Here is a 57,671-nt window from a genome sequence, read left to right as displayed (position 1 = left end):
AACCAACCCAACCAACCAGCGCACAGACTGGTACAGCGACAAAAGCAGATTTTAGTTTGGACATGTTTGATTACCCCTGCATTGGTGGTTGGAAGTGGTTGATGGATGCGGCTTGAAAATCAGGGAAACGGTTCATCTCGCCACTGATTGCCAGTAAGCGACTGAGAGAAAGAACATATTGGTATGACGCGGCAAGTTGTTGCGTTTTGATGCTGGCAAGATACAGTTCGGCGTCAACAACATCTAAAGAGGTTGAGAGCCTTGAGCGAAGGCTTTTTCGCGAAGTCTCAAGTTTTCTTGCGCAAGCTGAATGCTAGAAGAAAGACCTTGGTACTGTTCAATCGCTTGGCCTGCTTCTCGCCACGTTTTTTCAACAAGCAGGGACAAATCTTGCTCTGCTTGCGCACGGAGATAGTTAACTTGCAGTGCGGTGCTATGTGCGGCTTTTACTTTATCTGAGCGTCCGCCGTTATCGACAAGAGGAATGCTAACACCCACACCAACCGCCCAATCTGGCGCGAGCTCAGCGGTGAGTGAATCGCCTTCATAAAGGTTGTAATTTCCGTACAAGAAAACTTGTGGGTAGTATTTGCCTTTTTCAAGATCAATGAGGCCATCTGCTTGCTTACGTTTGGCTTCTAGCACTTTAAGACCCGGATATGTCGCCAGTGTCTTATCAAGAAATGGCATCATGGCTGGAGCCTTATCCTGAGTGAACAATTCACTGCTAGGCGTTGGTGCCTTATCGGTTTTAACCAGTGCTTTCAACGCGGCTTGGGCGATTTCCAAATCACGCTGAGCTTTCATACGCTCTGTTTTCGCCTGATCGTAAGACACTTCTGCTTGCAGGCGTTCTACACGCGCAATTTGACCTTGCTCTTCCATTTTTTTTGCGTGAGAAAGGTGCTCTTTCAAGCCGTCTTCCACTTCAAAGCGCGTTTGCACCACTTGTTCGGCCAATACGGTCGCAAAGTACACTTTGGCAAGGTCCTCAAATTTGGCTTGTTGTTCCATTTGCATGAGGTAAGCCGCTTCATCGCGCTGCGCAGTTGCAATATCTTCGGCCGCCAAAATTCGACCACCCGTAAAAATAGGCCAAATTGCGCGAATCGAACTGGTGTATATGTCTTTGTCCGCCAACGTTGTCGTCGCTAGCTATCTAAACTTCCGCCAATACCAGGTAAGAGTCCCGCAATTTGATGCAGCTGTGCGCCGCCACTCATGTGTTCCATCAACTGAGAGGGTTTAAGTTCGACATCTTGATCAAGGCGCGTGTAGTTGCCGCTCAGAGAAATATTGGGCAAGTGATGGGCAGAAGCGGCATTGCGCATGTGATCGGCTCGCGCGAGGTTCGCTCGTTTTGCCGCTATTGCATCGCTTTTGTCTTGGACTGCTTTCCACGCTTCATCAAAACTCATCGGCTGAGCGGAGGAATATGGGGAGAAAACAGTAAACGCACAGCAAAGCATAATTGCTCGTGCTGTGACTGCGTTCTTTTTGATAAACATAGGATTTACCAATAGAGGAGAGAATACAAACATTTTAGAGTCATTACTCTAGAAAAACCAGTGTTAATTAAAACGGTGTTTTTTATAGAGGTTTATGCTTGATAAAAAGACGTAAAAACGTAGAATGCATCGCAACCCATTTCTGGGTTTTCTTGCCAATAGGCTACACAGAGTAATGATTGTCACGTTACGCTGTGGGAATATCGCCCTGATATTCTTGGAGCTGGACTCAATTTTGACCCTTCTACCTGAAGCAGTGATCCCTGCGTCAGGCAAAAATTACCCATTCGCGCCGATACTCTTTGCATTCTTTTTACAGGCTTTTTTGTATTCGGCGTTTTGATTCAAGGGATTAACATGCCTACGAGTATGCTGAGTGAGCGTACGATTCGCTTTCTCATTTTGATGATTTTCCTCGCCGCAGCGATGGAAACTGACATTTATCTGCCTGCCTTTCCCGATATGATGGCAGCTTTTAATACCAACGAGACCATGATTCAGCGCGTGCTGAGTTTTAACTTTTTGGGCATTTGTATTGCGTCACTGATTTATGGCCCGCTTTCTGACGCGATTGGTCGAAGAAAGGTATTAAACATTGGTTATGGATTGTTTATTGCGGGCAGCCTTGGTTGTGTGTTCTCTAATACCATTGAAATGCTGATTTTTTGGCGATTCGTCCAAGGGTTTGGCAGTGCAGCATGCATGATCATTGGTGCCGCGATGGTGTTTGACTTGTATAAAGCAGAAAAAGCGGCCGAAATCGTTTCTGATTTGAACAGTCTGGTCGTGAGCATCATTGCCTTTGCACCTATGCTCGGTGGTTGGATTAACTACCAGTTTGGTTACACCTACAACTTTGTCTTTATCGCGGTGCTGACCGTTGCGACGGGCTTGATTTGTTTCTTTAAGTTGCCTGAGTCTCTGCCTGAAGAGAAGCGAAAGACATTGTCGGTGAAAGGTGTTGGAAGTGATTACCTAACCGTGTTGAAAAGTGGCGAGTTCTGGGCGAATACGCTTATCACGACCTTTATCTTCTCAGGTTACATGATCTTCATCTCGAACATGCCGCTGGTATTTGTTAATCACCTTGGCGTTGATGTAGCTGTATTCCCGTTCTATCAAGTCAGTCTGCTGGTGGCTTTTGTTGTCGCGAGTGTGAATGCCGGACGAATGATTAAATGGTTCGGCTTGGTTCTCATGCGCCGCGTGGGTTTCGTACTGATTGTGCTGATGGCGTTTGTTATGTTCTTGATGCCACAAGCGTGGCAACAAACACCTCTCATTGTTACAGGGCTAATGCTGTTCTATTCGCTAGGCGCGGGAATATGTATCGGTATTTTCTTCGCTAGGTCGATGGAAGCCGTACCCGAGCAAACCGGTGTAAGTGCATCACTGGTCACGGCAATTCGATTAGCCTTGGTAGCAGTTTTGATTGATATCAGCGGTGCGCTGTTTGATGGCACCATGACATCTGCCATCAATCTTATTAGCGTGTGTATTTTCGTCAGTGCTGTTATCTACATTGCCGACGAAATGCGATTAAAACGCAAAAGTACTCTAGCGGTATAACCCAGTTAAGGCGTGCATTGCACGCCTTAATTTTGTGGTTTGGTATAGTCAAACAAGGCTTTCTCGATGGCTTCAATCGCCATTCTTACACCGATTGGGGCGCTGCCGTGAAAGGGGTGGATGGCGTAAACGTTGACGAGTGGCATGTCATGTTCGGGTAGGCATGCTTTGAGGTTGTTGTTTCTGCGAACCACGAAATCGGGAAGAATGCCAACGCCATAGCCAGACTCAATCAACGCCATGGTGGTTTGCATCGCATTGGTTCTGTGTCGCGGATTGTATTGCAAGCAAAGGTTCTCTCGGGTTTCTCTGTGCTCCAGCACATGTTCAACGGGTCTTTGTTGCCATTGGTGAATGATGTATGGCGTTTTACGAAAATCACCGGAGAAGGTCTTCGCGCAACAAAGTACGTCACGAAACTCACCAATCCGTCGCTGTTTGTAATTGCTGGCAACAGACTGACCAGCGCGAATGGCCAAATCGATATTGTTTTCCATCAAATCGAGTTGGTGGTCGTCATTCACCAAATCTAACTCTACATCCTGATACTCAGCGAAGACATCCAATAAGGCAGGCACAACCAATGAAGCCATTAACGCGTTGGGGGCGGTGATTCGAATTTTTCCTTTCGGTACGGTTTGCTGGGTTTTTATTTCCTCCCACGCTTTTTCAGCGAGCCGATGCATATCACAACAGTGTTTATAAAACTGCTCTCCTGATGGGGTGAGTGCTTGTCGGCGCGTTGTTCGTTTTAGCAGGGTTGTTTCAAGTTCGTTTTCAAGCTGTTTTAGCGATTGGCTAATCACCGACTTTGATACATCCAGTTTTTCTGCTGCTTTTGTTATTGAACCGGATTCAACGACATTCATGAATACGGTCATTTGTCTAAGATTCTGCATATTGTCAATGATTTCAGAACAATGAATTTTGTTTGGCTTATGAATCAATGTTAATGCTGAAGGCACTTAACATCTCCTCTCATTAATAAGAAACTGCTAAAATAAGCCTGAGTATTGATTTGTAGCGACATCGAACTGGGTTTTTACGCCCTTTGTACACACAGGTTTTGAAAGTAGCGGAATAGTTGCTTATTGAAACTTGTAGGTTCGTTCATTTTGCCGTGATTAATGTCTCATTAAAACATTGTGTTAAGTGGAATAATTCGGTGTCAATTTTCGTCTTTTACGTTGTTATGCTGAGCCGCTTTATCCTCCCACTTTTGCTCACTATTTTCTCATCAAATACCATCGCTGCAGCGAGTGTTACTAGCAAGAGTGCTGGTGTTCTGCACCGAATTGATGGCGATGCTATTCATGAAATTTCTATTAACCCTTTACGAAAAACACTCACGATTGTGGCTAGTGCGCGTGTACACAAATTTGTAGGTTTAGATGAAATCGAAGCTAAAAAATGGGCAGAGAAAATATTGAAAGGGCAATCAGGAACGACGGTTGATTTAAGTAAATTCTCACCCCGGTAGTGAGTTGTTGATGCCAAGCGCGAAACCTGAATCGTTAAAATAGCTCTTCAATCTGAGTGGTTCAGCTCTTTCTGGCTTAGCTGAGAAGCAGAGTCGTAATAGATATTACTAACAGGGTAGGGCCCAAATAAACTATTATGCCCGGCTATCCATTTTAGCTTTGAGCCCTTTATCTTAATGACGACAGCAAAGACACCCGCCAGCTTTTCTGAACTTGGCCTAATCTCCCTTCTGTTAGCCCGCTTGGCAGAACTTGAATACACCCAACCTACACCGATTCAAGCGAAAGCGATTCCTAGTGTACTAACAGGTCGCGACCTAATTGCAGGCGCAAACACAGGCTCAGGGAAAACGGCTACCTTTGCTTTGCCAATGCTTCAACAAATTCTGTCGAAAGGCGAAAAGTCTAAAGGTGGCAAAGGCAACTATGTGACTGGATTGGTTCTCGTACCGACTCGCGAACTTGCAAAACAAGTGGCAGACAGCATTAAATCTTATGCGGTACACAGTAACGGTGCAGTTAAAACGGTCGCGGTTTTTGGTGGTGTTTCTGCTAATACCCAAATGCTTGCTTTGCGCGGTGGTACAGACATTCTGGTTGCGACGCCAGGACGTCTGCTTGATTTGATTTCAAGCAACGCAGTTAAGCTCGATCGTGTGCAAACCCTTGTGCTTGATGAAGCCGACCGTATGTTGAGCCTTGGCTTCACTGAAGAACTTTCAGCGTTGTTGGCATTGTTGCCAAAGAAAAAGCAAACCTTACTGTTTTCTGCGACCTTCCCTGAACAAGTTCAGACATTGACCCAAGCGTTGTTGAATGACCCAGTTGAAATTCAACTGCAAAGTGCCGATGCAAGTACATTGGTTCAGCGTGTGTTTACCGTGAATCAAGGTGAAAAAACGGCGGTACTGGCGCATTTGATTAAGCAAAATGCATGGCGACAAGCACTGATCTTCGTTAATGCTAAGAAGCAGTGTGAACACCTCGCTGAAAAGTTAGCAAAGCGCGGTATTACGGCGGAAGTGTTCCACGGTGATAAAGGGCAAGGTTCACGTACTCGCGTGCTGGATGGTTTTAAGTCCGGTGATATCGAAGTACTGATTGCAACTGACATTGCTGCCCGCGGTTTGGATATTGAAAAGCTACCTGTAGTTATCAATTTTGATTTGCCACGTAGCCCTGCCGACTATATGCACCGTATCGGACGAAGCGGTCGTGCGGGTGAAGTAGGCTTGGCATTGTCTTTGATTGATCATGAAGACTATCACCACTTTAAGATCATCGAGAAGAAGAACAAAATCCGTCTTGAACGCGAAGAAGTTGAAGGGTTTGAGGTTGATGCTTCTGTTTCTGAAGCTTTGCTTAACGTTGAAAAACCGATGGCAAAGCCGGCAGGTAGTGGTAAGAAAAAGAACAAGAAAAAGCAACTGACCGCCATGGAAAAATGGATGAAAGGGCTGCAATCTAAATAAGCAGCGCGCATCGAAAGATGTGAGACGAGACAATAAAAAGGAGCACTCAGTGCTCCTTTTTTGTGTTTTAGAAAGCGATTACGCTGGGTTTTCAGCCGCTTTGGCTTCTTCTTCCATGCGTTGTTTTTCTCGCATCAGTTCATTGAACTCAATGCGCGCTTGTTGAGCTGCTTCGGAAGCCTGAAGTTTGTGCTCCTTCGCCGCCATCGCTTCATCAGTCAAGCGTTGAATTTCATCCAGTTGCTCTTGTGGTGCATCACCCAGTTCGGCACCGGTTTCACCACGAGAAAGAGCTGCCATTCGGATTTCTTTCTTGAGCTTCCAAATCGCATCCAGTTTCTCGCGCTCTTCGTTCGCTGCTTCGATGGCTTCATCTTTCAAGCGTTCAAACTTCGCCATTGCCATGCCCTCTTTTGACCATGGGTCAACATCTGGGAACTCTTCGATGTTGATCACTGGGTCGACATAGCCTTCTTGGTGAGCAAGGTCGAGGGTTGCTGCTTTAACACCTGAAATCATCAACATGACTGCGATGACCAGCAGTGGCAAACCACCAACGATAGCCGCGGTTTGAAGCGTTGCCAGACCACCCATAAACATCAGAACTGATGGCATGAACGACAGGGTAAATGCCCAGAACAGACGGTTCCAACGCAGTGGATCTTCAGTAACGTTGTTCTGAACCACAGACGCAAGAATGAACGAAATTGAGTCAAACGTGGTTGCAGTAAAGATGATACAAAGCAGCGTAAACACAGCGATAACAACGGTGCTGAACGGTAATTGCTCAAGGATGGAGAAGATTGCCGTGGTTGCGCCTTTCTCATTCAGGATAGAGACAACATCCAGCTGACCTGACAGTTGCAGAGACAGACCGAAGTTACCCAGAATCATGAAGTACAGTGCACAGCCTAGTGAGCCGAAGAAGATCGAACCTGACACCATTTGCTTAATGGTACGGCCGCGAGAAATACGCGCAACAAACAGGCCCATACTTGGTGCAAATACAAGCCACCATGCCCAGTAGAAAATAGTCCAATCCTGCGGGAAGTGTGTATCTTCAAACGTACCGTAGCCACCAAATGGTTCTGCCCATGTTGCCATTACAAAGAAGTTAGACAGCATGCGACCCATAGAGTCGAGACCGGTTTCAAGCATGAACAGCGTTGGACCCGCGAACAAAACGAACGCAAGCAATGCCAGTGCACCCCAGAAGTTGATGTTACTCAGCACTTTAATGCCTTCATCCATACCCTTGTAAGAAGAGTATGCAAAAAGAGCTGTACACAGCAGCAGCACGAAGATTTGTGTCACTGTCGTTGAAGGAATGCCAAACAGGTAGCTGATACCTTCGTTGATCAGAGGTGCTGCCAAACCAAGCGTTGTTGCCGCACCACCCAGCAGACCAAAGATAAACAGTACGTCAATGAACTTGCCCCAACCACCGTGGCTGCGTGCTTCGCCGATCACTGGCATCAACGCAGAGGAAACTTTCAGAACAGGCTGTTTACGTACATAGAAGAAATAAGCGATTGGCAGTGCAGGGATCAGGTAGATTGCCCATGCAATTGGGCCCCAGTGGAAAATACCGTAGGTTGCTGCCCAGCGAACCGCTTCTTCACTGCCCGGCTCCAGTTGGAATGGCGGGCTTTGGTAGTAGTAAGCCCATTCAATGGTACCCCAGTACAGAATACTTGCACCGATACCACCACAGAACAGCATGGCTGCCCATGAACCGGTTGCAAATTCTGGCTTCTCATCAGCATCGCCAAGTTTGATCTGGCCGATATCACTGAAAATGATATACACCATGAAAAAGAAGGCTGCGATACCAAGAGCAAGGTAGAGGAAACCGAGTTTATCGGTCATAAAGGTTTTTGCTACCGCAATCCATTCAGCACCTTCAGCAGGCCAAATGATAAGCGGAATAATTACCGAGAAGAGTAGCCTAGTGCCCCAAAAAACGTGGGTTTGTCTATGAGCTCAAAGTGCTTATTCATAAAATTTCCTTTTACACGAGCAGTAATAAGGAATTTTTATACTTTTAAACAATTCGGGCAATTTACGTTATGAATGCTATTGATTAGCAACTTTCATAATAATTGCATGAGTGATATGTAAGTGAGTTTGTCATCACTGGGTGAATGCAAATTGGGGTATTTTGTGAATTAGTTAACGATGATGCAGCATTTGTATGGGTTTTATTCGTAAAGAAATTGTTTAAATTGCGGCAGAGAGATGGTCTCTAATCTGCCGCAATTAACAATAAATCCAAGAATCTGCTTAAATGACGTTTAAGCGGAATTTGGTAGATATTATTTATGCAATATTTGCAGCCATGCTCAGTCGGTATTGAACCATGTCTTCGATGGTCAGCACTGGCATGTTGTGTTTTTTACCAAATACCACGATCTCTGGCGTTTTCGCCATAGAGCCGTCTTCATTTTGTACTTCGCACAGAACACCCGCTGGAGACAAACCTGCCATTTGCATCAAATCGATAGTGCCTTCAGTGTGACCACGACGAGTCAGTACACCGCCTTTGCGCGCGCGAAGCGGGAATACATGGCCTGGGCGCGCGAGGTCAGAAGGTTTTGCATCAGGATTTGAAGCCGTCTTGATAGTGGTGACGCGATCCGCCGCTGAAACACCCGTGGTAACGCCCACTTTTGCTTCGATAGATACAGTAAATGCAGTTTGGTTAGCACTGTTGTTATTGGTCACCATTGGCTGCAGTTCAAGCTTGTCTGCTTGTTCTTCTGGCAGGCAAAGGCAAACAATACCGCTACATTCGCGGATCATCAGAGCCATTTGTTGAGTGGTTAGATGGTCAACAGAATAAATAATGTCGCCTTCATTTTCGCGGTCTTCATCATCAAGCAGCAATACGCCGCGACCTTCGCGAAGTGCTTCAAGTGCGATTTCAACGCGCTCTAGAGGTGTACCGAATTCGGTAAGAAGTGAAGTATGAGTCTGATTCATGGTAACTCCTGTTATATAAATACCAGAATCAGGCATAGATGAGCCTTGGGAACTACCCCATAGACAATACACCTCAATGTGGGCGTGCACATACACGCACCCATTTGGGGTGTACTTTGATCATCCTCTTTCATCCGGACTATAACCGTCGGCTTTGGCATCTCACCAAATCTGCTGACCCTAAACATGGTTTAGCGCTCGCGGGCTCATCATTTCTGATATACCGCCGGTGGGGAATTTCGCCCCGCCCTGAGAACAATTTGCTTTAAGTAAGCACAATGATACTACTTCGTTTTCAATCAGAAAGGGAAGAGAGGCAAAACTGTTTGCACAATAATTATTCGCTCTCTCAGCGACTTGTTAACTTAGTGATATTCAAAGCTCGTTATTAGGTTTCAGGCGGTTAAGGTTGTTAATTCAAGGTGTTGCGAATCCATGTAAATGTGGCGGCTGTGACAATGTCCGTCTTCTCTGTGATCGCTAACAAGTGAAGGTGTGCCCAGAAAAGAGCCCAATCTGTTGTATGTAAAGTGAACGGAAGACATTGAGTGTTCAACATTCTTTCCGTTGTACAGCTTAAGGAGATCTGTGAATTCTTGACCCTGTGACTCGCACTCCACAGAATACCGCCCAGAATTGATATATCCCACAGAAGGTGCAGTACAGATGAATTCTCAGCCTAAAGGCTTGCGTGCCATAGCGATTTTAGAAGCGAGTAAAGGCTTGCTGGCATTAGCCGTAGGTTTGGCATTGCACGAGTTGGGTGGACCAAAAATTCAGGCGATCTGTGAAAACCTGATGCGCCATCTTCGATTGAATCCGGCTGGCGAAATACCGAGCGTCATTCATGAAGCGTTAGCAAATGTTGATGATAAGAACCTGATTATTTTAGCCGTCGGCACAGTGATCTATGCGGCGGTCCGATTGGTGGAAGCTTTTGGCCTTTGGCGAGCCTATGCATGGACAGAGTGGTTTGCGTTGGCCAGCGGTGCTATCTATGTGCCTTTTGAAGTTTATGAGGTGTTCACAACGGGGAAAATGCTGCCAATCTTGGCGTTGGTTACGAACCTGATCATCATCGGGTACATGGCGTTTGTGATAGCAAGACGAAAGCGAGATGAAAAACGCGGGATGGCGTGACAAGTTCAAGGTCAAACGGCTGGATTTTGACTTGCTGGCGGCATTAATTTGACTTTTTTGGTGGTTTGTTGAGCAAATCTGTTCGCGGTTGGTATTTTTTATCGCCGAGTGTGCTTATTTGTTGATTTGGGTCAATTTCATGGATTACCATGCGCTTTTTTCACACTCTAGTAAAAAAAGCACAAATATAATGACAACAGATACAAAGCCTTCAAAATTTAAGTCTTCTGCCATGATTGCTTACATGCTCCTTTTAAGCGGCTTGTTGACGTTCGGTATTTTCAGTATTGCGGGTGCAGTATTTGCTTATATCAAACGTAAGGAAGCGAACGCCGAAGGCGAAGAGATGTATGCAGATCACTTCCAATGGATCATCAATACGTTTTGGGTTGCGCTGCCAATGGCGATGATCAACCTTGTATTGATTCCGTTGGGCATCGGCCTACTAACAGCAGGTATCACCTACTTGTGGGTGTTCTACCGCGGTATGTACGGCGCGAAGTCACTGACTGACTTCCACAGCCCATACAACCATCGTCGTGAAGCGAAAGCGTAAACCAAATTAGCTTTGATTTTTCGACACTAAAAAGCCGCTATCGCTAGCGGCTTTTTTTGTTATTGAGCAGTCTGTTCTTGTGTTTCTTCTTTTGCTTTCTGTTTCGCGAGTGTACGTTGTAACAACTGGCTATACAGTGGCTTACCACCGAGTGCTTGGGCTGTCATCGTGGCCCCAAGAGTTGTAATCAGCAGAGGCAGTATTAACTCATATTTGTGGGTTAACTCGATCACCAGCAAAATCCCAGTGATAGGGGCACGAACGGTTGCTGCGAATAATGCGCCCATACCAGCGATAGCAAACATCCCTGGGGTGATTGCCATGTTTGGGAACAAGTGCATGGAGATCATGCCAAATGTGGTGCCAAACAAAGTGCCGAGAGCCAACATAGGCGCGAAGACACCGCCCGGTGCACCAGAGCCAAAACAGATCAAGGTCGTGACGGTTCTCGCCAAGAACAAAAGGACCAGTGTTGCGATGGCAAGTTTGCCCTCTGTTGCTTCAGGGATGAGCGCAACACCTTCACCGCTGAGCGAAGGCAGTACCATGACCATCAAGCCAAACGACGCACCGATAATTGCGCCCAAACCGACAAAGCGAGATAGCTTGTTCTGATGGATTTGCTCAAACTTATCCATCGTCATGACAACCAACTGGTTGAAGCAAACACCAATGCCACCAAATACCAAACCCAGCACCAAGAACAGAAGCAACGCCACAAGTGGCACTTCATAGTCTGCCGGAAGAGGGATCATCGCGCCTTGCCCCATTAGACTGCGATAAGTAATTGTCGCCATGATTGAAGCGATCATGACGGCTTTCACCGAGATCAAGTTGTACTTGAATTGAGGGCGCATCTCTTCAACGACAAACATAATGCCAGCCAATGGCGCATTAAAAGCGGCAGCAAGACCAGCGGCTGCACCGGAAGCGACAAGCGTATGCTGGCTTTCTTCGTCTTTTAGACGAAAGATGTCCCGCATCATGCGCCCAACACTGGCACCCATTTGCACGGATGGGCCTTCTCGACCAAGTACCAAGCCTGCACCAATAGCACCGACGCCGCCAAAAAACTTCACTGGGATAACGCGCCACCAACGAACAGGGCGAACACCATCCAATGCGCCTTCAATTTCTGGAATACCAGAGCCAGATGCTTCGGGTGCCACTGCTTTAACAAGGAAGAAGCCAAATGCGGAAAGTAATGCACTGGTGATGACTACCGCCACAATCGTAAAGAAGGACACGCCGTCATGCTCTGATACCCAGAGATTTCGTTGGTCAACAACCCAATCAATCGCCAAATCAAAGAAGGTGCAAAGAAGACCTGCAAATACGCCAACGAACACAGCAAGAATCAGGATAGACAGAGGGCTTTGGTGACCAGCAAGAAAGCGGCGCATAACGCTTGAACGGGGTCTGGGAGTTTGGAGATCATCCTGCTGCTCGGTTGGCGCATTCGACATGAGTGGTTCCTTAACATTATTTTTATCTTTTCAGCATAGGGCAGTTAATTCGTGTCGAAATCGCCGGAAGTGATACACAGCGATAAGAATTGTCGAGAGGGCTGCCAATTCAAATAACGAGTCTGCGCTACGACGCTCTGCGTAGGACATCGCCGTATAGGGATTCTTGAACGAACCAGATAAGGAACGATCGTGAAAAGCTAGAGTGGTGTCGACTACCAGATCGAAAAGCGGTTTAAGCTTCAACTGTAAGTCAATATTGCCCAGAGAAGATGGTGATCGGAGGGCATTTGAGGCGCCGTAGTGTACTGCTGAGATTGTATTTATATCAACGTGCTACACACAGAAAACGCAAAATATCATTGCATTATAAGATTGCAGTTTTGATGAGAGCGTTCATAAGTTTGATGCGGTGCGACTAGCGTTCGTCGATAAACCAGTGTGGGTGTGCGTCTCGCCACGCTATTATCGTGTCTATAAAGTCTCGAAGCTTTATAGGATAAAAACGCTGTTTGGCATAAACGACATGAAGGTTATGAAGACGAGATTGATACTCGGGAAGAACATGAACCAATTGACCGTTTTTTAGCTCTTCTTCCACAACATGCATGGGCAGGTTTGCAACGCCTAACCCTGTGTAAGTCGTTGCATTCAAAGTTGCGAGTCAGAAAGCCCTCGTCGTCGTTGAGACGGCGGGGGCTTTCTTGTTAGTTTGAAATAGCCACTTACTTAGAATGGTTAGGGAGAACCATGACAGACGCTATCGCAAAATTAGACGCAGAAGAACGACTTATAGAACTGGGACTAACGCTCCCAAAGGCATCAAACCCGCAGGCCAACTACACCAATTGTGTACGCACGGGGAACCTTCTTTATGTCTCCGGCAAAGGGCCTATGGCCGGACTCAACGTAGTGCCAAAAGGCAAACTTGGACGGGAATACAGCGTCGAAGAAGGGTACGAATTCGCTAAAGCAACGGGACTAGATATTCTTGCGGCGGTGAAACTAGAACTGGGGTCGTTAGATAAGATTGCTCGTGTGGTGAAAATTCAGGGTTTTGTGAATGCCACCGAGGAGTTTGAGCAGCACCCGAAAGTGTTAGACGGGTGTTCAGATTTATTTGCCAATGTCTTAGGTGATCGCGGGATACATGCACGTTCTGTTTTTGGTGCCGTTTCCCTCCGTGGCAACCTGCCTGTGATTATTGATTCGATTTTTGAAATCAAGCCTTAGTGTTATTACTGTCAGGCGGCACAACCGTGTCGCCTAGAACTTTTCCTCTTACCCATTTCAATTCTCAATTTCTGCACTGAGCGGATCATTTTGCTCAACGTCCCCCAGTTTCCATGACACGACGCGCTACTTTGCATCTAGGTTTGCTAAGAAACACGATCAGATTGAGAAGGGCCAGAAATGACAGAAACCGTGCCAGCACTGGTGACTTATGCCGTATTGGGCTGGGTTGCACTGAATGTGGTGTTTTACATATCAGAGCGTTGGATGGTGTTTACGGACATTATCTGGATCCTGATGGCAGGGCTTGGCTATGGCTGGCTGTCTTCTTTCTCTGAGTTGGGTTTGCCGCCGTTGGTCATGGACCCGCAAGTTGTTCTGTATGTCTTTGTACCGCTCTTGATTTTCGCATCGACCAAGAAAATGTGTTTGTTCCATTTCCGGCCGATCATCGTACCCGCCATGCTTGCTGGCACCCTTGGGATCATCATCAGTATGAGTGTGATTGGCGTAGCGGTTCACCTGTTGTTGGGTGTGCCGATGCTGCCTGCTTTGCTCTTTGGGGTGATCATCTCTGCAACCGATCCGCTAGCCGTGAGTGCCCTGTTCAAAGGGAATGAAAGTATCACTGAAAACCAAAAACTGCTGATAGAAGGCGAGTCTATTCTGAATGACGGTTTTGTCGTGACCGTTGCAGGTATTCTTGCGTTACTGATTTTTACCTCAACCACCTTCAGTTGGTTGGATACCAGCCTAAGTTTTGTCTCTCATATCGTCGGTGCATTAGTGACAGGTGCAGTACTTGGCAGGGCGGCGCGCATGGTACTCAAGTTTATGCATTCCTCTTACTACATACTCACCACGAATATCACCTTGGCGTTAGCTATGGCAGCTTTGTGATTGCAGAAACCTTCCATTTTTCAGGCATTCTTGCCGTCTTTGCTGCGGCGTTGGCATATGGCTATAAGCCGGATAAAGACAGGGCAAACCGTGATGCAGAAGAAAAGGTATGGGAATACCTCGACTACGCGGCAAATGCCTTGCTGTTCTTTTTGTTGGGGACGAGCTTTTTCGCGTTGACGGAAAACGCGAGTTTCTCAGTATGGATGACGTTGCTTGCCGTTCTGCTGCTGTTTCTCGGGAGGTTTGTCGCATTAGCACTACTAAAGCCGCTGCTGAAAATGGATGGGAAAGCATTGTCGGGTCTGGAGTTTTGGTTGTTGAACTTTTCCGGTGCGAGAGGGGCTGTGTCCGTTGCATTGATCTTGCTGTTACCTCCAACATTTGAGTATCAATCCCTGTTTCTTGCCACTGCGTTTGTCATGATTTTGTTCTCGCTGATTGTTTACCCTTTGGTGACGGTGAAAATCTTGTCTCGACTAACCTCGTAATGGACACCCCAAAGCGAGGTGTTAACCTCTGTTTCGTTTTGATGTCTAAATAATACACGATCAAATGGTCCTATTGGATTGTGTTATTTATCGCTATCTATCTGTTATTTAGATTTAATTTCTAACACATTAATCATTTCTCACATTTACACATCATTCCAATTTTTGACATTTGGTGAATAATTTGTAAGCCTATTTTTAATTGAACGTTCAATCAAAAAACATTTTGACTACATTTTAAGCTGTTTGATTGAACGTCTTTGGGTAACCGACAAGGAGTGTTGAATGCCAAAAGTAGGAATGCCAGCCATACGAAAACCGCAACTCGTCGCAGCGACAATGGCGGTTATTGATGATGTTGGATTGGCGGGTGCGAGCGTCTCCCTGATTAGCCGCAAAGCAGGCGTTTCGGCGGGGATCATCAATCACTACTTTGGCGGTAAGAACGGACTCCTCGAAGAAACCATGCGTTCCGTCCTGCGTGAATTATCAGAAGGTGTACAAAAGCGTTTAGCGGTAACACCACAAGATGACGCGCGCGCCCGTATTCTGGCTATCGTCGAAGGCAACTTCGATCCTAACCAAGTCAACAGCAAAGTCACGAAAACCTGGCTGGCGTTCTGGTCCCATGCCATGCACGAACCCGTTCTGTTTCGTCTACAACGTGTCAACGAACAGCGTTTGCTATCTCACCTTCGCATAGAACTCAAAAAGCTAATGCCAACGGACCGTGCGCATTTCGTCGCGCAAGGTGTAGCAGCACTCATTGATGGTATCTGGCTTCGTGGCGCGCTTAATCCTCACGGGATCGATCCAAAATCAGCCGTTGAGACGGTTGAGAACTATCTCTCTCTCCAGCTTCAAGACGCTTCATCCATATCAAAAGGCAAAAACTAAATGGATATTAAACAGTTATACATTCACGGACGTTCGGTAGATGCCACGTCTGGAGAAACCTTTGCAACCTTAAACCCGGCAACGGGCGAAAAACTGGCGGATGTTCAACAGGCCAGCCAGTCAGATGTTGATGATGCAGTGAAATCAGCATGGCAAGGGTTTCAGGTTTGGTCTGCGATGAGCGGTGCAGAGCGCAGAACCATTTTGAACCGCGCCGTGGCGATTTTGCGTGAGCGTAATGATGAACTGGCGGCGTTGGAAGTGTTAGATACGGGTAAGCCCATCCAAGAAGCGCAATACGTGGATATCGTTACGGGTGCGGATGTTATTGAATATTACGCAGGATTGGCGGTGGCGATTCAGGGCGAGCAGCAAAGCTTGAGTGAAAACCAATTTTTCTACACCCGCAAAGAGCCATTAGGTGTATGTGCAGGTATCGGTGCGTGGAATTACCCGATTCAGATTGCGATGTGGAAGCTGGGCCTGCACTTGCGGCAGGTAATGCCATGGTGTTTAAGCCGTCAGAGGAAACGCCATTGACGGCCTTGAAACTGGCCGAGATTTTTACCGAAGCAGGTATGCCTGCGGGCGTATTTAACGTCGTCCAAGGCGATTATCGCGTAGGACAAATGCTCTCTCGTCATCAAGACATCGTCAAAGTCTCGTTCACAGGTGAATGTGGAACAGGCAAGAAAGTCATGGCCGATGCAGCGGGCACATTAAAGCCTGTCACCATGGAGCTTGGCGGCAAGTCTCCGTTGATCGTGTTTGATGATGCCGATCTGGATAACGCAGTTTCCGGTGCCATGATCGCGAACTTCTACACCCAAGGTGAAGTGTGCACCCATGGGACACGCGTTTTCGTTCATGACGATATCTATGATGCTTTCCTAGAGAAACTAAAAATGCGAACCGAGAAGCTAGTGGTTGGTGATCCAACACACCCAGATACCCAAATCGGTGCGCTGATATCTAAAGACCACCTTTTCAAAGTCTTGGGCTTTATCGAACAAGGAAAACAAAGCGGTGCAACCTTGCTTTGTGGCGGCTACCAAATGACCGAGGGTGGTTTGGAAAAGGGTAACTTCGTTGCGCCAACCGTGTTTGCCGATTGTCACGATGAAATGGCCCATGTGAAGAATGAGATCTTTGGCCCTGTCATGTCAGTGCTTCGCTTCAGTGACGAAGACGAAGTGGTTCGCCGTGCAAACAACACCCACTATGGTCTCGCTGCGGGTGTGTTTACCACCAATTTCTCCCGCGCTCACCGCATAATCGCCAAGCTTCAAGCCGGCATTTGTTGGATTAACAACTGGGGTGCATCACCGGCGGAAATGCCTGTTGGTGGCTACAAGCAATCAGGCATTGGTCGAGAAAACGGCCTAGAAACCCTGAATCACTATACCCAAACAAAGAGCGTTTACGTCGAACTTGGCGACGTAGACAGCCCTTACGCATGATAGGACGTCATCATCATGTCGAATAAAACGGAATTTGATTACATCATTGTCGGCGCAGGCTCTGCTGGCTGTGTACTGGCAGATCGATTAACGGCATCGGGTGAGCATCAGGTTTTAATCCTTGAGGCTGGTGGTACAGATAAAAGTATTTTCATTCAAATGCCCACCGCGCTGTCATACCCGATGAACACCGAAAAGTATGCGTGGCAATTTGAGTCACAAGCAGAAGCAGGGCTGGATGGACGAAAACTGCATTGCCCACGCGGTAAAGTGCTCGGTGGCAGTTCATCTATTAACGGTATGGTTTACGTGCGTGGTCATGCTTGTGATTTCGATGAATGGGAAGCCAACGGCGCAAGTGGTTGGAACTATCAATCTTGTCTGCCGTATTTCAAGCGCGCGGAGACGTGGGTAGGTGGCGAAGACGAGTACCGAGGCGGCGAAGGCCCAGTGGGAACCTGCAATGGCAACGACATGGCATTGAACCCACTTTACCGCGCATTCATCGATTCGGGTGAACAGGCAGGTTACCCTGTAACGGAAGACTATAACGGCTACCAACAAGAGGGCTTTGGCCCCATGCACATGACGGTCGATGGTGGTGTCCGCGCATCGACGTCCAATGCCTATCTTCGCCGTGCGTTAAAACGTCCAAACCTCACGCTGATCAAAGGCGTCACGGTGAACAAGCTTCTTATTGAGAACAAAGCCGCGACGGGCGTTTCTTACACCAAAGGTGGCGTTTCCTACGAGGTCAAAGCGCGTAAAGAAGTCATCAGCTCTGCGGGGTCAATTGGCTCACCGCAACTTTTACAACTGTCAGGCATTGGCCCCAAAGGCGTGCTTCAAGCAGCAGGCGTTGAAGTGAAGCACGATTTACCGGGCGTCGGGGAGAACCTTCAAGATCATCTCGAAGTGTATTTCCAATACTTCTGCAAAGCACCCATCACACTGAACGGCAAGCTGGGACTCATCAGCAAAGGCTTAATCGGCACGCGTTGGATTTTGTTTAAAGATGGCTTGGGTGCAACGAACCACTTCGAATCCTGCGCCTTTATTCGAAGCCGAGCGGGGGTGAAGTGGCCCAACATTCAATATCACTTCCTGCCCGCAGCCATTCGCTATGACGGTAAATCTGCCGTGGAAGGGCATGGTTTTCAGGTGCATGTCGGGCCGAATAAGCCAGAAAGTCGCGGTCACGTGCGTATCACTAGTGCGGATCCAGACGACAAACCAGAGATCGTGTTCAACTACATCAGCACAGAACAAGACAAACAAGATTGGCGCGACTGTATCCGCCTTACTCGAGAAATCTTGGCGCAAAGTGCCATGGAGCCGTATCGCGATGGCGAAATTCAACCGGGCGATGCAGTGCAAAGCGATGAGACAATCGACGAGTGGGTAAAAGCCAATGTAGAGAGTGCTTATCACCCCTCTTGTACCTGCAAAATGGGCGCAGATGCAGACCCAATGGCGGTACTGGACAGCGAATTGCGTGTCCGTGGTATCGAGAACCTGCGTGTCGTGGACTCATCCATATTCCCAACCATTACCAACGGAAACCTCAACGGGCCAACCATCATGGTCGCCGAACGTGCCGCAGACATCATCCTTGGCAATGCGATGTTGCCGAGCGCAGATGTAGCAGTGTGGCTGGATCCAAACTGGGAAACGCAACAGAGATTAAACGCTTACGTCCCTGAAGATCTTCAGGACGCCGTAAACGAATAACACCCAAATATTAGAAAGATAAGAAAGATAAACACTCATCATCGTCAGGTGGAGTGCAAAAACAAACTGAAAGGCGAGGCGACTGGCTTCGCTTACAGAATGAAAGGAAGAGGAAAGCAATCATGGACAAAAAACAGACTCAGCGACTAACTGGCATCAGCATGACGTTAGCCGCAAGCCTGCTGGCAGCACCTGCAATGGCAAACCAATGTGAGACTGTACGATTCTCTGATGTTGGCTGGACAGACATCACGGCGACAACCGCAGCAACCACCCTTGTACTGCAAGGTATGGGGTACGACACCGATATCCAACTCCTGTCTGTGCCTGTTACCTATACCTCGCTGGCAAACGGCGACATTGATGTGTTCCTCGGAAACTGGATGCCAACCATGGAAGGTGATATCGCCAAATACCGCGATGCGGGCACAGTAGAAACCATCGGCATGAACCTCGAAGGTGCGAAATACACACTGGCGGTACCTAAGTACGCGTTTGAAGGTGGCGTGAAAAGCTTTGCTGACATTGCCAAGTTTGAAGACAAATTCAAAGGCCGCGTTTATGGCATCGAACCGGGTAACGATGGCAACCGTCTGATCCAAGACATGATTGATTCCGATGCGTTTGGCCTGAAAGATTTCGATCTGGTTGAGTCGAGCGAAGCGGGCATGTTGTCGCAGGTAAAACGTGCCGTTCGCCGTGACCAATGGATTGTTTTCTTGGGTTGGGCTCCACACCCAATGAACAGCAACTTTGAGTTGGAATACTTAGCAGGTGGTGATGACTACTTCGGCCCTAATTACGGCGGTGCAAATGTATTTACCAACGTACGCCAGAACTACACCACAGAGTGCCCAAACGTTGGCAAATTGCTGACGAACCTCAAGTTCACGTTGCCAATGGAAAACGAAATCATGAACGGCATTTTGAACGACGGTGTGAAGCCAAATGTTGCAGCTAAAGAATGGCTGCAAGGCAACCCAGACGTGCTGACCGCTTGGCTGAATGGCGTAAAAACGCTGGATGGCAAAGATGCGCTGCCAGCGGTGAAAGCACACCTGAACATCCAGTAATTGGCTGTCTCTCGCTCGCGGTATTAAGCGAGAACAGGAGGCTGGCTGAAGCAGTTTAGCTTTCAGTCAGCCTCGCTATCATGGATTTTGGAGTACACATGAACTGGATTACAGATAATAAAATTCCAATCGGCGATTACATGGAAACCGCAGTAGATTGGTTAACCTACAACGCAGCAGGCTTTTTCGACGCGCTTTCTATGTCGCTGGAGTGGCTGATATTGTCCCTCGTCGACATCATGCAATGGTTCCCGCCTTACGTACCCATTGCATTGACCGCTGCATTGGCGTGGCTGTTGCACCGCCGCCTTTCTCTCGTGGTGTTCGTTACCGCTGCATTGCTGCTGATTTTGAATTTAGGTTACTGGCCGGAGATGATTGAAACCTTCGTGCTGGTGCTGACGGCAACACTCTTGTCTGTCATGGTCGGTGTGCCGCTCGGCATCTTGGCCGCGCACAGGCCGTGGTTGTATACCTTTATGCGACCCGTACTCGACTTGATGCAAACTATCCCCACGTTCGTATATCTCATTCCCACCCTCGTATTGTTCGGTCTGGGTGTGGTGCCGGGTCTATCTCGACAATCATTTTTGCGATAGCCGCACCGATTCGTTTGACCTACCTCGCATTCGAAGTGTGCCGGAAGAATTGATTGAAGCGGGCAAAGCCTTCGGTGCCACGCCAACCAAATTGCTGTTCAAAGTAGAACTACCCGCGGCGATGCCAAACATCATGGCCGGTATTACGCAGTGCATCATGTTGTCGCTATCCATGGTGGTGATCGCCGCACTGGTTGGTGCTGACGGTTTGGGTAAACCTGTAATTCGCGCGCTGAACACAGTAAACATCTCTCAAGGTTTTGAAGCTGGCCTTGCCATTGTGCTGGTAGCGATCATTCTCGATCGCTTATGTAAAGCACCTGCGTCACAAGGGAAGGAGGGCTAGCCATGAAAGCCGTACAAATTGAAAACCTCGACGTTATCTTTGGTGAGAAAACCGCGCAAAGTGCAGAGCTTTTAGATCAAGGCAAAACCCGACAAGACATTCTTGATGAAACAGGCGATGTGATTGGCGTCAGCAACGCGTCAATCTCTGTAGAGAAAGGCGAAATATGCGTGCTGATGGGGCTGTCTGGCTCGGGTAAATCCAGCCTATTGCGTGCGGTTAACGGACTAAACCCTGTCACGCGTGGTTCGCTGAAAGTTCGCGATGGTGAAGACATGGTGGATTTGGCCGGGATTGATGAAAACACCCTGCGTCACCTTCGCTCGCACCGTATCTCCATGGTGTTTCAAAAGTTTGCATTGATGCCTTGGCTCAGTGTGGTCGATAACGTTGCGTTTGGCTTAGAAATGCAGGGCATGAGCAAAACAGAGCGGCGCAAACGTGCAATGGAAAAACTCGACATGGTGGGGCTGAGTGAATGGCATGACAAACTGCCGCACGAATTGTCGGGCGGTATGCAGCAACGAGTGGGCTTGGCGCGCGCGTTTTGCATGGACGGTGACATTCTGCTGATGGATGAACCCTTCTCAGCACTCGACCCGCTGATTCGAAACCAGCTTCAGGACGAGTTGTTGGAGCTTCAGCGCAAGCTGAACAAGACGATCCTTTTCGTCAGCCATGATCTTGATGAAGCCCTGAAGATCGGCACCAACATCGCCATCATGGAATCAGGCAAAATCATCCAACATGGCAAGCCGGAAGATATCGTGCTTCGCCCCGAAAACCAATATGTGGAAGATTTCGTCGCGCACACCAATCCGCTTAATGTGCTGCGTGGTCGCTCTCTGATGACGCCAATTGAGAAGCTTGAAAAAGAGAACAATTCGCTGATTTTGAACGAACGCGAGCAAACCCGATTGGTGCTCGATAGCGCAGGTGAGGTGATGGGAGCTATTCGACGAGAAGAAGAGTTGGTGCTCTCGCGGTGGGATGATTCGCAAGCGGTCGAAAGCGTAAAAAAAGACGCGGTAGTGATCGCAACCGCGGACATCTCAATGCGCGACGCCTTGGAAATCCGTTACCGAACTGGACAGCCTGTTTTGTTAGAAAGCGAGGAGAAGATCGTCGGAATACTCTCTGATGACGATTTCTATCATGCGTTGTTAGGGAAGCACTTCTCTCAAGCGGCTTAATGAAAAAGCCCGAAGGTACACCTTCGGGCTCTGTGAGTGCGATGTTCAAATAGGATTTAAACGCTAATATTCAATGAACAATGACACCTGTTTAACACCGATGAAGAAGCTCCTTTCATAAGGCGTGGATGTCAGAACAATATCGAATTTATTTAAACCCGATGCCTTCTTCTCATTCAATACATCCAACAGAGCCGAGTCCGAAAACTCGATCGTTTGCCCTGCATCAACATAGTAGAATGTCGTTAAAGGGTTACTCCATGCGGGACATACTGTGAATGAATCACAGAAAGAATCGTAATTGACAGAAGCGGGAGACCAATTCTGATTTACAACATGCGCACTCACATTGTTAAAAGGGAACTGCAGTGTCGAGTCACCAAAATCGACGATTAACGTTGCCTGTTTAATTTCCCCTCGAACTTTGCTCAAGTCAAAGCTTGCCAATGTTTCATAGTCGTAAGGTACAGACGCGCCTGCTCTGAGATACCCACCCACACGATGTGTAGTGATCGTCGATGCCGGAACGGCTTGCCAGTTTTCTCTCTCTAGGCCAAATAAGTTGGCAGGCAATGTCACATTAACAGGAGGGCTAAAGTCAGCAGCCTTGTAAGGCGGAGTTTGACCAAGTACACCTTGTCTGTATGAGTCTGAACCACTGTAGATGAGTAGCGCATTCAACTCATAAGGTCCATCGGCTTTCTTAAACGTCTCACCGGACACGGTAAAAGAAATGATGTTTTCTCCGCTGACAAGTTGTTCCTGGAAGCTGATAAGGTCCAAGTATTCACCCGCAGCGCCGACGATATTTACTGAACCTGTGTAAGTGCTGTCTCGCGTTACGTAAACAGGAAACTCAAAAGTCAGAGAATCAATGTACGTACCGTCTTGAGACATGATTGGCGTCGTTTTCAACGGGCCGCTAACTTCTATAGGCTCTCGGCAGCGTTCAAAAGAAGCAAGATCAATCGTTTCATCAAACTGGACTCTTGGGGCCGCAATCTGAATCTCGTTTTGGCTAATAGCAAAAACAATGGTTGGATTGATGGCTAACGTTGATGTCGCATCGAAGGTTTCAAAGATATCTTCCTTCGAGTATTCCAACGTGACAGTTTGTTTAGCTGGCGTTAATTGTAGGCGTTTGCTTGCATTGACTTCACTCACTCCATCAGTGAGGTATCCATGAATAGCGAAGTCGCCTGCTGCTTTAACATCAAGCTCAAAACGTTGCTCAAAGGCGATAACACATCCTTGGGACGAAAAAATAGGGTTTAGGGTGTGGCTGACAAATTCAATGTTGGCGGGAAGAACACGAATTTGTTTGCTGGCTTCACGACTGATCGTTATTCCATTTTTTACAAATGATGTCGTGCCTCTTATTAAGTAATCGCCTTCGCTAGGTGGGATATAGAGGTTGCTATAAACACCATCATCGGCAGTTGAGTCAAAGTTTAAACCGTCGTCTTTCAGCAGAAGGTGTGTTTCTGCACCCTGTGGGTCAACAATTACGGCATGGGTCTGTGCGCCAGTAACGGGCTCACCTTGATCGGTTAATAGTGCCGCGACGGGAACAGGTTCACCCACCACAAATTCGTTGGCGGCAATCGCCATGCCAAAAGCAACCGGAGATTGAACGGCGACTTGTGCCAAGATGACAGTGTTGTAGCTAGGGCTTTTGAATTCAACAACGATTGTCCACTCACCTGAATCCGGGTTTTTACTTCAGGTAAAAATACATAACTACCTGGAAGCGGCGGCGTTTGGGTGGCACCAGAGACAATGTTTGCTTGTATATCGCTGGAAGAGGTGGCGATTTGTCCATTCGGTTTAACCAAATGCACAGTTGCGTCTTCTACGGGCACAATAACTTCAACGGTTAGTGCATCAGCGTCGTCAATATTGAACGGCATTGTTGCTTTGCTATCTGCGTGGGTCACCGGTTGAGAAAGTGTGGTGCTTGTGTTCATCCCAACGGGGATTTGGCTATTGGCCAATGATGGGGTGACAGTGATACAAAAAAGACTGAACACCATCACTAAATGCTTAATGAATTTCATGATAGCCACTCCTTAGCGCATCGAAATAATTTGTTGGAGAAAACGCTCGACATTTTGTCCCGTTTTCATGGTTGAGTGGTTTGCCAACACATTCCCCAATGAGGTCGCGTAGTTGGGGTTAGCACTCGCCAAGGTGACCACAACATCATTTTCTTGGGGGGTCGTACGAACGGCTTGATACTTCACCGTGGTAACTGGATAAGCTTGAGGCCCATAAGCACCAGGTATGGTGACCCATTGAGTTTGTGTATCAACATATGAAGCGGAACTAAAGTTTCTTAGTGCCTGCCAAGCTGTGACACCTGCCCAGCGAGAACCCCAAGGGAATAAGCCAACGATATCGGGGTCTTTTTCTATGACGCCGTCTTGATTGAGGTCTGCATTTGCGCCTATGGCGAAGGTATTTCGAATGTTACCTCGAGTGCGTGCTTGTAGAGCGTTAGAAGCCGTGTCTGTGGTGAGGTCTCTAATTCCCGGCATTTTGGGGCCAGCAAAGGGAATGTTGGGAAGTTGGATATATTGACCCGCATAGTTATTCGGGTCTGCAGCTGTGTTGCTATAGACGTTGGCATAGTGATCCATTTTTATCACGGATAAATCTGCCGCTACGCTGCCAAGGTGAGGGGTGGAAAACGTAGATAGGGACGTAATCTCAAACGAGGGACTTAGCGCCTTAAGGTTCTGCGTATCCAATCCGCCTTTACTGTGTGCGATGACATGGACTTTGTCAGACTTCAACTCATCAAGAAAACCTTGGATCTTATTGTTTAAGATGTTCGCATTGGTGGCTGTCGTACCATTTTTTTCGGCAGAAAAGCGGGTATAGCGAATGCCATAGTCATCCAGCGTGGAAAGGACGCCGGGGGCAGTGTCTTCATCCCATGTATCTGCTTGGGCAGCAATGCCGTGAGCAAGTACAACTGGGATAGCAACGTCGAACTCAACCGATACCCAATCGACAGACATACACCAGTTGTCCTCGGTATTACCGGTATCAATATCAACGCGGATTTCATTATCTTGGCCAAATTTTATATCGCCGATATCGACTTGAAGGTTAGTGTCTGTCCAACGGTTGTTCGCACCTTGCAATGTGCCAAGCGTTTTTCCGTTGAAGGAAACGATATCGATTTCAGGGGCGATATTGGGAACGCTCGCATTGGAGTCGATGTCAAAAACCGGCATGCTGATTCTGGCATTGGGGCCAATAACGCCTTGTTGCTGCATGTTAGTCAGTTTGCTTGGGTCAATTCTACCGTCGCTGAGCAACACATTGGGGTTAACAACCAGCGGTACGGGTAAAGAGATAAGGAGTGGACCGCCAGATGCAAACGTACACCCTGTGTCCAGTCCCTGACCAGAGTTGACGACATAGACACCGAGTTCTTCTTGGGGAGGTGCTATCCCTGAGCTTTGTGAACGCAACGAAAACGTACGTAATTCCATTGAATCAGGTACGTCATTGGCGCTAACTGCGCTCGGAGAAAGCAACAAAACACTGAGCGCAATGCTCGGAATGTATGATTTCATTTGTTTACCTTTAAATATACCAATCACGTTGTTTGGGAATGACCAATTGGTTGACGTGGTAAGAGATTTGTTGGTTTTTTGTAAGGTAATTATCTGAAATGAAAGGTCAAATATTGTTCAGTCTGCTCAGGCTTATTCCTCAATTGACAATTTTGTCTTTCGGTTTTGGTTGCAAATTAGGTAGAAGTAGGTCGCATCAAGCTAAACGCAAAAAGTGTGCAGATACATATTGACCTGTCTATAACTCTACAGTTTATGATGCATCCATATTGAGAGAGCGAGAACGCGTATGTACCGCATTTCAGAGCTGGGTGAGTTAGTCGGTTTGTCCCGCACCACCTTGCTGTATTACGAGAAACTTGGGCTCATCCAAGGTGAGCGCTTGGGCAATGGTTATCGCACTTATAGTGAGCGAGATTTACAACGTTTGAGGTTGATACTGCAACTTCAAGCTGGCGGGTTGACGCTAAAAGAGTGTCAGGCGTGTTTGGAAGCGAAAATAGACCGAGACTTGTTGATGAATCGTCTGCAAGCACTGGATGACGAGATAGTGCAAAAGCAGCGTTCCAGAGCACTTTTAGCATCGCTTCTTGGCGAAGAAGGTCAAACAGATTGGCATGATCAGGCCAGCAAAGTGGCACCTGACGAGCATTTAGCATGGTTAATTAAGCAGGGCTTTGACGAAAAAGAAGCACTGCGTTTGAAGTGGTTATCAAAGAACATGAACGAACACGAACAATATATGGCGGATTTCATGCACGTATTCAGCGCGCTGGATCGCTGGGGGCCGGGCTTTGAAGGCGACACGCTACAAGCATTGTCTGCGGTGCCATTCAAACCGACAAACATTCTGGAAATTGGCTGTGGCCGAGGTATTGCCACGACTGTATTGGCGCAAAACACTGACGCAAAAATTACTGCGTTGGATAACGAAACCACGGCACTAGAAAGAACCATTGAGCGTGCAACGGAAGCGGGTGTCGCGGAGAAAATTGAAACCGTGAACGCCAGCATGACCGACATTCCGCTTGAGAAAGGTCAGTACGATCTGATTTGGGCAGAAGGCTGCGCTTACGTCATGGGCGTGAACAACGCACTCAAGCAGTGGCGTTCTTTGCTATCTGACAATGGCGTTCTGGTGCTCAGTGACATGGTGTGGTCGGTAGAATCGCCAAACCCTGCAATCGCAGCGTTTTTGGGCAGTGAATATCCTGATCTGACAACCGCGGCGGTGCGCATCGAGCAAGCAAAAGCGGCAGGCTATGAGGTGATTGATACTTTCACCATGAGCAAAGACGCGTGGGAAGCCTACTACACGCCATTGGGCGAGCGCGTTGCTGAACTTGAAGTCACGATGACGGGTTCAGCAGCGTTAAAAGACATTAAACGCGAAGTAGAGTTAATGACGACCTACTTTGGCGACGTTAACTATCAACTATTTATCTTGGCGAAAGCAAAGTAACGGCTCGTCCGGTGACTTTTGGCAAGAAAGGAAAAGACTGTGAAAATTAAACAATACGAAACATCACAACTTAACGACATCAAAGCGTTATTCAAAAACACCTTTACCGACTCTGAAGGCGAAACAGAAGGCAAAATGGTCAGCGAACTGGCTTATGAAGCACTCACGACATCAGATGGCAAAGACGTTTATGGTTTTGTGGCGATGGACGGTGACACGTTGGCAGGCAGCATCGTGTTTACACGTCTGACTCCCGCAAACGGGGCAGAAGCATTCTTGCTTTCTCCTGTCGCAGTTTCTACCTCATACCAAAAACAAGGCGTGGGCAGCACTCTGATTAACGTGGCACTGGAAGTACTGAAAAACGAAGGCGTAGAACTGGTATTCACCTATGGCGATCCAAACTACTACGGACGCGTTAGCTTCAAACAAATCAGCGAAGACGTGGTGAAAGCTCCGTGTAAACTGAGCTTCCCCGAAGGTTGGTTGGGGCAGTCACTGGTGAGTGACGAGGTTTCCCCGATTGAAGGCGAAACAGGTTGTGTTGCGGCGATGAACAAACCAGAAATCTGGTAATCAGTTATCACCAAAAATAAAAAGCCTCCCAATGCTGTCGCAAAGGGAGGCTATTTTATTTCAATGCATCGCGCTTTGCGGGGAGGAATTATTCTTCCAGTACACTAGCGTTAGTGACCGTAAGCGTGTTGCCATCACCTTGGACAAAGGATTGCATCTGCTTTTGCATTTCTTCGGTCCCTTTTTTCTTGTCGTTCGCGAGAACAGAAGAGTGGCCTGCACCAAAGAATTTAAACAGAGCTGCATTCTTTATTGGTGTGGCGGAGACTGAGGCTGTCGTCACTTCGATGTTCAAGTTCTGAACCAAAGGCTTGGTGCCTGCAAACGGCGAGTAAGGAACCAAGATGTCAGTGCCTGCCAGCGTGTCACCCTCAGTAATTTCGTTAGGAATGATGCTGTCACCATTCACTTGCTGCATATATACAGGTAATGCTGGTGAGATAAGGCGTGCGTGGTTGGTTGGGTCAACCGTATCCATTACAGTCTGTGCGGCAAATGCAAAGTGATCGTAACTGTCATACAGCTCGCGAAGCGTCGAGAGGGATTCTGGAGAACCATTGTTCACCAGTTTCTTCTCATACGACCCATAGCAGAACAGCAGCTCCATCCAGTGTTTTCCGCCACACTGATTTGCAAAGTCTTCATTCACTTTTAAAGCAATGTTGCCTTTAATCAAAGGGCTGAACATTGTCGAATTGAGCAGCAGATAAGGAATTTCAGCCCCCGGGCTAGCCAACGCAAGCTTGTTCAATGCGAAGTATTTCTCATCAGTCTCTGCGCTGTTTAGCGTATTGCTTACCGCACTGCCTGCATTGATACCGGTAATTGCGCCCAATGAATGGCCTGCATACCCGACACCATTATCCATCGAAATGGTAGCCAGTTTTCCATACTCAGCTTCTGGATCAGTAGCAGTAGCGACTTTTTCTGCCATCAGTCCAATGGCTGCGCGGAAGTTAATCACATCGATGGTGCTTTGGCGCAAGTTGTCACGTGCAGTGGTAAGAGACGACAGGTTTAGGTACATCTCAGGGTCACTGCCTGCGTTTTTACCGTCGATACCGCGGTCACCATGAAGAGGGTGATTAATGGCAAAGATAGCGCGACACTGGTCGGTCAGTAATGCGTCGGACAGTTGTGATTTTTCAAAGGAACCTTTGTCACTGGTGACACCATGTTGGTAGATGGTGATCGCGTTGGCACCGCGCTCCTGACATTCTGGTAAGTTAGGAATAGTCAGCGAGTAGTCGATGGTTTGCACTGAGCGAAGTGTTGGCAATACGCTAAAGCGAGTCATTAACCGCTCGCTGTCTACTGGTGAGCCGTTGGCCAGTGTTAGGGCATTTCCAGATAACGCGTCGATTAGACGGCGTTTACTATCGGTATTGTTCTCAAATTCTGCGATATCTTGCACATCGATGTTCAATGCTGCCAGTTGAGCGTGAACTGCTTGCTTGTCTGCCTCAGTTCCTTCTTCAAGGATATGACGGATCTTGGCAACACTCGGCATGCCGCTCTGCCAAGGAGAAGACAGGTAGTTTTCTTTTTTGATATCGAGAAAGTAAGGGAGCGTGATTTTACCATAGTAAATGTCACCCTTACCTTTCGGAGTGGTTTTTTCGAAAACAGGGGTTGTCATCGAATACAATGATGCCAGTTGTTCCGCTGACACACTGCTGTCAATCGATGCACCTTTCCACACGGAGCTTGGACCATTTGCAATGCTTGCGCCGTTGCATACATGGTACCTGCTAAGACATCACCCACAGACGCGGTTTTAAACCATGAAGAGAAGATGATCGTCGACTTGTCGACACCTGCTTGCTCAAAGGCACTTTCTGTGTTGTGAGTGATCGTTTGAGCAGGCAACAACTTCTCTACAGGCACTTTGTTTGTTGATTTCAAAACGGCATAAGAAAAGCTCATACCCACCGCATTATTTTGGGTGTCTTTTAGGCTGTTGGTGACGGCAAACATGTAATTGCTAGAAGGCTCTAGAGGCTTACGCAGGGTTGCCGTGAGTGTTTTGCCTTTCGCTTTCACCGTGTAATCCGCACCTTCTACCAGCAAGGTGGCCTCAGATGATGCGCTCGGATGGCTTGGGTCATCAGATTTAAGCAGGTAAAAACTGTTTGCTGCACTGCTTGGATCAAGCGGGTAACCGCTGAACTCGACATCAATTGGCTGGCTGGTGCTCCAGCCATCTGTTTTGCCCATCGCAACAAGCGGATCGGATAAATCGTCAGGGTTAACCGCGGTGCTTTCGACACTCAGTGTTTGATCATCTTTATCTGTGGCCAGATATGAAGGGATCACTATGGTAGGTGAAGAAGGGTCGGACACTAAATCAAACAGTACAGTGGTTTCAGCAGCCAAGCTTTCAACAATAGCAGGGTCGAACACTGTAGGGTTGGTTGGAGTAGTTGGTTTAGAAGAGTTACTCTCGCCACAGGCTGTCAGGCCAAATGTTGAAGCGATGACGACAGCAAGTAATTGCTTTTTCACGGTAGGTACCTAACTGAAAAACGACACCAGCCATAACTTTAAATATTGGGCCAGTGAGAACTGAATATGTATAGACACTGTTAGCCACAGTGCGATTGGATAGAGCTACAGAATTGCCATCAATGCAGATGGTAACTCTATGAAGTTTGGGTCTTTCCAATGGAGATTGGTCAAAGTAGGGCGGATAGTATGTGCTACTTATATGGGCGTCAAACCGGAAATTTGATTGTGATCATTCCGATGTTTTATGCTTCGTGCTAGCTGAGTAATGGCATTGTGTTAAATAGAAAAAGCCTCCCAATGCTGATGCAGAGGGAGGCTTTTTCAATCTTAGGGAATCAGCACCTACTTAACTTGTTTGCCCTGAACCCACACTTTATCGACGTCACAGCTTTGTGCCAGAGAAACGATTTTCTCTAGAATGTCGCGTGGCGTGTCCATGGTTGGCCAAATGCGCAGGTTACCGAATGCGCTTGGTTTAATCACCAAGGCATCGAAGTGGAAGTCTTTCTCGAACACACCCACTTTCTCATTCAGAACGCGACCACCGCCGGCGGTTGCCATCCAGAATGCTTCAACAAAGCTAACGCGAGAGCCAGCAACCCCACGCTCACCTGCCGAAAGGCGTGTATCAACACCGTCTTCACGTACGCTAGAATGCGTTACCGCATCAAAGCTTGCACGGAAGATAGACGGTGATGGCGCGCCAGCAATGTCACTGCCCAGACCGATGCTTACACCGCTGTCCAGCAGTTCACGCGTATGCATTGCTGCATTGGCGAAGAACATGTTAGAAAGCGGACAGTGGCCGATACCCGCATCAAACTCTTTCAGCATCGCAACATCGTTGTCAGTCAGGAAGATTGAGTGCGCCAGTACGGTTTTGTTGTTCAGCAGGCCAGATTCTGCATAGATTTCGATGTCGCTCTTACCGTAGTGTTGCAGCGCATAATCACGCGCCCAGTCACTCTCAGAGCAATGCGTTTGCATGTGAACATCGTGCTGTTGAACCAGTTTACCCAGTTCACGCAGCAGCGTATCGGTACAGCTTGGTACAAAGCGTGGCGTGATAACAGGCTTCACCAAACCGTGTTCGTTGCCTTTCAGGCCACGGACGTTTTGAATGAAGGCTTCCGTGTCTGCCAGTGCTTGCTCTACAGACGGCTCGCGGTAGTACTCAGGACACTGCTCAGGATTGTCCATGTTGATCTTGCCCACGAACGCACGCTGGCCTTGCTCTAAGCTGGTTTTCGCCAATAGCTCAGACGCTTCACGGTGAATAGACGCGAAGTAAACTGCGCTGGTGGTACCGTTCGCCAGAAGAGTGCGCGCAACGTCTTGGTACACAGGCTCTGCAAAGGCCAAATCGCCGTAGCGGTTTTCCAGTGGGAAAGTGTAGTTTTGTAGCCAATCATACAAAGGCAAGTCCAGACCTTTACCTGCTTGCGGCCATTGTGGCGCGTGGCAGTGCAGGTCAACCAGACCTGGCATCAGGAACTGGCCTTTCTCAACGATATTCAGTTTCGATGCATCACGGAGTGCATTCACGTACACGCTGTGCTCAGCGTCGTCAGCGGTGAAGGTTGCAGAGATGTCACCGCAATCATCAACAAGGATCAGAAAGTCTGGCTGGAAAACCAGTTCACCTTTCACCGGCGTGTGGAAAGTATCGGCCAAAATACCGAATTGAATGCGAGTCATATCGATCATGCCTCAGCCTCCTGTGTAGCTTCCTCTGGGAGGATAAAATTCAAAATAACAGCAGCAAGTGCGCCAATCGCGATACCTGAGTTAGCCAGATAGCCAACCAGTTCCGGCAGCGCATAAATCAATTCGCGAGGCATCAAAACGGCACCCAGCGCGAGCATAATCGGCAGGCCTACGACCAGCATATTACGCTCTGAAAGTTGAATGTTTTGGATAACGCGAAATCCGTTCATGGCAATCACCACACAGATCACCGCGAAAATACCCGCAATCACCGCATGTGGAACAGAAGCAATCAAGCTGGTCAGTTTTGGCACCAAGCCAAGTACCAGCAGAATAAAGCCACCTGCAATAATCGCACGGCGAGAAGCAACGCCTGTGACCGCAATAATGCCCGCGTTGGTGGAGTAACCTGTCACCGGACTGCCGCCCAGCAAAGAACAAATAAAGTGGCCTGCCGCTTCACCGGTTGCACCACGGTTCAGGCGATCGTCTTTCAAATCTGTACCTGTTACTGCAGTCACTGCACACCATGTGCCTGTGGTTTCCACCAATACGATCATGGCAACAAACAACATGGTCAGAATCGCCAGTGGGTCGAAAACCAACTCACCGAATGGCAGCAGGGTAGGGAGTTGCAGCCATTTCGCATCAGCCACCGCAGAGAAATCCGCCATGCCCATGGTTGCTGCAACCGCAGTACCCACAAGAATCGCACCCAGTACCGATGCCAAACGCAGCCAATGCAGTTGTTTGATAAAACAGCCCAACAGGATAAACGCACTCAGAGAGAACATACTCGCCATCGCGATCAGAATGTTTTCTGCAGGGCGGTCAGCGGTATAGATTCCGTTAAACGCAACAGGCAGCAGAGAAATACCGACAACGATGATCACCGTACCGCCCACGATTGGTGGCACAAAAGTTTTTACCAAACGGCTGAACAGGTTCATTGGACGACCGAGCAGAGCAACGAAAATCGCCACTGGGATCATCGCGCCATACACAGCACCCATACCTAGCGATTTACCGATGGCAGCAATTGCACCGATTGGAATGTAAGACGGCCCTTGCATCACAGGCAGTTTCAGCAAAAAGCCAGATTGGATGATGGTACACAAACCCGCGACGATAAAGGTCATTTGGATAAGTGCAGAGGTGTCCCCAACGGAAAGAGAGAGTAGACCAGCAAGAATGATAGGGACGATGTAGAGATCCATTGCCAGCACATGTTGTGCACCAAGCGACAAAGACTTCGGCAGAGAAATCTTCTCATCAATGTTCAGTGGAACGGCAGTTTTCATAGGTTTTAGTACCAAAGTGAGTAAAGAATTCGTAAGGCGTAAGCATGGCCCTTTGGTAAGCAACCAACATCAGTAACGCCTTGAAATTGGCGCGCATAATACTTGTTTTTTGAAGGAAGGCAATCGTTTGCGCAAAGGTTTTTATCAATAGGGTGTTGAGAGGTGTTTGAGTGGTGGTTTTGTGTGCGGGGGAGGGTGAATTGGTTGGACAGGGGAAAATGCAGTTAGTGGGTAACTGGCACGAAATGGACAGAAATGGGTTAGACATTGTGCTCAAAAACGATCACTTCGTATAACCTAAGATTGGGGAAAGGTTGTTCGAGAGTATTGGCTGCTGGTGCTGCCAAAAGAATACTATTGCCTATTCAACTGAGAAGGGCTCATATGTGTTAGCTGCTTATCGTGTTAGTGTGTCGTAGTCTGTTTTTACACCACTTGGAATACTTGACGGGTCAAATAACTCAAGGGCTTGCTTTAAACGGCTTCTAGCTGCAGGAGAATATGAGAGTCTACGCCCTAAATCCGAATTCCGGTTCATAGCAAGACGAACTAGCGTGGCGATTTCTCTTGGGGAGAATGCTTCAATAATTCTGTTGTAATAGGGAACAGCTGCGTTTGAGACACCGTACCCATTGCCGACAGCACAACAAGCCACTACATGAACCAAAACTTCCTGCATGGTTTCTGGAATTGCGCCTTGCTGAGTTAACTCAAGTAAACGTTCCGCAAAAGGAGGTTCATTGTAAAAGTTGTTTGTACCGTTGTGTACATGCCACAAACGAGTTGTAGCTTTTGAAAAGACAGCATGCTGCTCAGATTCGTTTAGTAAACCCAAATAGCCTAGTTTTTCAAAAAACTGCAATGATGCTGTATGTTTGTCTTCCTGCCCTTTAGCCACATACTCGGTATGGCTATTAATTAGTTCTGATTTAATCGAGTTTGTAAGCGTATCTTTTAAACCCAAGCAGATATCGAGTGCATTTAACCTAGCAGGTTCGCTAGTAGCAGCATCACAATAGATGCCATGAGCCATGGAAACTAGTAACTGACGCTGTGCATCATGTGTATCATTAAGCCTTTGCGTCCAAACTTGGCATTGATGCTCATTAAATCGCGCACCTTTTACAGCAGAAATGAAAGAGCTAATCTCTACGCCTCTTGGCGAAGACGAGTCAGCTAAAGCGTAACGAACACAACGGTTCAGGAATGTCGTAAATTCGCGATCATTCACTGTCCCCATAGTAGGATGTGCGGCTGAAAAGTTGTTTCGTACATCTCGGCATTGATCAAGGAAAAAGTAACCGTCTTCATCAATGATGTTGAGTTTCAAGCATAACTCTAATAAGCGACTATCTTGTAGTTCTAGCAAATTCTTTTCTTCAAAGCCGCCTTGGCGAATTTGTGCAACTACAGCCAGACCAAAATTACGAATCTTCTGACGCAAGTGCAAAATTGCCGCATTCCAGATATAGTTCATCGCACCATCAAATAGACCGCTGCTAACAGCAACACACATTCTTGCAACCAACTCACCGCGTAAATCTGCTGGAATTTCTCTCAACTCTCTTGGCAGGTCTCTCCACGCATATTCAATCTCTTCATCACTCGCAAGAACATTGCGTGGGATGCCTAAAGAAGTTGTCAACTCTGTAAGAGCTGGAAGAACCGTACTCGGGAGTGATGGAAGTTCCACATTTTCCCTAACAACAATATCTGGCATTGTAAATTTAACCTCTTGTTATAAATTGTGCTAATTACTCTAGCAACTAACAATTTATTAGATCCCAAAGAAGGGTGATTCAACACCCCGCGTTGGGATTTTCTGCGCATCCGTTGGATGCTTTATTTGGCATAAGTGCATGTATTTTATGGGTTATTATCATGCGCTTCAAAATCACGAGCGAGAATGTACAACAAGATGTGGGGCTTCACACCCATCTCGCTGGGCAATGGGAAATCTATCGAAAACGTTTAGTTTGGGAGTGACAAGTTCTGCTAACGCTTACGCAAAATGGGGCAAAAACACGCCAAGCTACCGCCCTTTGCTTCTCCGAACGCAATTACCGCTTAAATGCCTCATAAAAACTACGTGAATCTATCATAAAGTCAGAAAATCTGTACTTTAAAAGAGTCACGTTTCTCACTGGTTGGTTGGGAAATATCCAATAAATTCAAAGTGGTATTACCTTGAGAGGATTTTGGGCAGTCGTACTCTGATAACTCGTTCTCCTTTGCCGCTTTTTCTTCGTCTCGCCGCTCTATAGAGATGCTTGTTTGACAGCAAAGCGTTCACATTGCTAATTTAGTTTAGAGTCGAAACAATAAGTGTGATGATGCTAGGAGGAGTTATGTTGAACAACAATGTAGGACGTGAATTCAACCTCAATGTAAGCCAATGGTTTAACACAGAGAAAGACCTTCACATCGCAGACTTTAAAGGAAAAGTCGTGGTGATTTATGTCTTCCAAATGCTGTGCCCCGGCTGTGTTTCTCATGGCTTACCACTTGCGAAGAATATTCAGCAATCGTTTCGTGAGGATGATGTTCAGGTGATAGGGCTGCACTCTGTATTTGAGCACCACGATGTGATGACACCCAAAGCACTTCAGGCGTTTATTCATGAGTATCGATTAACATTCCCTGTCGCCGTGGATAAACCGAGTGAATTCAGCCATCTCCCTGAAACGATGAAAAGCTATCAGTTTGGCGGTACACCAACGATTTTGGTCATCGACCAACTCGGTAAGATGCGGTTAAACCACTTCGGCTCGATCAATGAACTCCAATTGGGTGCAATCATTGGTTCGTTGCTCGCGGAGGACGTGTCTCAGCGTGCTAATGGACAGAACACACCTGAGGAAAATCATCAAACCGGATGTGATGAGAAGGGATGCAGCGTTTAGCTGCGTCTTCGAGTCATTTCTCGCCAAGATATTGAGCAAGAAGTTGCCCCTGTTTGATCTGCCATTCGGTTTTGATTCCAACCCGTTGCACTGCTCCCGTTTGTTCGGTATTTAACCAAAAACAAAAGCACATCAGGAAAGAGTCAGTGGCGTACAGGGTTGTAAAAATAACCGAACTTGCATCGCACGAGTTCGGCAAAGTCGAAGGTGGATTTTCGACACTGGGTGAGCGAGCCTTGGAAAGCGTGTTACCCGAAGGCTTAACCAACCAGAAGTTTCAGGCCAAACTAGCAACGGGTGAATATGTACTTCTTAGTGATTCACCCGTTACCCCTCTCCTGAAATCAACATCCAATTCGGTGGGGGATAAGGTTTGGCAGGTGAACCCTGCGGCCGAATCCAGCCTTTCGCCGGAAGCGAAATCCGCGTTTACTTCGCGAACCAAAGCCAAAGGTTTTACCTCCCGCTCGAGCTCAGAATCTCAAACTCCTACTGAAGTCCCGTATACGCCCGAACCTATAGTTGAGGAAAAGCAGGAAAAGCCTGCTCAGGATTATGAATACCTGTTTGAAGTTGCTTGCTCGGAAGAGGTGTTTGCAAGCGAGGTGGGCTGCCAGTTTGCGCTGGGGAAAACATCTAAAGAACCGAGTATTGTCAGTTGGGAAACAAAGCTTTCTAACATGGGAACCATTTTCTCGGCGAAAGCCACAGACAACACGCCTCGTAAACTTATCGCCAAAGTCGCGAGCGCAGAAAAAGGCTTGAGTAACCAACCTCCTGTTAAGCTAAAGCCCAAAGGTACAGGTGCCATTCGGGAAGCGTTTATTCCGGTCACTCCAGCTCTTCAACTTGGCGACCGTTTGGGCTTTCCGACTGAAGGTTATTTCTACCATTTTCATGACAAAAAACTGGTTCAGGAATACAAAATTCTCGGTGAAGGCCGCTGGGCATTTCAGGCAACACGTTCAACCCCATTTAGCCTGAACAATGAGCAAGGGTTAAATAAATACCAAGGCGCGATTCTGCTCTACTGGAAAATCGACAGCAAAGTCGTCACTGATCAGCATCTCGTTTATCTCGATGCGCCAATTACACAAGAGCAACTTAGCAACGTCAGTGATGAATGGTTGAATGGGAATGGCGTTGAGATAGACATTCCTGCACTTCTTGATACCAAGAAAGCCTCGAAGGCCGCCAAAAGACCATACAAACCAAAAGCGTACAATGCGCCTATTGATGTCTTCTACGACTATAAGGAACGATTGTTAGAAGGTTCTACACTCAAAGCCATCAACAACGAACGATTGGTAGAGAGTGGGTTGCCAGTGGTGAATATTAAGAAATGGGGAGAAGCTAAGTTGGCGTTCGATTTGGGCTATTGCCAGATTGATAAAACCCAACCATTGGAACAGTTCTGGGGCAACCTGTTTTCAGACGAAACACCCAGCGACATTCAGGAACTTATCAAGAAATACAATGAGCATTTGAACAATCCAGCCAGACAGGGAGAGATTGTTGTTCTGCCGACAGCCGAGCCTGAGACAGAAGAAGAAAAAATCCGTCTTGATGCATTAATTGAAGAAGCCAAAGCAGCAAGTAAAGCGCTGGGCAAGCTGACGGATGAGGCAGTGGCTACCGTAAACCGTCACTTTGAGCTTTTGGACTACTATGCGTCGGAAATGTTGAAAAAAATTAAGGAGGATGGACTTCCATCGGATGTTTATGCGCACGCTTCATTGGGAATTGGGGCGGTAGCCTCGGGGGTTGGAAAACATCTAAAGAACATAAACTCCATCCTGATGGAGATAAACAGTCTTTACGTTACGCAAGTAGCGATGGCAAGTCGTGTTGGTGGAGTGAATTATGGCCTTTTCATATCCGATCGAGCAGCACTATTTAAGAAATTAGATGGCTCCTTTGCAGCACTTTCAAAGCGCAGTGTTAGGGTACCACCCTACGTACAAGTCAAAAAGAACTTAAGGCTTTCAACAAAGTCTGTTATCCACAATGCCAATGAAATCATTGCGAAAGGGGTAGTTCCGAATCTCGGAAAACGCATGGCGAATGTCGCAGCTGGTATTTCAGCAGCTCGTGGTGTCGGGTATATCGGATTAGCTCTAAGTGCGGCAAGTGGAGTTAAGAATATTTATGAGGCTTGCTCAGTTGATGGTACAGGTCAGTGTAGTAAAGTGACCACACGAGAAGTCTTTGGTTTTGCTGGCGGCTGGGGGGCGGTATCGTAGGAGGTAATATTGCAGCAGCAGGCGTGGTATTGGCAGTTGGTGTTGTGGGCATAACTTCAGCACCTGTTATAGCGGTCGCAGCTGTCGGAGCATTTGTGGTGGGTGGAGCCTTGGGGGGAATTGCGGGTTCTACCGCAGGAAAAGCTCTGGGCGATGGATTGTACTTCTTGTACGAAAAGAGCATAGAGTTAGTTGATGATATTGTGGAGGCTTTCTAATGCAACAGTATGAAGCAGCAATAGTCATCTTTGGCGTCATATTCGGTGGCTATTCAGTCGTTTGGGCAATTCCTGGTACGGTTATGAGTGCATTGGTTGCGCTCGGTGATGTTGAACGAATTGTATTTATTGATAAACAACTTGCTAAGAATCTAAAGAAGTATTACGACGAGAGAGGTAATTTGAAGCCCGAATATCAATTGTATACTTCAATTGGCACACGACTATTTGGCTACTGGATCGCTTATCCATTCATTAAAAAAAGAGTTACCACACAGTCTAAAAAATTCAGGCTATTCATGTGGATAAATTGCTTAGGAATGTGGAGCTTGGTTGGTACCACGTTTTTTGTATGCTTGGCAAAGTTGCTGGGAATTATTCCCTAACTCAGACCTTACAAATGGATACGCATGCACATTGAAGAGCTAAAAGTTGTGGTGCTAGCTTATTGGGTATGTACGCCATGTTGTGGGCAATTCCAAGCGTTATTATGGGAGCAATTGTCTCGTTGGGAGATACTAAACATATCATTTTTATTGACGAGCAGCTTTCCAAAAATACTGTAAGTATAGTATCAAAAGGGGAGAAAATGCATTTCGCACAGATTGCGAATCGTCTTTATTTTTATTGGCTTGCCTATCCTTTTATTCGACATCGATCCACTGTTAGATCTAAGAAATTTAGATTTTTTATGTGGGTGAACTGCATTGGTATGTGGAGTTGGCTACTCTTCTTCTGCATCATGCTTTATAAAAGTGCTCTAAGCGTTGAAATCGGCGGAAACTAAGCCAAACTCGCGTTATAAGATTCAAAGCAATGGTGATAGTCGATCGGTCATTGAATTTATGGAAACCATCATGCCTGACTGTAACACGACACTCGTACTACTACTGGTCATTGTAGGCACACTATCTTTCGCTTGGATTATTCCAGGAATCATTTCACTTTGCGTCGTTTCAATGGGCAGTTTTTAAACACGTGATTTATCTTGATAGCCAGCTAAGCAGTAACTTAAACAACCTTTATGACGAGGCCGGAAACCTTAAAGAAACACATTTTGTATCTATAGGTGGTCGCATTATAGCCTATTGTTTTACTTATCCATTTATTCGAAATCGTGCTCAATCAATATCAATGAAGTACAACGTATTTATGTGGCTGAACTTTGTTGGCATCTGGAGCTTTATGCTCACTCTGCTTTTAGCTTTTCTCGTTCGAAATTTAAATATCATCTCTTAGGAAAAAATGGCAATGGCACCGTATGAAGCGGCATTATTGGTCTTTACAGCCATTTTCGGCGGTTATCTAATCGTTTGGGCAATGCCAGGCTCAGTTATGATCGCAATGGTAGCATTCGGAGACATAGAACGAATTGTTTATATTGATAAGAATCTAGCTAAGGATTTAGACAAGTATTACGACGAGAGAGGTAATTTAAAGCCCGAATATCAATTGTATACTTCAATTGGCACACGACTATTTAGCTACTGGATTGCTTATCCATTCATTAAGAAAAGAGTTACCACTCAGTCTAAAAAATTCAGGCTATTCATGTGGATAAATTGCTTAGGAATGTGGCGTTTGGTTGGTACCACGTTTTTTGTATGCTTGGCGAAGTTGCTGGGAATTATTCCCTAACTCGGACCTTACAAATGGATACGCATGCACATTGAAGATCTAAAACCAGTGGTGGCAGGTTTATTGGCCATCTACGCCATATTGTGGGCTCTTCCCGGAACCATCATGAATGTGGTTGTTGCTTTGGGAGACCCTCAACGCATCGTTTTCATCGATAAACAGTTATCAAAAGACGTCGAAAAGCTTCATGCCAATTGGTCGTGTATGCTCTTCACTAACATAGCTATACGTCTTTACGGGTACTGGATTACCTATCCATTTATCCGCAAAAGAGTGTCAACGACCTCAAAAATATTCTCTCTGTTTATGTGGTTCAATTGTTTGGGCATGTGGAGTTTTATTGGCGCGCTGTTGCTATCCCAATTGTAAAAAGTGACATCATCTTTTTGTGGCTACCTAATCAAACTCGACGCTTCTGCCAACTGTGTCTCCATCCAAGTTGAGTAGAGCGATACGACAGTTTTAACATCTGCACCTGAATAGAACTTCTTATCAATATCGTCGACGAAGCATTGGAAATCACTTGATCTACACAAATGTAACGTCCAAAAAGAAGCGAACTGTTTGACCTTGGGTTCGATGATGTTTTTTACGGAAGCACCTGACACGCTGAATACGTTGTCGTTATTTTCAAATTTTATGTTTGTGGCTTTTTCATAGTAGTGAAATCGGTTGTTAAAGTTATCTTGGTAGTACGTTCTTATTCTTGCACTCAGTGGTAAGTTGTCATCGATTTCTTGATGGAAAATACCGTAGCCATCAATGTCTCCGTAAAGGTCAGAGCCGCTCGAATAGCCATGAAAATACTGCTCCAAGGAGTCAAAGTGAGGTCTGGTTTTTAGCGTGTATTCTGAAACAACACTCCCTATGTCACCGACCCAGCTAATGGAATCTGCTACAGATATACCGCTTAAATCGTCAATGCCAGCGTCAATTGAGGGATAAGACAAGGCATTGATAAGTGCCCATATGTGCGTCATATCAATCGCGTTGCCGTTTGGGTCTTTGAAAATGATATTCCCTTTCTTCAAGGTATCGATCACTGACGGCGGAACACCTTGTTCTACGTTAGCTGGCTCGATGTCAATGGACCCTACTAGAAAGAGGTCCCATAAATCACTGTTGTAGTGGGTTTTTCGTAAGCGAACGGCAATGACTTTCCAGTTGTCATTTGGGTAGGCATTTTCAACGGCTTCAATGAGAGCAATGACCTCTTCCAGTGATTTGCTTTCAGGCACACTCATCAAATGAGCGTTGCTGGTGCTTGGCATGCCCCAGAATCTGTCCAACGAATGTTGGCTATGTTTGTTGTGGTTATCCGCTGCATTTTTATCTTGTGTTTGATTGTTAGCATACGCACTGGCTATTTGGCTGAGGATGAGCGAAATAAATAATAGATAGCCAAATGAGACGTTCGATGAATTTTTAAATCGTAACATGACGTGTCCTTAATCACGGGGCAGTGCAGTTAGCTGACGTTTGCTGTTTTAATGTCACGGCGGAGGTATAAGAATTGAATATAAAATTTCACCTCGATGCCTCAGTATTAGGACATTAGATATCGATTCATTCTGAGTCTTAATATCTTTTGATTGGTGCGTTCTGGCTGTGAAAGCGAGGCTACAATTTCACTTCAATCAGAGAGCATCTGCCTTCTCTATTCAGATACAGATTGACCTGGGCACCTCGTGCGGCGTAAAAGGAGGAGGGCACAAGTTTCGAAGGATGTGTCTCTGCGATCTAGTTCATGGAACAAGCCAGATTATGAGGTTTTGTGCGGTTTAAGAAATGGTGAGCAAAAGAAAAGGCGAGTAAGTTGAAACCACTTACTCGCCCTGTGATTTTCTGTAAAAGAACGCGTTAACCTTCTGGGTTTTGCTTCGCGTTGATCTCTGCGTAAGTGTGCAAAAGCTCGGTCAGGGTGTTCACCCAACCAAAGACATCGGTAGGGACGTTTTTCAGTAAGGCTTCAACGTGCTCACAATGTGTTTCAAGCGTAATCGCTTGTTCCAAGCGGAAAGAAATCGCGTAGAAGTGCCATAGCACCAAACGCGTCATTCGCTCGCTGTTTTGCTTGGCGTTGTCTGAATCATCAAACGCTTGCTGAATTTCATTCAGCGCAATTGCCGTCATACGCAACATGGCATCAAGACGGGCTGACAGCGCGCGTTCTTCGCTATCTACTTCTTCTTGATCGAACGTGAAAATCTCACTCATTACATCTTCAGGCACCATACGGCTGATGATTCGAGCACTGAACTCTTCCAGTTCATGGCGAGGCATGGTCACAAGACATTCGAAGGTGTAATCACGAAGCATAAGGTCACTCTAATTCGGCATAAATTTCAGAGCACGCATTCTAAGGGCTGGGAGGGGATTTGCCAGTGTTTTCTCTGTTTTGTAGAAGTCCACATGCAAGCTGTAGCGAAGTAATGCGCTCTCGAATGGTTGGTTATCGCAACACAAAATGCATTGAAAGTCAGAAGGGCAGTGAACAAAATAGAAAATAGTAGGGATGAAGGAATGCTGCATTCTACATAAAAAAGCTAAATTAATTTATATATCAGTTTTAACACACCTTGAAGCACATATATTGTGATGAACAGATTTTTATAGGAATGGAAATTAACTCTATCGGTAAACATTCTCAAATGTAGGTGGGCACGTGAAGTGACTTAGATTACAGTTTCTGAACTAAATTTTAGAGTAGTAAAGTTATATGGTTATTATCGTAACACTATTTTACTGCGCCTTGGGTTATCTCTATGAAGCTTAGTCAAGTTTTGAACCATACAAATCAAGTTGAAAGATCAAAATTCGTCAATTGCATTGACGACTTTGCCAAGAAAACAAGAACGATCAAAGTCTCGTTGAGCAACTAGAAAAAATTGATGGGCAACTAAAAGCCGCTTCAGGAAATGAACTAACGCAGCTTTTTAGCTTGATCCAACATCACTATAAGAGGCATCTATTGGAGCAAATAGCTGTTGGTGGACCTCAAGTATCTCTTCTCATTAATATTCTGACACGAGACGGGAACTGTATTGCAACAACTCATTGGATTGAACAGCTGTACTCGAAGGAGTACCAAGCTATCGATGCCCTAAGTATGTTAATAGAAGATGACATTAACAACATTGAGTCGACTTCATTTTGCAGGCATAGCCGTTTGAAGGTTTATAGAAACTGCGTGCGTACAGCTTTTAATAACGACCTTAAAATTAACAGAACTGCAAAGATAAGTGAAGACGAAAGGGGGATACTTAATACTCTAGCAGAAGGGTTAGGTCTCTCTAGAGATGAGATGCATGCGATTGAACACACGATCGACCCAATTCCAGAACTTGCAATCGAAAGTGCTTTAGAGTATCTCAGAGAAAATGGAATTATTTTCATTAATAAGAGGCGGTCAGAAGTAATGATTGCTGATGAGGTGGTCGATATATTGCATGATATTCAAGGGAAAGAACTTCATGATAAATATGCGCTCCGCATATTGAGGTCTTTTTCTGATGCTGAGTTGTCAAATATACTTAAGAGCCATGGGCACAAGTTTAGAGGTGTTGAGCGTCAAGATAAGATCGCTACCATTTCGCACTCGGGACTCTCAATACGAAGCATATTATCTAATGATCTTCATAGCGAAGATGCTACACAGAATGAAAGAAAAGAAAGAGTGAAACAGCTCATCGATGATATGGGTCTAGATATTCCAAAAATTGGAGTAAGACTTCAAGAGCGTATCGATGTTTTAACCGAGTTTCTAAAAGGTTTATCAGATTTTGAGTTTTCTACGCTGAGCGTTAGTGGGTACAGAGAGATGCTGGATGCCTTGGCTTCATGTGATCCTGAGCTGGAAGCCAAAATCAAGGCTGATTTCGAAATTGAGAATAAAGAGACCATTGATCCAGAAAAACTGAAAGCTCTAAACGTTACTCCTTTTGATATTTTATATCTCTATAGTAACGATGAGATTAAAGTTATAAGGAATGATTTAGGTCTACCTCGTCGAGGTAATCCAAGAACGCAGATCATCGAAAGTTTCGCAAGTGCAAACGATAGATTGATAGAAAATTACCATCTACTAGCTAGTAGAGACATTCAATCTCTAAATTCAGTGGGTATTGATATAAAAGAAAGCGAAATTGGAAGTAAGTTTGAAGAAGTTACAAGGGCGATTTTTGAACAGTTAGGGATGAATGTTGATGAAGATCTGAGGAAAAGTATCAATACGGCAAAGGATCAATCAGACATCATCATTTCACTAGAAAATAATGATGTGATTGTTGGTGAGGTTAAATCATTTAAAAATGGCCAGTTTGCCAAGTATTCAGCAACATCTAGACAAGTAAAATCTTATGTTAAACGCTGCGAGAGTAATGGATTTAGAGTCGCGCAAGTTCTTATTATCGCACCGGAATTTTCTGAAGATTTTATTAACTCCGCAGACATGGATACAGAAATTAATATTTCTCTATTGGAAGCAAAAGGGCTCCAAAAGATTTTGAGTGCTTATAAAAGTCGCAGAAATCCACACTTTTCGCCGAGGTTGTTGACAAAAGGCGGACTGTTAAAGGCAGACTTAATTTCAAAATCGATCTGAAATAAACAGAACTAACCAACACACGGTGATAGCCCTTAAATAGCGGCTATCACTGATTTATTGGACAGAAACGCAAAAGCTAATCTCCAATTTTGCCAAACTACCCTTGTCCTTTCGGTTGATAAACTGACGATATCAGCCACGCCGACTGTTTTCGCTTCAACATGAACTTTTGCGTCACGCCAGAAGGGTTGGACGTGGTGGTGTAGGTCACTGTCGCAAATGCTCGGCCTTTAAGGGCGTCCAGTTCAGTTAACTCAACGTTCGTGACGTCTTCTATGGTTTGTTTGAGTAGCCGTTCCGTGTACCTGTCTTCATACAGATATTTTCTCTCCAAGTAGGGTGTTAAATCCGCTTCGCTTTTCTTTCCCGATTGCAAGTCATTAAAAAAAGACAAGATGACTTCATCAGGTTGCTGAGTGACTTGGTCGACGTAGCGTTTTTGCAGCTGCTGGTTGTTCGAATGAAACTCGTCGATGGCGAGAGAAAGCAATTGTTCCTCAGCGTCGGGCAAGGGGTAAGCGTAAACCAGAGGATTTTCCGACATGCGCTTGCTGCGTAGATTTGCCCATTGCTTTAGGTGCACAGATTCGCGTGACATCGCGATCAATGCTTGCTTATCTTGGTCGTTGTACGACCTTAAATTGGGGATGTTTTTCAACAGGTCAGCAAGAACGGTTGAGACCATATTAACGGTAACGCTTTCACTCCACGGAAACACACTTGCTTGCATAATATTGTTAAACCGAACGCCATCTTTGTCTGTGTAGATGATGTCGAATTGGGGGAGTGCGGCACTCTTGCTCATCGACATCTTGAAGGCTTCATTAGGATTTATTGCAGATATGCATCTAAATCCGATGATCTCTAACGTACCTGTTTCATTCAGGCCGGCAGGAGCATCAACCACCACATCCACCAAGAAGTTTCTGGCTTTCAGGATGTTATGGTTTTGAACGTTTTTCTGGCAGTCGTAAGCCCATGCGTTGCCAGCGAAAAGTAGCGAAACACCTATAATGGCGGCTGATGGTGTTAGCTTATCTTTCTTCCCTAAATTACATAGACGCATACCACTTTCCTTGATACTTGGTGAACTTTGGTTTTCTTGGGAAGGTCACATCGATGATCGCAATTGGCTCGCCTTGCCGGCTCGTGTAGAAATTAATAGGGGCACTTCCCGCCGTCGATAACATGTCTAGCCAAGCTTGAAAGCCGTCGCTGTTGATATTGCTGACTATCTCTCCCATTTCTTGCGTTCGCCATTGGGACCTGAGACGACCTGTAGCTGTTTTAAGCTTTTAGGAAGAAAGTAACGTTGAAGGTATTCACCCGTAGAGAGGTTTGGGTTTTGGCCATCTGTGTAAAGCTGTTCCAGTAACGCGCGTATTTGTGCTTTGTCTTCTGCGTGGTCATCGTTGGATGTTGCATTGGCGATGCTGGCAACGAGCAACAACCCCATCACGATATATTGTTTCATACAAAAATCCTTTCTCTCTCTCAGGGGGTCGAACGGTATACGGTAGCAATGTAGATATCTTCCCCTTCTTGGGCGGTAACGGTTTTCACCACAACGGCATTGCCACCCATTTCTGCGGCGTTGCTGCGAAGAAACGTATTTAAGTCTGGTGTGCCTTTATGCTGGTAAAACACAATGATGCCAGTTTCAACTGAACCTGAGGGTTGTTGGTTTCCCAGCGTTACATCGCTGGAAGAAAGGGAATCAAACTCACCCGTGCAAGGGAGTTGTCGAACATACCATTCACTGTCGTTGTTTAGTTGCATAAACGTGCCAGTCATGGTTTTTTCACCAGAGCAATAGGGAATGTTTGGTTTGAAAGTGACTGGCAGTTCCTTTTTAGGCTGCTCACAACCAATCAATGCCAAGGAGAAAAACGCAAATCCAATCCATTTCATTAATATCGTCCCAAATTCTTAGTCACTTATTTGTTCATATTAGCTGTAGTCAGTAAGGAGCTTTAGGGGAAGGCATCGTTAAATCAGCAAATTAGTTTGTTTCTTCACTTCCTCTCAACTGTCTCAATTTGGGGCACATAAGAAATGGCGAATGCTGGTTTAAAGTGCGGTCACGCTAAGAGGAAGGCGGAGAGCAACCTCGGAGAATCCGTGTTGCTTTGAAGTAAGAGGCTCATGATGTGAAAGCCTCTTATGTTTGAGGAGGGTTTGACACTACAAAGGCTGAGATTGAATAAAGCGGTATTCCTGCGTTTTCCCTTCGAATCCCCATGAATCAGCACGGACATCATCGACCACGATGTAACTTGCTGGCGTGACTTCACCGAAGATGGCCTCAAAATCCGAAAATACATTTCTCACATATTGCGCTTTTTCCTGCTTGGTGTTGGTGCCATCGGTTACTTTTATTTCTAGGTAAAACGTTACCGCGTTTCGCTCGCTCATTCTCATCCCGCCCACAAACCATTTGGCAGGGTCAACGAAATCTATGTCGATAGACGTTACATCAGGCTTTTTTCCCAACACTTCTGTGGTGTGTTTCATGAGTGAATCAACCACTTTTTCAGCGGATTCCGGTGACTCGACTGCTGATATACGTACGTTTAGATAGGGCATGGTTTGTTCCTTCAAACGAGTAGTGAATAAGAAAGTCCGTTTGCCTAATTCAACGCACTTAAGTTTGAGTAACAAGTTGATAACAAGCATTTGTGGTGTTGATCTTGGGTGGAATGACAAACGATGAAAAATGAAGATAAGCAACGTGATGAATATCTAGCTCTGTTTCACGTTTGCTTCTGGAGATTGATGCGTCACTAATCAGCAGGTGTTTGTTATTTTCGTTTTTTACAAAATCGGAAAATTCCCAGTTGTTGCACGGGACAGAGTTTGACAGAGAGAGGTGTCAGTACCTTTACTTGGTTTACTCAATGACCCAAGGGAAACCGCAATGGCAAAAGACACGTTCTTACTTCATTCGAAACATGCACCTTCGGGCGATCAACCCGAGGCGATTGCAAAGTTGATTGCGGGTATCGAGGCAGGGAAAACACACCAAACATTGCAAGGCGTCACGGGGTCGGGAAAGACCTTCACGATGGCAAACATTATCCATCGCCTCAACAGGCCAACATTGATTCTTGCACACAATAAAACGCTGGCCGCGCAGCTTTATCATGAAATGCGCGCTTTCTTTCCTGAAAATGCGGTTGAGTATTTCGTCTCTTATTACGACTACTATCAGCCAGAAGTGTATTTGCCAGGCAGTAATCGCTTTATTCGTAAAGACTCGGCAGTGAATGCTCAATTGGAACGTCTTCGTCTTTCAACAACGAAAGCACTGATTGAGCGAAAAGATGTCATCGTGGTGGCGTCAGTGTCGTCCGTTTATGGGCTGGGCTCTCCTGACGCATACAAGGCATTGCAGATAAACCTTAATGTCGGTGAAGCAATTTCGTTACCGAGCCTAGAACAGCAATTAGCTAAATTACATTATGAACCTGGGGCAGAACCGCTTAGCCGTGGTTGCTATAAAACGCAGGCACATCATGTTGAGATTTTCCCAGCAGATTCTGAGCAAGCACTGATCCGTATCGAGTTAGATAACCATTCAAAGATCAAACGATTATTGCAAGTAGACAGTGCAACAGGTGCAGTATTGGATGAACTTCAACACTATCGGGTTTCTCCGAAAACGCTTTACTCCACATCGCCCGATCAAATCGCAAAAGCCTGTAAGGCCATTGAAGCGGAGCTTGAAGAAAGAACGGCAGAACTAAGCCGCAATCATCAACTGACGGAAGCTGCGAGACTTTATGAACGAACAACGCGTGATCTTGAAATGCTACGCACTCAAGGATATTGCGGAGGCATTGAAAACTATGCGTCTTACCTCAACGAGCGAGATCCATCATTGCCGCCAACCACACTGATGGATTATCTCCCTAAAGGTGGCTTGCTCTTTATTGATGAATCACACGTCATGGTGTCGCAAATCCATGCGATGTATAAAGGTGACCAGAGCAGAAAAGATACCTTGATTGATTATGGTTTTAGGTTGCCGTCTGCCAAATTTAATCGACCACTGAGTTTTTCAGAATTTGAAAAGATAAAACCGCAAACCATTTTTGTCTCAGCAACACCGGGTGACTATGAAGTGAAGCGCTCGGGTGGTGTTGTGGTAGATCAGATCATTCGACCGACAGGGCTACTAGACCCTGAAATTGAAATTATTCCTCTAGCACAGACGCGAACGGATTTGTTTGAACAAATCCAACAGCGCATCGCTAAAAATGAGAGGGTGCTAGTTACAACGCTCACCAAACAAAGTGCGGAGGCTTTGCACAGTGACTTGCTCGAACAAGGTGTTCGATGTCAGTACATCCATAGTGATGTAAAAACGGACGATCGCATTGAAATTATTCGCCAACTACGGCGGGGAGAAGTGGATGTTCTCATTGGCATCAACTTGCTGAGAGAAGGCTTGGATATTCCTGAGGCGTCTTTGGTTGCTGTGTTAGATGCTGATCATGCGGGCTTTTTGCGCTCCTCGGAAGCACTCATCCAAATTATTGGAAGAGCTGCCCGCAATGCGAATGGGAAAGCGATTCTATACGCCGACAAAATCACGCCTGCGATGCAAAAAGCAATGGATGAATCGAACCGAAGGCGTGCAAAGCAAATGGCTTACAATGCTGAACACAAGATAGAGCCGAAAAGCTCCAATCGAACCATTGACCCTGTTGCGGCAGAAAAAGCCCGAATACGCAGCGAACACCTCTGTGCCACGTTGGAGGAGCTTTGCCAAAGAATCACAATGTCTGAAAGAGAGTTGCTGGCACTTATTGCGGACGGTAAAGCAGAGCAAGCAGATACAATGCGTCAATCCTTAGATGCGCTGTATCGGCAATACATCTTTATGTGACGCCTTATCGCGAAAACTGTATCTGGAAGGTTTGAGTGAAAGAAACTTAAAGACTCTCACCCATCTCGATGTGATAACCAAGGTCGATGGCAGTTCGCCAGATAGTTCGGCCTTTTAGCCTTTCCAAAAGTTGCTCGGCGGCGACTTTGCCAATTTGCTCTCTGGGTGTTACCACGGTGGCGAGTCTTGGCACCATGGCCTTGCTGATGTCGAGTCCGTGGAAACCTGCAATGGCGATGTCATCCGGTACCTTAATGTTTCGACGTTGGCATTCGTAGAGTGCGCCGATGGCTAAATCGTCGTTGGTACAGAAAATACCATCTACGTCTGGGTGTTCATCTAAGGCTTGAGTGAGCAAGGTTGAGCCTAGTGTGAACGAAGATGCTTCCTCGGTTTGCAGAGTAAAAGGTGACAGGCCACTGGCTTGCATGGCTCTCTCGTATCCCTGCATTTTTTGAATGGTTCTTTGATCCATGCGGGCAGCAAAGTAGGCAATCCGCTGGTGGCCTTTTTCTATCATTGCACGCGTCATGGCTTCAGCAGCCGCTGTATTATCAAACCCAACGGCTTGCTCAACGACGGGAGAAACACAGTCCATGATTTCTACGATAGGAATTGATGCGGTCGCCAGCATTTTGCGTGATTTATCTGTGTGTGTTGTCTGCGACAAAATGATGGCATCAACGTTATAAGAAAGCAGAGAGGCGATGCTTTGTTCTTCCAGTTCTGCACTGTAACCATAGTGGGCAATCATGGTTTGGTAACCCGCAGGCGTTGTAACGGTCTCTATGCCCCTTAATACTTCGGCAAAGACTTGGTTGGTTAAAGAGGGGACAAGTACGCCAATGACCTGACTTTTGGCGTTGGAAAGAATATCCGGTGCGCGGTTTGGGATGTAACCGAGCTCTTCCACGGAGGCGGCGATTTTGTCTCGTAACTCTGGGGAGACTTGCGTTGGGTCACGAAGACAGCGGCTAACCGTCATCTTCGTCACGCCTACGCTGTCGGCGATGTCTTGAAGCGTGGGTCTTTTCTTCTTTTTCATCATCGCTGGTACTTATTCTCCACCCTGACACATCGCGTTTATTGACCTGCTTATTCAACATTAAGTGCCGCAACTACTTGTGCGACAACGTCATCGACGCTTTTTGAAATATCGATATAAATGGCTTCATCGCGTGTTGGTTCTTCAAGTGTTTCAAACTGACTTCGTAACATGCGCTCGCCAGTAAAGTAGTGGTCATCGCGCTTCTTGTGGCGAGACCAAATGGTATCGAAATCTCCCTTCAGATAAACAACAACCATGTCTTCGTTGTTTTCCGCCAACATGTTGCGATACGTTTGTTTTAGCGCAGAACAAGCGAGGACAAGTGACTGTTTTTCGATAAAAAGCTGATTCAGTGTTTTTAGCCAGCCTTGGCGATCTTCATCGTTCAGCGGCGTGCCTTGGCGCATTTTTTTTACGTTCTCTTTAGGATGATAGTCATCACCGTCAAAGAAGGGGATACCAAGATTGTTGGCGACTTTCTGACCAATCAGGCTTTTCCCTGCGCCTGAAACGCCCATTAGCAAAATCTTTCTCTGTTTCATATGCCCAGTTTGTCCTTATCGTTTTCGCTATTCCTAGGGTCTGTTGATACGGAGTAAGCGCATCGTTATTTCCACCACATCGCAAGTTCAGGCCAAGCAATGGTCATGCTGAGCACCACGATCTGAATGGCGATAAAAGGCAGCAGCGAGCTGAATATCTCCCCCAAACTGATGTCCTTCGGCGCCACGGATTTGAGGTAGAAAGCGGCGGGGCCAAAAGGTGGAGATAGAAACGACACTTGCATATTGAGGCAGAAGACCACACCAAACCAAATAGGGTCGTATCCCAGTTGCGTGATCATGGGAACGAAGATAGGCATGGTCAGCAAGGCAACACCTACCCAATCGAGGAACATGCCCAAGATCAGCAAAATCACCATCATGATCAACAGGGTAGACAGTGCTCCGCCGCCGCTTAGCGACAGGATAACGTCTCCCACGAAATCAATGCCGCCCATCAGGTTATAGATACCCACTAATGCACTCGCGCCGATACCAATCCAAATGATCATGCCGCACGTGCGCATGGTTGCGATGGCACTTTCAACCAACATGTTGACGCTAAGCTCGCCACGGATCCATGCACTCAAAATGATGCCTACTACGCCCAAAGCCGAGGCTTCAGTCACCGAGGCGATGCCGCTGTAAATACTGCCAAGCACAACAGCGACGGATAAAAGCGGAAAGAAAAGGGCTTTCATGTAGCTCATATCTTCGTTGTCTTCTTCGAGAGTGATATCTGGCGCAAGCGACGGGTCGAGGTAGCATCGAATGAGCACATAAGCCATGTAGCAAAAGGCGAGAATGAGTGCAGGGATAAAGGACGCTTTGAACAAGTCACCAATCGAGACGCTGGCCGTCATGCCATAGATGATGAGCACGATACTCGGTGGAAGCATGGTCCCTAGCGCACCGCCCGCACAGGTGGTGCCGATAGCGAGTTTGCGGTTATAGCCAAGGCGCAGCATTTGCGGCAAGGCGAGAATGCCAAGAAGCACGGTTTCGCCGCCAATTACACCGCTCATTGAGGCGAGCACTACGGCAACGAGTAGGGTTTGAATTGCAACGCCACCGCGAACACGTCGGCCAACGATTCGCATGGCGTTAAACAAATCTTTCGCAATCCCAGAGCGGTCGAGTATGGAAGCCATAAGCACAAACATTGGCACGGCGAGGAACACATAGCCCGATACAAAGCTGAAGGTTCGGCTGGCGATTAGCGGTAGCGCATCTGCGCCGAACCAACCGAGCGTGAAAAAGAGCGCGACAAAGCCAGTGACGAAGGCAAGTTGCATTCCAGTGAGGAGCAGAGCAATCATCATTGTCAGCATGAGGATACTGCCCCATGCGAGTCCCATTGAGGACAAATCAAACATCTTTCGTCATCCTTAATCGATTGATGTCTTGAAGCAGGTGCAACGCCATTTGAAGCACCAGAACACATAAGGCAGCAAAGAGCAGTCCTTTGAGCAGCGCGGGGTATGGCGCGTTTAGCACTGAGCCAGACGTTTCGAGCCTTAAATCGCCCCAAGGCGCAAACCAAGATTCCTGCATAACCAGATAGGCGGCGTAAGCGAGCATGATGGCAAATGCGAGGCCGAACACATGGTGCACAATATTCAGATACAGTCGGGCGCGAGGTGAAACTGCGTCATACACCAACACAACGCGCACATGCTTGTTGGTCGCATAGGCATAGATACCGCCGATAATGAACAGCGCACCGCCTATAAACGACGCCGTTTCGTGTACCCAGATCGTGGGTGCATCAAAGGCGTAGCGCATGACCACTTCGTAAAAGGAAATCAGCGCAGTCACGATAAAAAGCACACTGAGTGTGTTGCCGAGCCGATAAATAGCCGTGTCGAGAATGTTCATGGTTTCTTCATCACCTGATGAAGAAGGTGTTGTCTTTTCCATAAGAGCTTCCCTGAGCAGAGGAGGGCGTTAACCCTCCTCACAAAAGACAAAGGTGAGTTACAGAAGCCCGTTGCTGGTCAGGAAGGTCGTCACAGAGTCATACACTTTTTGTGCGTTCGGTGAGCGCTCTGCAAACACCTTCCATTGGGTTTTCGCGATTTCACGAAATTTCTTACGTTCTTCGTCAGACCAGTTGTGAATTGTAATGTCTGGATTTGCCAGAGCCTCTTTTACTGCGGCTTGGTCTGCGATTTTTAGCTGCGTGGTAATGTCGTAAGAGAAGTCGCGGACAGAGGTGCGTAGGATTTCTTGCAGATCAGCAGGCATCGCATCCCATTTCTTTTGAGAGATCGAAATATCAATCAGAGGTAGCGAGTGGAATCCCGGTTGAACAGGGTGCGTTGCAATGTCGTTCATGCCAGCTTTTTGATTGGTTGAGAACACGGTGTAATCTGCCGCGTCGATAACGCCTTTGCTGAGGCCAGTAAACACTTCAGAACCTGGCAAATTAACTGGCGTTGCGCCTGCCGCTGCAAACACTTGTTGAACCAAACCTTCCGGCGCGCGAAGTTTCAGGCCTTTTAGATCGTCCACGCCATCCAACGGCTTTTTAGAAATGAAAGCTTCGACGCCAGTGGTTGACGCACCAACAAACTGCACGCCGTAAGGTGCATACAGTTCGGTCATCAATTCATTGCCACCACCATAGTTCATGTATTGCAGCAGTTGTGTGGTGTCAGACCATGCGCCAACCATGTTGCCAATCAAACCAAACGCAGGATCTTTTCCGGAAAAATAACCTGTCGCAGTAACGTGGCCATCAATCACACCGAGTTTGATGGCACCCAGTGTTTCTGTGTGTTTGACAATAGAGCCTACTGGGAGGAGGTCGATATCAATGCGACCGTTGGACATTTCCTCAACACGCTCAACCCATTCTTGTTGGAGTTGGTAGTTAAGATCGCCCGATGGATCAGACGATTGAATTTTCAGTTTGAAATCGGCGGCGAGTGCAGGCGTTGAGAGTACGCAGGAAAGGGTGGTAGCCAGCACGGCTTTTGTCAGCTTTTTCATATCCATAGTATCCTTAGTAATGTCCGTGTAGTCGGAATGACCATCTGTAAGGTTGCTGTTGTCGTCTGTGTAAAGCGTAAAGTTACCGGTAACGTTAATTAATTGTTACCGGTAAAGTGGAAGCCTTCTTCGATCAAGATCACGTAAATGGCGCTGATTGGGTCTCATGATTGCGACTGAATAACGATTGGTTTCGCTCGGCTTCTGCGAGTGGGATGTGATGATTGAGCTTTGATTGAGGCGGCTTAAAGCACGTGCGCTGAACCTGAAACGCCAACTCCTTCTACATGAACCGAACCTGAATATCGTCCTCACTGTGGGTTAAGTCCTTGCGTTTTATTCTCCTTACCGCACTCAAAACAAAGGTAAGGAAGAAATTATGGAACCTATCAGTGTTGTCATCATTACGCTTAACGAAGAAAAACGTATCGGTCGCTTGTTGGACGATTTGTACCAACAGACACACCAAGACTTTGAAGTGATCCTTGTGGACTCGAACAGCGATGACGCAACCCGAGATGTGGCGGACTCGTTTAAGAATCACCTGCCAGCGTTAACGGTTCATCGCATGGAAACACGCGGTGTGAGCCTCGGCCGAAACACGGGTGCTTCATTGGCAAACTTTGAGCGCATTCTGTTTTTAGATGCAGACGTTCGTTTGTCGCCAGACTTCCTCGAAAAATCTGTCAAAGAACTCAATGAAAAAAGCCTCGACGTGGCAGGTGTCTACATGGGCGCAAGCAGCCTACCGACCATTCAGAAGCTTTCTTACGGTGCGTTCAATGCAGGCATGTTTGCCACCCAGTTCTTTTTCCCAACTGCAGTTGGTGCTTGTATCTTTTCCACGCGCACTGCCCATCAAAGACTGAATGGCTTCGATGAAAAGATCACGCTTTGTGAAGACTGTGACTACGTTCGCCGAGCAAGCAAAATCATGCGTTTTCGCTTCATCAACCAAGCGTTTCAGTTTGACCCGCGCCGTTTAGATCAAGATGGCTTGTTTGCCACTGGCCTTGTGTATTTGAAAGCCAATGTTCGCCGTTTCTTCTTTGGCGAGATGCGCAACAACGAAATGGAATATAAGTTCGGTCACTACGACGAACAGAAATAACGCAGACAGTCAGTAGGAACACGAGGCAATTATGTTTGGGTCTTTGGGTTTATTTCTGGGCGGATTTTTTGATGCATTGATTGGTCCGAACTTTTTCGTGCCAGCAGAGCCCTTTCTGCTGGCAGCGGGCTATCAACTGCACGAAGGCATTGTTTCCGCCGCCGTGATGGTTTTGCTAGGTGGATTTCTTGGCGACCAATGTAGTTATCTAATAGGGCGAAAATACGGTAAGCCAGCGCAACAAAAGATCATGAAATGGCGTCCGAAAACACGTCGCGTGTTTGCACGCTGCCGATTGTTGATGGCCAAAAAAGGAACGTTCGCAATGGTGTTCGCCCGCTTGCTTGGGCCTGTTGCATGGGTTGTTCCTTTCCTTGCGGGTATGCAGAAAGTGTCGTGGACGAAATTCTCACTGTTTTCGTCCATCGGTTTAATGCTGGGGGCTGGGCAGTTTATTTTCTGGGGGTATTTGTTAGCGGCTGGCGTCGAGCAGTTCCCGATCCTAGATACGTTTTTGACTATCGTTAACGAGCATAAATACAGCCTGATGGCGATGGGGGGAACACTAGTGTTTGGCTGGCTTGGCTACCGATATGGCTGGAAAAAATGGGTACCCAAAACCGCCGCATTCTTTCTGGCTGCAATGTTAGCGGTGAACTACAGCCATTTCTTTTGGTACTCAGACAACTTTCAGGATACGCAATCTAACTTGCCGGTTGAACATGCGGCACTGAACTACAAAGTGTATCCAGGTAAATCACCGGTCTTTGATGCGCAGGGCATCAATGTGCTTTACGTCGGTGAGTCACCAAAGGCAATGATGGAAAGATTGGGGTGGGTTGAGAACAAAACCTTTTCGCGCAGTGACATTGACCCGTCGGTGTACATTGATTTGTTAAAGGCGCAAACACCGCCGGTATCGGATTTATTCTGGAATGAACGACCACAGGATTTAGCTTTTCAACTGCCGGGTGACTTGCTGAAACGTTCACACATTCGCTGGTGGAAAGCGGGCGTCGATGAAGCAACTAACCAGCCAACTTGGGTCGGCGCGGTTAGCTACGACGATGGATTAAAACTCACCATGTATTCGGGGATCCTGACTGTTCTTCACAGCATCGACCCAAACATTGACGCTGAACGTGACAAGCTAGCAGCGCAGCTCAACACCGAGATACCATCAATGGCGACAAACTACTTTCAAGCCATGACGCCATTGGTGGTAGACGAAGCTCATGATTACTACAGCGATGGCAGAGTGCTTGTCGTTAACGAGAGCGAGTTGCTGCTGGCGAACAACGCGTCTTAACGAGATAAATACGCGCTGAGTATTACTAAGTACAGATATTCAGCGCGCGAGATTCACCGTCAACGTTGCTTTCAACCCGCCCATGCTGCCGCGACTAAGCGTGAGATCACCGCGATAGCTATGGGCGATTTCATTAACGATGTTGAGTCCTAAACCGGTTCCCGGTGTTGATTCATCCAACCTAACACTGCGTTCCAGAACATTCGTCATCTCGGTATCGGGGATGCCGTTTCCGTCATCTTCAATACTGATGGAAATAACGCTATCGCCTTTCGATTGGGAATAGACGCGCACCAATCCTTTCGCCCATTTGTAGGCATTTTCAAGCAGGTTACCCAGCATTTCATCAAGGTCGGCTTGCTCGACGGCGACGAAGATGTCGTCGTCTAGTTCATTCACCACAATCACGGTTCTTGAAGCGTAGATCTTGTCAAACGCCATGGTAATCGCATCAACGCGTTCACACGGATTAGCTTTGACGGCCAAGATATTCATGGAGCCTGCCACGCGAGAACGGCCAAGGTGATAATCAATCTGAGTCTGAATTTGTTGAACTGATGGCATCAGCATTTTTTGTGCTGATTCATCTAATGTCATGATGTCGTTTTTCAAAACAGACAAGGGGGTTTTCAACGCGTGGGAAAGATTGCCTGCGTGGTTACGTGCCCTCGAAAGCAGTTCGTGATAGTGAAACAACACGGCATTGAGATCTGATACAAGAGGCGATACTTCTTGCGGGTAATTGGTGCTGAGCGAGTCCTGTTTACCTTCTTTCAACGCCACAAGTTCACGCTGCATGTCGTTCAACGGCAATAACGACCATGCGACCTGCAACCCTAACAACACCAATACGCCGATAAAAAGCATCACCAATATCACCCAAAGTTTACTGGTCAGGCTTTGAAGCACATCTTCCGTTGGATCGTCATC

At 46.8% G+C, this 57,671-nt stretch carries 47 protein-coding genes, 6 pseudogenes and 1 riboswitch (2 of these 54 running past the window's edge); of the genes and pseudogenes, 25 read left to right on the top strand and 28 right to left on the bottom strand.

The genetic code is table 11. From position 1 onward, the window contains the following. Window positions 1-64, bottom strand: a pseudogene (locus ATN88_RS03960) (HlyD family secretion protein) (it extends 928 nt beyond the left edge of the window). A gap of 6 nt (window positions 65-70) precedes the next feature. Beyond that, window positions 71-1,469, bottom strand: a pseudogene (locus ATN88_RS03955) (TolC family protein). Between the two features lie 396 nt (window positions 1,470-1,865). Between ATN88_RS03955 and ATN88_RS03950 the strand changes: the two are divergent. After that, the gene (locus tag ATN88_RS03950) at window positions 1,866-3,077 is read left to right on the top strand and encodes a multidrug effflux MFS transporter (protein ID WP_067411712.1); all 1,212 of its coding nucleotides are present in this window, start codon (window positions 1,866-1,868) and stop codon (window positions 3,075-3,077) included. A 26-nt stretch (window positions 3,078-3,103) separates the two neighbouring features. On the opposite strand, the gene ATN88_RS03945 is transcribed toward ATN88_RS03950, so the two are convergent. Beyond that, window positions 3,104-3,958 carry a LysR family transcriptional regulator gene (locus tag ATN88_RS03945; RefSeq protein WP_067411975.1) on the bottom strand — a complete coding sequence of 285 codons (855 nt, stop codon included), beginning with the start codon at window positions 3,956-3,958 and terminating at the stop codon, window positions 3,104-3,106. Between the two features lie 284 nt (window positions 3,959-4,242). Between ATN88_RS03945 and ATN88_RS03940 the strand changes: the two genes are divergently transcribed. Then, a complete protein-coding gene (locus ATN88_RS03940; RefSeq protein ID WP_067411709.1) occupies window positions 4,243-4,557 on the top strand; it encodes a hypothetical protein in 315 nt (104 codons plus the stop codon). A gap of 177 nt (window positions 4,558-4,734) precedes the next feature. Beyond that, complete coding sequence (locus tag ATN88_RS03935; protein ID WP_067411706.1) at window positions 4,735-6,030, top strand: DEAD/DEAH box helicase; 1,296 nt, start codon at window positions 4,735-4,737, stop codon at window positions 6,028-6,030. A gap of 78 nt (window positions 6,031-6,108) precedes the next feature. Here ATN88_RS03935 and ATN88_RS03930 read toward each other — a convergent pair. Both ATN88_RS03930 and ribB read right to left on the bottom strand, forming a co-directional pair. Continuing rightward, window positions 6,109-8,030 (bottom strand): annotated as a pseudogene (locus ATN88_RS03930) (BCCT family transporter). Between the two features lie 319 nt (window positions 8,031-8,349). Further along, window positions 8,350-9,012, bottom strand: a complete 663-nt coding sequence (ribB, locus tag ATN88_RS03925; RefSeq protein WP_067411704.1) for a 3,4-dihydroxy-2-butanone-4-phosphate synthase — start codon at window positions 9,010-9,012, stop codon at window positions 8,350-8,352. A gap of 118 nt (window positions 9,013-9,130) precedes the next feature. Then, window positions 9,131-9,273: riboswitch (FMN riboswitch) on the bottom strand. 405 nt (window positions 9,274-9,678) lie between these two features. Here ribB and ATN88_RS03920 point away from each other — a divergent pair. Further along, window positions 9,679-10,152, top strand: coding sequence for a DUF2127 domain-containing protein (locus ATN88_RS03920; RefSeq protein ID WP_067411701.1), 474 nt, complete (start codon window positions 9,679-9,681; stop codon window positions 10,150-10,152). 190 nt (window positions 10,153-10,342) lie between these two features. Continuing rightward, window positions 10,343-10,708, top strand: a complete 366-nt coding sequence (locus ATN88_RS03915; RefSeq protein ID WP_067411698.1) for a DUF4870 family protein — start codon at window positions 10,343-10,345, stop codon at window positions 10,706-10,708. Between the two features lie 59 nt (window positions 10,709-10,767). Here the strand turns inward: ATN88_RS03915 and clcA are convergent, their stop codons facing one another. Together clcA and ATN88_RS25450 are read right to left on the bottom strand one after the other, a co-directional pair. Next, window positions 10,768-12,174 carry a H(+)/Cl(-) exchange transporter ClcA gene (clcA, locus tag ATN88_RS03910; protein ID WP_067411695.1) on the bottom strand — a complete coding sequence of 469 codons (1,407 nt, stop codon included), beginning with the start codon at window positions 12,172-12,174 and terminating at the stop codon, window positions 10,768-10,770. A 418-nt stretch (window positions 12,175-12,592) separates the two neighbouring features. Further along, window positions 12,593-12,829: a LysR substrate-binding domain-containing protein gene (locus ATN88_RS25450; RefSeq protein WP_157490647.1), complete on the bottom strand. Its 237-nt coding sequence runs from the start codon at window positions 12,827-12,829 to the stop codon at window positions 12,593-12,595. A gap of 95 nt (window positions 12,830-12,924) precedes the next feature. Between ATN88_RS25450 and ATN88_RS03905 the strand changes: the two genes are divergently transcribed. The 8 genes and pseudogenes from ATN88_RS03905 (at window position 12,925) to choV (ending at window position 22,097) form a co-directional block, all read left to right on the top strand. Continuing rightward, window positions 12,925-13,407 (top strand): RidA family protein, encoded by a 483-nt coding sequence (locus ATN88_RS03905; RefSeq protein WP_067411692.1) that lies wholly within the window; start codon window positions 12,925-12,927, stop codon window positions 13,405-13,407. A 180-nt stretch (window positions 13,408-13,587) separates the two neighbouring features. Further along, window positions 13,588-14,798: pseudogene (locus ATN88_RS28785) on the top strand (cation:proton antiporter). A 285-nt stretch (window positions 14,799-15,083) separates the two neighbouring features. Next, on the top strand, window positions 15,084-15,695 hold the full coding sequence (gene betI, locus ATN88_RS03895) for a transcriptional regulator BetI (RefSeq protein ID WP_067411689.1): 612 nt from the start codon (window positions 15,084-15,086) through the stop codon (window positions 15,693-15,695). Continuing rightward, window positions 15,696-17,155 (top strand): annotated as a pseudogene (gene betB / locus ATN88_RS03890) (betaine-aldehyde dehydrogenase). 15 nt (window positions 17,156-17,170) lie between these two features. Further along, window positions 17,171-18,886: a choline dehydrogenase gene (gene betA / locus ATN88_RS03885; RefSeq protein ID WP_067411686.1), complete on the top strand. Its 1,716-nt coding sequence runs from the start codon at window positions 17,171-17,173 to the stop codon at window positions 18,884-18,886. Between the two features lie 161 nt (window positions 18,887-19,047). Beyond that, a complete protein-coding gene (locus tag ATN88_RS03880) occupies window positions 19,048-19,959 on the top strand; it encodes a choline ABC transporter substrate-binding protein (protein WP_408607697.1) in 912 nt (303 codons plus the stop codon). Window positions 19,960-20,057: 98 nt separating this feature from the next. After that, window positions 20,058-20,904: pseudogene (gene choW, locus ATN88_RS03875) on the top strand (choline ABC transporter permease subunit). 2 nt (window positions 20,905-20,906) lie between these two features. After that, complete coding sequence (choV, locus tag ATN88_RS03870; protein ID WP_067411680.1) at window positions 20,907-22,097, top strand: choline ABC transporter ATP-binding protein; 1,191 nt, start codon at window positions 20,907-20,909, stop codon at window positions 22,095-22,097. A gap of 63 nt (window positions 22,098-22,160) precedes the next feature. On the opposite strand, the gene ATN88_RS03865 is transcribed toward choV, so the two are convergent. Genes ATN88_RS03865 through ATN88_RS03860 form a run of 3 tightly spaced genes read right to left on the bottom strand, consistent with a single transcriptional unit; the run spans window position 22,161 to window position 25,684 of the window. Next, window positions 22,161-23,747 carry a choice-of-anchor X domain-containing protein gene (locus ATN88_RS03865; RefSeq protein WP_232312729.1) on the bottom strand — a complete coding sequence of 529 codons (1,587 nt, stop codon included), beginning with the start codon at window positions 23,745-23,747 and terminating at the stop codon, window positions 22,161-22,163. Next, window positions 23,648-24,154, bottom strand: a complete 507-nt coding sequence (locus ATN88_RS26700; protein WP_232312727.1) for a hypothetical protein — start codon at window positions 24,152-24,154, stop codon at window positions 23,648-23,650. Before ATN88_RS26700 ends, ATN88_RS03865 begins: the two co-directional genes overlap by 100 nt. A gap of 12 nt (window positions 24,155-24,166) precedes the next feature. Further along, window positions 24,167-25,684: an esterase/lipase family protein gene (locus ATN88_RS03860; protein ID WP_067411677.1), complete on the bottom strand. Its 1,518-nt coding sequence runs from the start codon at window positions 25,682-25,684 to the stop codon at window positions 24,167-24,169. 289 nt (window positions 25,685-25,973) lie between these two features. Between ATN88_RS03860 and ATN88_RS03855 the strand changes: the two genes are divergently transcribed. After that, window positions 25,974-27,146 (top strand): MerR family transcriptional regulator, encoded by a 1,173-nt coding sequence (locus ATN88_RS03855; protein ID WP_067411674.1) that lies wholly within the window; start codon window positions 25,974-25,976, stop codon window positions 27,144-27,146. 39 nt (window positions 27,147-27,185) lie between these two features. Continuing rightward, window positions 27,186-27,722, top strand: a complete 537-nt coding sequence (locus ATN88_RS03850) for a GNAT family N-acetyltransferase (RefSeq protein WP_067411671.1) — start codon at window positions 27,186-27,188, stop codon at window positions 27,720-27,722. 88 nt (window positions 27,723-27,810) lie between these two features. Here the strand turns inward: ATN88_RS03850 and ATN88_RS03845 are convergent, their stop codons facing one another. From ATN88_RS03845 to ATN88_RS03830, 5 genes are all read right to left on the bottom strand, one after another. Further along, the gene (locus tag ATN88_RS03845) at window positions 27,811-29,424 is read right to left on the bottom strand and encodes a hypothetical protein (RefSeq protein ID WP_232312725.1); all 1,614 of its coding nucleotides are present in this window, start codon (window positions 29,422-29,424) and stop codon (window positions 27,811-27,813) included. Beyond that, complete coding sequence (locus ATN88_RS26695; RefSeq protein WP_232312724.1) at window positions 29,358-30,227, bottom strand: Ig-like domain-containing protein; 870 nt, start codon at window positions 30,225-30,227, stop codon at window positions 29,358-29,360. The genes ATN88_RS03845 and ATN88_RS26695 overlap by 67 nt, the downstream gene beginning before the upstream one ends. A 345-nt stretch (window positions 30,228-30,572) precedes the next feature. Beyond that, window positions 30,573-31,937 carry an amidohydrolase family protein gene (locus ATN88_RS03840; protein ID WP_067411668.1) on the bottom strand — a complete coding sequence of 455 codons (1,365 nt, stop codon included), beginning with the start codon at window positions 31,935-31,937 and terminating at the stop codon, window positions 30,573-30,575. After that, window positions 31,934-33,238 (bottom strand): solute carrier family 23 protein, encoded by a 1,305-nt coding sequence (locus tag ATN88_RS03835; RefSeq protein WP_067411664.1) that lies wholly within the window; start codon window positions 33,236-33,238, stop codon window positions 31,934-31,936. Before ATN88_RS03835 ends, ATN88_RS03840 begins: the two co-directional genes overlap by 4 nt. 397 nt (window positions 33,239-33,635) lie before the next feature. Continuing rightward, window positions 33,636-34,958: a hypothetical protein gene (locus ATN88_RS03830; protein WP_067411662.1), complete on the bottom strand. Its 1,323-nt coding sequence runs from the start codon at window positions 34,956-34,958 to the stop codon at window positions 33,636-33,638. A gap of 628 nt (window positions 34,959-35,586) precedes the next feature. On the opposite strand from ATN88_RS03830, the gene ATN88_RS03825 reads away from it, so the two are divergent. The 6 genes from ATN88_RS03825 (at window position 35,587) to ATN88_RS03800 (ending at window position 40,609) form a co-directional block, all read left to right on the top strand. Next, entirely contained in the window at window positions 35,587-36,141 is a 555-nt protein-coding gene (locus ATN88_RS03825; protein ID WP_067411659.1) for a peroxiredoxin family protein, read from the top strand. A gap of 146 nt (window positions 36,142-36,287) precedes the next feature. Continuing rightward, entirely contained in the window at window positions 36,288-38,384 is a 2,097-nt protein-coding gene (locus tag ATN88_RS28525; protein WP_332308845.1) for a hypothetical protein, read from the top strand. Between the two features lie 29 nt (window positions 38,385-38,413). Continuing rightward, window positions 38,414-38,602, top strand: a complete 189-nt coding sequence (locus ATN88_RS28520) for a hypothetical protein (RefSeq protein WP_332308844.1) — start codon at window positions 38,414-38,416, stop codon at window positions 38,600-38,602. After that, a complete protein-coding gene (locus ATN88_RS03815; RefSeq protein ID WP_067411656.1) occupies window positions 38,602-38,988 on the top strand; it encodes a hypothetical protein in 387 nt (128 codons plus the stop codon). The genes ATN88_RS28520 and ATN88_RS03815 overlap by 1 nt, the downstream gene beginning before the upstream one ends. Before the next feature lie 865 nt (window positions 38,989-39,853). Beyond that, window positions 39,854-40,240: a hypothetical protein gene (locus ATN88_RS03805; RefSeq protein ID WP_067411650.1), complete on the top strand. Its 387-nt coding sequence runs from the start codon at window positions 39,854-39,856 to the stop codon at window positions 40,238-40,240. A gap of 24 nt (window positions 40,241-40,264) precedes the next feature. After that, the gene (locus ATN88_RS03800; RefSeq protein WP_067411646.1) at window positions 40,265-40,609 is read left to right on the top strand and encodes a hypothetical protein; all 345 of its coding nucleotides are present in this window, start codon (window positions 40,265-40,267) and stop codon (window positions 40,607-40,609) included. A 23-nt stretch (window positions 40,610-40,632) separates the two neighbouring features. On the opposite strand, the gene ATN88_RS03795 is transcribed toward ATN88_RS03800, so the two are convergent. Both ATN88_RS03795 and ATN88_RS03790 read right to left on the bottom strand, forming a co-directional pair. After that, on the bottom strand, window positions 40,633-41,679 hold the full coding sequence (locus tag ATN88_RS03795; RefSeq protein WP_232312723.1) for a hypothetical protein: 1,047 nt from the start codon (window positions 41,677-41,679) through the stop codon (window positions 40,633-40,635). Between the two features lie 421 nt (window positions 41,680-42,100). Then, on the bottom strand, window positions 42,101-42,559 hold the full coding sequence (locus ATN88_RS03790; protein WP_067411643.1) for an exoribonuclease R: 459 nt from the start codon (window positions 42,557-42,559) through the stop codon (window positions 42,101-42,103). 652 nt (window positions 42,560-43,211) lie between these two features. On the opposite strand from ATN88_RS03790, the gene ATN88_RS03785 reads away from it, so the two are divergent. Beyond that, complete coding sequence (locus ATN88_RS03785; protein ID WP_232312722.1) at window positions 43,212-44,843, top strand: hypothetical protein; 1,632 nt, start codon at window positions 43,212-43,214, stop codon at window positions 44,841-44,843. Between the two features lie 100 nt (window positions 44,844-44,943). Here ATN88_RS03785 and ATN88_RS03780 read toward each other — a convergent pair whose 3' ends face one another. The 5 genes from ATN88_RS03780 to ATN88_RS03760 form a co-directional block, all read right to left on the bottom strand. Further along, a complete protein-coding gene (locus ATN88_RS03780; RefSeq protein WP_067411638.1) occupies window positions 44,944-45,912 on the bottom strand; it encodes a hypothetical protein in 969 nt (322 codons plus the stop codon). After that, window positions 45,899-46,090 (bottom strand): hypothetical protein, encoded by a 192-nt coding sequence (locus ATN88_RS03775; protein WP_067411636.1) that lies wholly within the window; start codon window positions 46,088-46,090, stop codon window positions 45,899-45,901. The genes ATN88_RS03780 and ATN88_RS03775 overlap by 14 nt, the downstream gene beginning before the upstream one ends. Beyond that, window positions 46,078-46,320 (bottom strand): hypothetical protein, encoded by a 243-nt coding sequence (locus ATN88_RS03770; RefSeq protein WP_067411632.1) that lies wholly within the window; start codon window positions 46,318-46,320, stop codon window positions 46,078-46,080. Before ATN88_RS03770 ends, ATN88_RS03775 begins: the two co-directional genes overlap by 13 nt. A 20-nt stretch (window positions 46,321-46,340) precedes the next feature. Further along, on the bottom strand, window positions 46,341-46,757 hold the full coding sequence (locus ATN88_RS03765) for a hypothetical protein (protein WP_067411629.1): 417 nt from the start codon (window positions 46,755-46,757) through the stop codon (window positions 46,341-46,343). Between the two features lie 273 nt (window positions 46,758-47,030). Beyond that, window positions 47,031-47,432 (bottom strand): tautomerase family protein, encoded by a 402-nt coding sequence (locus tag ATN88_RS03760; protein ID WP_067411626.1) that lies wholly within the window; start codon window positions 47,430-47,432, stop codon window positions 47,031-47,033. Between the two features lie 331 nt (window positions 47,433-47,763). Here ATN88_RS03760 and uvrB point away from each other — a divergent pair, with 331 nt between their 5' ends. Continuing rightward, window positions 47,764-49,737, top strand: a complete 1,974-nt coding sequence (gene uvrB / locus ATN88_RS03755; RefSeq protein ID WP_067411623.1) for an excinuclease ABC subunit UvrB — start codon at window positions 47,764-47,766, stop codon at window positions 49,735-49,737. Between the two features lie 46 nt (window positions 49,738-49,783). Here uvrB and gntR read toward each other — a convergent pair whose 3' ends face one another. From gntR to ATN88_RS03730, 5 genes are all read right to left on the bottom strand, one after another. Beyond that, window positions 49,784-50,785, bottom strand: a complete 1,002-nt coding sequence (gntR, locus tag ATN88_RS03750; protein ID WP_083539406.1) for a gluconate operon transcriptional repressor GntR — start codon at window positions 50,783-50,785, stop codon at window positions 49,784-49,786. 47 nt (window positions 50,786-50,832) lie between these two features. Continuing rightward, window positions 50,833-51,327, bottom strand: a complete 495-nt coding sequence (locus tag ATN88_RS03745; RefSeq protein ID WP_067411619.1) for a gluconokinase — start codon at window positions 51,325-51,327, stop codon at window positions 50,833-50,835. Between the two features lie 65 nt (window positions 51,328-51,392). Further along, window positions 51,393-52,703, bottom strand: a complete 1,311-nt coding sequence (locus tag ATN88_RS03740) for a TRAP transporter large permease (RefSeq protein WP_067411616.1) — start codon at window positions 52,701-52,703, stop codon at window positions 51,393-51,395. Next, window positions 52,696-53,247, bottom strand: coding sequence for a TRAP transporter small permease subunit (locus tag ATN88_RS03735; protein ID WP_067411613.1), 552 nt, complete (start codon window positions 53,245-53,247; stop codon window positions 52,696-52,698). The genes ATN88_RS03740 and ATN88_RS03735 overlap by 8 nt, the downstream gene beginning before the upstream one ends. Before the next feature lie 57 nt (window positions 53,248-53,304). Continuing rightward, the gene (locus tag ATN88_RS03730; protein ID WP_067411610.1) at window positions 53,305-54,321 is read right to left on the bottom strand and encodes a TRAP transporter substrate-binding protein; all 1,017 of its coding nucleotides are present in this window, start codon (window positions 54,319-54,321) and stop codon (window positions 53,305-53,307) included. A 379-nt stretch (window positions 54,322-54,700) separates the two neighbouring features. Here ATN88_RS03730 and ATN88_RS03725 point away from each other — a divergent pair, with 379 nt between their 5' ends. Both ATN88_RS03725 and ATN88_RS03720 read left to right on the top strand, forming a co-directional pair. After that, a complete protein-coding gene (locus ATN88_RS03725) occupies window positions 54,701-55,432 on the top strand; it encodes a glycosyltransferase family 2 protein (protein WP_067411607.1) in 732 nt (243 codons plus the stop codon). A 31-nt stretch (window positions 55,433-55,463) separates the two neighbouring features. Beyond that, entirely contained in the window at window positions 55,464-56,741 is a 1,278-nt protein-coding gene (locus ATN88_RS03720) for an LssY C-terminal domain-containing protein (RefSeq protein ID WP_067411604.1), read from the top strand. 39 nt (window positions 56,742-56,780) lie between these two features. Here the strand turns inward: ATN88_RS03720 and ATN88_RS03715 are convergent, their stop codons facing one another. Continuing rightward, window positions 56,781-57,671, bottom strand: partial view of an ATP-binding protein gene (locus tag ATN88_RS03715; RefSeq protein WP_067411601.1) — the 3' portion only. 456 nt of this gene lie beyond the right edge of the window; only the last 891 of its 1,347 coding nucleotides appear in the window; the start codon falls outside the window, past its right edge — the gene reads right to left on this strand; the stop codon is at window positions 56,781-56,783.

Source organism: Enterovibrio coralii (assembly GCF_001559595.1).
In the GTDB taxonomy this organism is placed as follows: domain Bacteria; phylum Pseudomonadota; class Gammaproteobacteria; order Enterobacterales; family Vibrionaceae; genus Enterovibrio; species Enterovibrio coralii.
Note: the sequence above shows the minus strand (reverse complement) of the source record. Positions and strands in the feature narration are given on the sequence as shown.

What these genes read in the sequence shown, in the direction of transcription:
- ATN88_RS03950 (WP_067411712.1), top strand. Translation starts at nt 1,866, where the DNA reads ATGCCTACGAGTATGCTGAGTGAGCGTACGATTCGCTTTCTCATTTTG.
- ATN88_RS03945 (WP_067411975.1), bottom strand. Translation starts at nt 3,958, where the DNA reads ATGACCGTATTCATGAATGTCGTTGAATCCGGTTCAATAACAAAAGCA.
- ATN88_RS03935 (WP_067411706.1), top strand. Translation starts at nt 4,735, where the DNA reads ATGACGACAGCAAAGACACCCGCCAGCTTTTCTGAACTTGGCCTAATC.
- ribB (WP_067411704.1), bottom strand. Translation starts at nt 9,012, where the DNA reads ATGAATCAGACTCATACTTCACTTCTTACCGAATTCGGTACACCTCTA.
- ATN88_RS03920 (WP_067411701.1), top strand. Translation starts at nt 9,679, where the DNA reads ATGAATTCTCAGCCTAAAGGCTTGCGTGCCATAGCGATTTTAGAAGCG.
- ATN88_RS03915 (WP_067411698.1), top strand. Translation starts at nt 10,343, where the DNA reads ATGACAACAGATACAAAGCCTTCAAAATTTAAGTCTTCTGCCATGATT.
- clcA (WP_067411695.1), bottom strand. Translation starts at nt 12,174, where the DNA reads ATGTCGAATGCGCCAACCGAGCAGCAGGATGATCTCCAAACTCCCAGA.
- ATN88_RS03905 (WP_067411692.1), top strand. Translation starts at nt 12,925, where the DNA reads ATGACAGACGCTATCGCAAAATTAGACGCAGAAGAACGACTTATAGAA.
- betI (WP_067411689.1), top strand. Translation starts at nt 15,084, where the DNA reads ATGCCAAAAGTAGGAATGCCAGCCATACGAAAACCGCAACTCGTCGCA.
- betA (WP_067411686.1), top strand. Translation starts at nt 17,171, where the DNA reads ATGTCGAATAAAACGGAATTTGATTACATCATTGTCGGCGCAGGCTCT.
- ATN88_RS03880 (WP_408607697.1), top strand. Translation starts at nt 19,048, where the DNA reads ATGACGTTAGCCGCAAGCCTGCTGGCAGCACCTGCAATGGCAAACCAA.
- choV (WP_067411680.1), top strand. Translation starts at nt 20,907, where the DNA reads ATGAAAGCCGTACAAATTGAAAACCTCGACGTTATCTTTGGTGAGAAA.
- ATN88_RS26700 (WP_232312727.1), bottom strand. Translation starts at nt 24,154, where the DNA reads ATGAAATTCATTAAGCATTTAGTGATGGTGTTCAGTCTTTTTTGTATC.
- ATN88_RS03860 (WP_067411677.1), bottom strand. Translation starts at nt 25,684, where the DNA reads ATGAAATCATACATTCCGAGCATTGCGCTCAGTGTTTTGTTGCTTTCT.
- ATN88_RS03855 (WP_067411674.1), top strand. Translation starts at nt 25,974, where the DNA reads ATGTACCGCATTTCAGAGCTGGGTGAGTTAGTCGGTTTGTCCCGCACC.
- ATN88_RS03840 (WP_067411668.1), bottom strand. Translation starts at nt 31,937, where the DNA reads ATGATCGATATGACTCGCATTCAATTCGGTATTTTGGCCGATACTTTC.
- ATN88_RS03835 (WP_067411664.1), bottom strand. Translation starts at nt 33,238, where the DNA reads ATGAAAACTGCCGTTCCACTGAACATTGATGAGAAGATTTCTCTGCCG.
- ATN88_RS03830 (WP_067411662.1), bottom strand. Translation starts at nt 34,958, where the DNA reads ATGCCAGATATTGTTGTTAGGGAAAATGTGGAACTTCCATCACTCCCG.
- ATN88_RS03825 (WP_067411659.1), top strand. Translation starts at nt 35,587, where the DNA reads ATGTTGAACAACAATGTAGGACGTGAATTCAACCTCAATGTAAGCCAA.
- ATN88_RS03815 (WP_067411656.1), top strand. Translation starts at nt 38,602, where the DNA reads ATGCAACAGTATGAAGCAGCAATAGTCATCTTTGGCGTCATATTCGGT.
- ATN88_RS03805 (WP_067411650.1), top strand. Translation starts at nt 39,854, where the DNA reads ATGGCACCGTATGAAGCGGCATTATTGGTCTTTACAGCCATTTTCGGC.
- ATN88_RS03800 (WP_067411646.1), top strand. Translation starts at nt 40,265, where the DNA reads ATGCACATTGAAGATCTAAAACCAGTGGTGGCAGGTTTATTGGCCATC.
- ATN88_RS03795 (WP_232312723.1), bottom strand. Translation starts at nt 41,679, where the DNA reads ATGTTACGATTTAAAAATTCATCGAACGTCTCATTTGGCTATCTATTA.
- ATN88_RS03790 (WP_067411643.1), bottom strand. Translation starts at nt 42,559, where the DNA reads ATGCTTCGTGATTACACCTTCGAATGTCTTGTGACCATGCCTCGCCAT.
- ATN88_RS03780 (WP_067411638.1), bottom strand. Translation starts at nt 45,912, where the DNA reads ATGCGTCTATGTAATTTAGGGAAGAAAGATAAGCTAACACCATCAGCC.
- ATN88_RS03775 (WP_067411636.1), bottom strand. Translation starts at nt 46,090, where the DNA reads ATGGGAGAGATAGTCAGCAATATCAACAGCGACGGCTTTCAAGCTTGG.
- ATN88_RS03770 (WP_067411632.1), bottom strand. Translation starts at nt 46,320, where the DNA reads ATGAAACAATATATCGTGATGGGGTTGTTGCTCGTTGCCAGCATCGCC.
- ATN88_RS03765 (WP_067411629.1), bottom strand. Translation starts at nt 46,757, where the DNA reads ATGAAATGGATTGGATTTGCGTTTTTCTCCTTGGCATTGATTGGTTGT.
- ATN88_RS03760 (WP_067411626.1), bottom strand. Translation starts at nt 47,432, where the DNA reads ATGCCCTATCTAAACGTACGTATATCAGCAGTCGAGTCACCGGAATCC.
- uvrB (WP_067411623.1), top strand. Translation starts at nt 47,764, where the DNA reads ATGGCAAAAGACACGTTCTTACTTCATTCGAAACATGCACCTTCGGGC.
- gntR (WP_083539406.1), bottom strand. Translation starts at nt 50,785, where the DNA reads ATGATGAAAAAGAAGAAAAGACCCACGCTTCAAGACATCGCCGACAGC.
- ATN88_RS03745 (WP_067411619.1), bottom strand. Translation starts at nt 51,327, where the DNA reads ATGAAACAGAGAAAGATTTTGCTAATGGGCGTTTCAGGCGCAGGGAAA.
- ATN88_RS03740 (WP_067411616.1), bottom strand. Translation starts at nt 52,703, where the DNA reads ATGTTTGATTTGTCCTCAATGGGACTCGCATGGGGCAGTATCCTCATG.
- ATN88_RS03735 (WP_067411613.1), bottom strand. Translation starts at nt 53,247, where the DNA reads ATGGAAAAGACAACACCTTCTTCATCAGGTGATGAAGAAACCATGAAC.
- ATN88_RS03730 (WP_067411610.1), bottom strand. Translation starts at nt 54,321, where the DNA reads ATGAAAAAGCTGACAAAAGCCGTGCTGGCTACCACCCTTTCCTGCGTA.
- ATN88_RS03725 (WP_067411607.1), top strand. Translation starts at nt 54,701, where the DNA reads ATGGAACCTATCAGTGTTGTCATCATTACGCTTAACGAAGAAAAACGT.
- ATN88_RS03720 (WP_067411604.1), top strand. Translation starts at nt 55,464, where the DNA reads ATGTTTGGGTCTTTGGGTTTATTTCTGGGCGGATTTTTTGATGCATTG.